This window comes from Gordonia hankookensis (assembly GCF_014673215.1).
Classification (GTDB): Bacteria; Actinomycetota; Actinomycetes; order Mycobacteriales; family Mycobacteriaceae; genus Gordonia; species Gordonia hankookensis.
Genome location: NZ_JACWMS010000001.1, coordinates 172,214 through 229,884 on the forward strand (window position 1 = coordinate 172,214; position 57,671 = coordinate 229,884).

Here is a 57,671-nt window from a genome sequence, read left to right on the forward strand (position 1 = left end):
CCGACGCGGTGACCCCGGTTCCCCCGGTGAACAGTCCGACGATGTGGGACCCGAGGTAGCCCGCCCACAACGCGACCAGGATCGCCACGCCACCCATCGACGGCGTGCCGCGTTTGGTCTGGTGGCTCTGCGGCCCCTCGACCCGGATCTCCTGCCCGAAACCCTGCCGGGTGAAGAGGCGGATGAGAAACGGCGTGAGGAGGATCGACACCGCGAGCGCGATGCCACCCGCGATCAGGATCTGTGTCACCGCGTCATCCCTGTCTGCACTGTCACCCTTGTCGCCCTCACTCGTTCGTCCCCGTCGTCGACATGCTCGATGGCCCGTCCCCCGTACTTTCGTGTGCGGTGTTCTCGTCGTCGCTTGTCTCGTGTCCTGCGCTGTCGCCCGCGTTGCCGTCGCGCGCCGGCCAGAGGGTCGCCAGGCCGGCGATGCCGGGGTCCTCGGCGGCCAGCAGGATCACGTCGCCCGGTCCGGGCCGCCAGTCCTCGGAGGTCAGCAGGTCACGTGCCTCGCCGGCGGTCGCGACCATCCGGACCTCGTCACCCCATGAGCCTTCCATGACGGTGCCCTGGTGAAGGGCACGCACGGCACGCGAACGCCCCACACACAGCGTCTTGTCGACGGCGAGGCGGACGATCTGACGACCGAGTCGATCGTGCTCGACGACACTCTCGTTCTCCGTGAGTCCGTCGGCGACAGCGAGTTCACCCAGGATCGCCCAGGTGCGCGTCTGCCCGGCCTCCGAGGGGGTCGCGCCCGCCTCTGCCAATCTGCGCAGCATGGCACGCACGTCGTCGATGTGGACCGACGACGCCACGAGAACAGTCGGTGGCGTCGTCACTTCTCGTCCTCCCCGTCCTCCGGAGGCGCGATCGACGAATCGAGGGCTGCCCCGGAGACCAGCCGGTCGTCGAAGGGATGCTTGACACCGTCGACCTCCTGACCGGTCTCGTGTCCTTTGCCCGCGATGAGCACGGTGTCCCCCGGCGTCGCCCAGGCGATGGCCGCCGCGATGGCCTCGGCGCGATCACCGACCTCGCGGATCTCGTGGGCGTCGACGTCGAGTCCGGCGGCCCGCGCGCCTGCGAGGACCTCGGCACGGATCGCGGCTGCTTCCTCGGTGCGCGGATTGTCGTCGGTGACGATCACGAGTTCGGCACCGCGAGCGGCGATCTCACCCATGATCGGTCGCTTGCCCACGTCACGGTCACCGCCTGCCCCGACCACCACCGCGATCCGCCCGCGGGTCTGGTCGCGCAGCGTGGCGATCACCGCCTCGAGTGCCGCAGGCTTGTGCGCGTAGTCGACGACGACGAGGAATTGCTGCCCGCGGTCGATCCGTTCGAGCCGGCCCGGGACCGAGACGCCGGCGATCGCGCCGATCGCTGCCGATGGGGTGACCCCGGCGCCGACCGCAATCGCCACCGCCGTCAGGGCATTGGCCACGTTGTAGCGGCCGGGTAGGGGCACCACCATCTCCTGGTCGCCGCCGCCGGGCACGGTGACCGTCACGTGCTGCGCGCCGTCGGCGTCCACTGTCGACGGTCCCGCATGCCACTGGGCCGGCACCGTTCCGGTCGACACCGTCACCGGGGGCGACTGCTTGTCCGAACGGGCGATCTCGACCATCCGGCGTCCCCACTCGTCGTCGACACAGATGATCGGCCGCACCGCGTGCGTCGATGACGACGGCGCGAACAACCGTGCCTTGGCGTCGAAGTAGGCCCGCATCGAATGGTGGAAATCCAGATGGTCCTGCGACAGGTTGGTGAACGCCCCGATGGCGAACTGGGCTCCGTCGACCCGGCCGAGCGCGAGGGCATGGCTGGACACCTCCATCACGACGGCGTCGACGCCGCGCTCGAGCATGGTGGCCAGCATCGCCTGCAGGGTCGGCGCCTCCGGAGTGGTGAGTGCGCTGGGCTGGGCGACCCCGTTGATGCGCGTCTGCACCGTGCCCATCAGGCCGACCGAGTGTCCCGCGGCGAGCAGGGCTGCCTCCACCATGTAGGCGGTCGTCGTCTTGCCCGAGGTGCCGGTGATGCCGATCAGCTTCAGTCGCAGGGACGGGTAGCCGAAGATCCGGGCACTCACCGAGCCGAGAACCTCTCGCGGATTCGGGTGGATGAGCACCGCACACGCCGCATCGGACCCGAGGACCTTTGTCAGCTCCGCACGTCCGGCCGGATCGGTGAGCACGGCTGTGGCGCCCGCCGCGACCGCCTGGTCGGCGAACAGGGCGCCGTGTGTGCGCCCGCCGGGCAGTGCCGCGAAGAGATCGCCGGGAATCACGTCCTGGGCCCGCAATGTCACTCCGGTGACCTCGGTGTCGGCCGATGCCGAACCGACGAGGTCCACACGAGCCCCGGTGGCCGCGGACAAGACCGAGACCGCCGTCGGTGCCACGGCTGTCGGCCGAAGCATTCCCCCGGCAGGCTTCGCCCGGTTACGGCGAGTCGACGCCATCTGTGCCTCCCGCCTCCCTCGTTGTTCAACCCAGGCGGCCCGGGTCGGGCTCGCCGGAACGCACTCACGATACCGTCAGCGCGATCGCTGTCCGTTACGGGTGACTGTGGACGCGCACGGATTCGACATCGGTGCGCCGCCGATCGCCTGACCACCTCCGGTCAGCGCGCCTCCAGGGTCAAACGCGGCGCCGGTCCCGACAGGGGCACCCGGTCGCGCTGCAGCAACCACGAGGCGATCGTGCCGAACATCGGCGCCGCCGACTGCCCGCCGCTGCCGTCCGAGCTGCGTTTCGGATTGTCCAGCATGATGCCGACCACATATCGGGGGTTGTCGGCCGGCGCGATGCCCGCGAAGGTGATGTTGTAGTTCGAGTTCGAGTAGCAGCCACAACTCGGATCGACCTGCTGGGCGGTGCCCGTCTTTCCGGAGATCTGGTAGCCGGCGACGGCACCCGTGTAGCCGGTCCCCTGCTGCACACCCATCGGGTCCTTCTGCATGACGGCCCGGAACATGTTCCGGACCTTCTCGGCGGTCTGTGGGCTCACCACACGGACACCGTCCGGGCGGGACATGTCATCGACGTCGTGCCCGTCTCGCTGCTCGGACTCGAGGATGCGCGGCGGGACCCGCACACCGTTGTTCGCGATGGCCTGATACATCCCGGTCATCTGCAGCAGCGTCATCGACAGCCCCTGACCGATGGGCAGATTCGCGAACGAACCGCCCGACCATTGACTCAGGGCAGGCACCTCGCCTGCGCTCTCGGCCGGCAGCCCGACGCCGGTGCGCTGGCCGAGGCCGAATCTCTGGACCATGTCGGCGTACCGTTTCTCGCCGATCTTCCGGGCCAGCATGAGGGTGCCGACATTCGACGACTTACCGAAGATCCCGGTCGTGGTGTACGGCTCGACGCCGTGCGACCAGGCGTCGTTGACCGTCACCCCCGCCATGTTGATGCTGCCGGGTACCTGGTGCACCTCGGTCGGCGTGGTGACGCCGTACTCGATGGCGGCCGATGCCGCGATGATCTTGTTGACCGAGCCCGGCTCGAACGGCGACGTGACCGCCCGGTTGCCGAGGTCGGCGTTCTGCTGGTCTCCCAGCGGCTGCGACGCGTTGAATGTGTTGTCGTTGGCCATCGCGACCACTTCGCCGGTCTTGGCGTCGAGGACCACCGCCGATGCGTTCTTGGCGCCCGAGGCCGCCTTGGCCGCCGACACCTGGCTCTGCACGAACCACTGGACGTCCGAATCGATCGTGAGGCGAACGGTCGCGCCGTTGAGGGCCGGATGCACGTTGCGGGTGCTGCCCGGGATGATCGCGCCGTCGGAGCCGCGATCGTAGGTCTTGGAACCGTTGGTGCCCGCAAGTTGCGAATCGAGGGAGGCCTCGAGACCGACGAGGCCGTTGCCGTCGTAGTTGACGTCGCCGATGATGTTGGCACCCAACGACCCTCCGGGGTAGAGCCGGATGCTCTGCGGGTCGGCTCCGACCTCCGGGAACTCCTCGGTGATCTTGTTCGCCACCTCCGGACTCACCGATCGAGCCAGGTACACGAAGGTGTCGTCGCTCTTGAGCTTGGACAACAGGTCCTGCTCGCTGATCGAACCACCGAGCGCCGACGACACGCCTTTCGCGATCTCGCCGAGGCGTTCGTCCACATCCGGTAGCGCGTCGTCCTTCTGATGGGCCTCGGCGATCGTCTTGCGAACCGACTTGGGCAGGAAGGTCAGCGATCGCGCTTCGTCGGTGTAGGCGAGCGGGCGACCCTTGCGATCGAGGATCGCCCCGCGTTTCGCAGTGAGGACCTGTGTGTACTCGCGTTGTTGGGCCGCCTCGGCCGAGATCGACGATGCCTCCACGGTGTGCACCACGATCATCCGGATCGCCACCGCCAGCACCGCGAGGATCACCAATGCCCCGGCGATCCGGCTCCGGCCCAGGAATGTCTCCGGCCGTTGCGGACCGCCTGCTCCGGAACCGGCACCGCCGCGACCACCTCCGGAACCTCCGCGGCCACCTCGACCCCGACCGGAAGAACCCGCGTCGAAACGCTGGAAGACGGCACGTGTCATGGTTGCCAATTGTCCACGCTGTTAGCGGGATTCCCGCGAATTTGCGCCCGGCGCGTTCTGGTTCGTCGGCAGCACGTTCGGTGCGGGACGGACCGCGGACGGTGCGGGTGCCGTCTGTGTGGTCGCGCCCGCCGCCGGTGCGGTGCCATCAGGGGTGACCGACGACGATGCGCCGGGTGTCGGCGCGGGGTTGGGGGCAGGCGTGGGTGTGGCGGTAGGCGCCTGCGCGGAATTGTCTCCAGGTGTCGAACTCGGTTGCGCACCTGCGGATTCCGCCCCGCCCCCGGGAAGCCCCTCGGAGTCGTCGACCTTCTTGGGGTCGATGCTCGACACCGGATCCGGTCCGGTCGGCGGGTTGATCGAACGCATGGCACGACCCTGCGCGGGTTCCGGATCGCCGATCACCCGAGGCGGTCCGGTTCCGGTCACGATCATCCGCGCCGGATTCTTCGCCGGGATCATGCCCAGCCGAGATGCCTTGTCGGACAGTTCCGGTGCCGAGTCACCCGATTCGTAACTGCGCTTGAGCGAGTCACGCCGATCGACCAGCGCCTGGTTCGCCTGACGCTCCTCACCGAGCCGATACGAATCCGCTGCTGCCTTCGTCGACAACAGCAGGCTCATGCCGAGCCCGATCACAAGGAGGGCGAGCACCGGTACCACGAAAGGAATTCCGGCGACTCGAGCCCGCATCGAGATCTGGGGACCGACCGTCGCCGACATCGCTTTCGCCCGGGTCCGGCCTGCGATCTGATCGGCCCGCTCATCCCGCTCGAGCCGCTTCCGACGCCGGTCTATCGCGCGCTGGGCCGCGCGAGACCGAGTCGCGCGCTCACTCTCGAACCCCGAATGCCGCCTGCCTCGGCGGATCTCGTCCGCTTCGACGTGGTCATCGTCGATCTCGATGTCCTGCAAGACGGTCATGCGCGATCCTTTTCGTCGACACGTTCGATCACCCGGACACGCACCGGGGCCGATCGAGGGTTCTCCGTTTGCTCCTGGTCGTTCGCTCGCTCGGCGCCGCGGGTGATCAAGCGAAAATCCGGTGCAGAGTCCGGCAATTCCACCGGGAGGCCGATCGGCGAGGTCGATGTCGTGCGGCTGACGAACTCCCGCTTGACGATCCGGTCCTCGAGCGACTGGTAACTCATCACGGCGACGCGTCCACCGACCCGCAGGGCCGACAACGCTGCCGGAAGTGCACGACGCAGCGCATCGAGCTCGTGGTTGACCTCGATCCGCAACGCCTGGAAGGTACGTTTCGCCGGATGCCCACCGGTCCTGCGCGTGGCGGCCGGGATGGCGGCGTAGAGCAGCTCGACGAGACGGCCACTCGTGGTGAACGGCTCCTTCTCGCGCTCCCGCAGGATCGCCGACGCGATCTTCCCGGCGAATCGTTCCTCGCCGTACTCCGACAGGATGCGCGCCAGGTCGCCGTGCGAGTACGTGTTGAGAATATCTGCGGCCGTTGTGGTTTCGGAGGAGTTCATCCGCATGTCCAGGGGCGCGTCGACCGCGTACGCGAAACCCCGGTCAGGACGATCGAGTTGCATGGACGACACACCGAGGTCGAAGAGAACCGCGTCGACGAGGTCGACACCGACGTCGGTCAACACCTCGCCGATCTCGTCGAAACGGGCCTGATGGAAGGTGATCCGCTCACCGAACTCCGCCAGACGGTCGCGAGCGATGTCGAGCGCGTTGCTGTCCCGGTCGATGCCGATCACCCGGACCCGCGGATCGGCGCGCAGTATGAGTTCGGTGTGGCCGCCGGCCCCGAGCGTGCCATCCACGAAGACGGGCGCGCTGCCGGTTCCGGGGAACGCCGCCGTGATGAGCTCGACCATCCGGTCTGCCATCACCGGCAGATGCCCGAACTCGCCGGAACGGCGGGGCGTCCCACTGTGGTCCGCGTGCGGAGTGAGCCGATCGGATTCGCCGTCCGGCTCCTCGTGGCGTGCGTTCACCGACCTCCTCCTCGGACTGTGCGGTTCGATTCGTCGGTCTCGGGCGGTGAGGGTTCGCAACGGGGTGTCTCCGATGAGGCGGGGTCTCGGCCCGATCGCGCACCTGGCGTTGGGGAAGTACGCCAGGGTCGCTCCGGGCCGAGGCCTCGACCCATCCGATCCCGTATTCATCTGTCTGCCCGATCGCTTGCCTGCTACAGCAACGCGTCCAGTGCGTCTGAGCCCGCGGCGGAGAAGTCCTCCTCGTGCTCACTCTGGTAGTCGCTCCACGCTTGCGCGTCCCAGATCTCGAGGTGATCGAACCCGCCGATCACCACGCATTCCTTGGACAGGCCCGCGTAGGTCCGGTGTTCGGCCGACAGGGTGATCCGGCCCTGCCCGTCGGGTCGCTGCTCATCGGTACTCGCGAAGAAGTACCGCTGATAGGCCCGCGCCTCAGGGTTGTTCCGCGACGCCGCCATGGTGCGTTCAGCGATCGCGTCGAACTCGTCGGCTCGATACACCGACAGGCTGCGGTCCTGGCCTCGTGTGACCATCACCCCTCCTGCCAGTGCGTCGCGGAACTTGGCGGGCAACGTGAGCCGCCCCTTGTCGTCCAACTTGGGCGTGTAGGTGCCGACAAATCGCACGGACATGTCGACACCTCCTGCCCTACTGGGTTCGGCGTCCGGTCCGTCTCACCCAGTGCTGCCACAGTACCCCACTTTCCTCCACTTTCCACCCCTGACGCTCCACCTACCCCCCACACGATCGGAAAAGTCCAGTTCAATGGCCTTATTTTGAGTGGGGCATGTTGCGCGACACGGCGCGTCGCATGCGCAGATGTGCGGTGGTGGTGATGCTGAATCACATCAAAGTGCCAGGTGAGGAATGAGATCCGTGCCCTGTGGGGCATAGTGGGGCACTTCGGTGGGGCGGCGTGGGGAATCGGGGTGGGGCACGGTGGGGAGTCGCACCGGGGAGTCGCACCGGGGAGTCGAGGGAGGGCGTCGGCTCCACGCGCCATCGCCAACACGAAAAGACCGCACACCGAAGTGGCGTGCGGTCTGTGAACGACCTTGCGCCGGGTTCTCACCCGGCGGGCGATCTACTCCTGCTCGAAGCGGCGGTTGAACCGCTCTTCCATGCGTTCGGAGAACTTACGCTTGGGTGCGCTGCCTCGGGACTCCTTGGCACCGTTGCCGTGCTCACGATCGGCCCCCGCCGACCGACTGCCGCCGCCCCACAGTGCGAGCAACCCCGCACCGAACATCACGAGAAACCCGATGAGGCTGATGATCGGGAACCCGCCGACGCGCACCTCGACGATGAGTCCACCGACGAGGAGGACCAGACCCACAACGAAGATGGCAACCGCTTGCAGGCGACGCCGGCCGCTGGACCGTCCGAGGCGACGACGCTTGACGCTCGACGCGAACTTCGGGTCTTCGGCATACAGAGCGCTTTCGATCTGTTCGAGCATCCGCTGCTCGTGCTCCGAAAGAGGCACCGACCCTCCTAACTCCCACTCCACCGACCCGACCGCATGGCCGTTGCCGGTCCTGCGCGATGTCGACGCCGTCTGCCGCCGTCTGCGGCTTCAATTTCCCATGATACGAGCAGAATCACCCGGCGACCACCATTACCCGAGGTTGGGTCGGATCATACCGTCACGCGGTCCGGTCCGAATGCGCGGCCTGGTGGGGCAATTTGCCTTGCTCGTACGAGATGAGCAACGCCTCGACGGCATCGAGCAGGTCGATGACCCTGCGGCGCATCTGCTGCACCGCTCGATCGTCGATCGCGCGGACCAGGCCGGCCTCGATGTCGAGGCGTACCCGCGAGCGGGCGGCAAAGTAGGCGGCGTGGTCGTCGAGCTCGGGGACCACCACCGGGACCCGATTCCAGGCGCTACGGGAATGCCTGCGCCGGACCGGCCTGTTCGTCGGCTCGTGGATCTCCAGCGCCGCACCTGCGGCCCGCAGCGCGGTGAGGTAGTACTGACGGAAGCGCTCTGCGGAGTCGTCGACGCCGTCGGCGTTGTCGAACAGATTCTGGGCGCGGTCGAGCAGGTCACGGCTACGTCCCACCACGATCGGATCGATGTCCGTCGTGGACCCGGTCGTCGGAATCGAGTTGGGCATGTCCACCTCCCCGTGGTCAGTCGGCCGTCGTTGTACGCGGTGCGACTGCTGTATACAACGCCGGCCCGACAGCAAACGCTTCCCTCGTCGCCGTCGGGCCGGCGCCCGATGTCGGCGGGTGGACAGAACAGCTTGCGGAGGCTGATTCATCGAACACCCGTTCGACATATTCAATATAGCTAGCACCTCCGTCACCTTCAAGGCGACGGCCGACCCCGATGTCCACTGTTCGACGAGAGGACAGACGTTCGTTGACGATCCGCCTCGTTGATCTGACCGGCCAGGATTCCCGGATCTGGCTCGAACCCGCCCTCGACATCTACGTGACCGCGATGAACTATCCACGCGGTACCGAGATCCACCGGGCGGCGCTCTGGCGCGACCACATCACCCGTCCCCGCTGGCGCGCGGTCGGGGCGGTGGCCACGATGCCTGCCGCCGAGATCACCTCCCCGCAGATGGCGCGTCGACGCCTGGCCCGGCCGGTGGCGGTCTCCGACGACGAGCTCCTGGTCGGGATCGCCTACGGCTATCAGGGCGCGCGCGACCAGTGGTGGAACCAGCAGCTCCGCATCGGCCTGCGGCAGGCGGGACATTCCGATCCCGCCGTCGACGCGATCACCCGCGACTACTTCGAGCTGACCGAACTGCACGTGCACCCGACGGCCCAGGGACGTGGCCTCGGACAGTGGCTGCTCGGCAGGCTGCTCGCCGGCCGGCCCGAGGGCCAGGTGTTGCTGTCGACACCCGAGGCGCCTGCCGAGGACAACCGCGCCTGGTCCCTGTACCGGCGCATGGGATTCGTCGACATACTGCGCCACTTCACCTTCACCGGTGACCCGCGTCCGTTCGCGTTTCTGGGGCGACCGCTTCCGCTGGGCCCCGACGACCCGGCCCGTGCACGATGACCGGACGGACTGCCGGATGAGCCTCGCAGGCGATCGAACCCATCGGCCACTCGACGCGATCGTCGTCGGGGCCGGCCACAACGGCCTGGTCGCGGCCGCCTACCTCGCCCGTGCCGGACGATCGGTGCGCGTCGTCGAACGCGACGACGTCGCAGGAGGCGCGGTCTCGACGGTCGAGCGTTTCCCCGGCTACCGGGTCGATCGCGGGTCGTCGGCACACCTCATGATCCGCCATTCCCCGATCCTCGACGAGCTCTCCCTCGCCGATCACGGACTGCGCTACATCGACTGTGATCCGTGGGCATTCGCCCCATCGACCGACCGGACCGGGCCGATCGTCTTCCGCACCGACCTCGACGCCACGTGCGCATCGATCGACCGCGCGGTCGGCTCCGCCGATGCCGAGGCGTACCGCAGATTCGTCGAGGTGTGGCGTCCACGCGCCAGGGCCGTCATGCGCTCGTTCTACTCCCCGGCGAGCCCGGGACGGTTCGCCACTGCGTTCACCGGTCTCACCCGCACCGCCCACTCCGCCCGGACGGGACTCATCGGACATCGGACCGGCGCGATGCTGTCCCTGACGCAGGAGCTGATGTCCTCCGGCGACACCCTGCTCGACCGATGGTTCACCTCCGAGCCACTCAAGGCCGCACTGGCCTGGTTCGGTGCGCAGTCGGGGCCGCCGATGAACGCACCCGGCACCGCCCCGATGGTCGGCTTCGCCGCGCTCCAGCACGACATACCGCCCGGACGCGCCATCGGTGGCAGCGGAGCACTCACCGAGGCCCTCCTCGGCAGGCTCGGGAGCGACGGCGGCGAGGTGATGCTCGGCCGGGCCGCCACCTCGATCACGCGATGCGGCGACCACTGGCAGGTCCGGACCGTGGACGGCGACGGCCACTGTGCGCGAAAGGTGATCGCGGCCTGTCACATCGCCACCACCCTCGACCTGCTGACCGCAGGTGGATATCCACGCGAGCCGGCCGAGCGCTGGCGGTCGCAGATCGTCATCGGAGACGGCATCGGCATGGCCATCCGGCTCGGCGCCGACGCCCTGCCCGCATACCGCGACCTGCCGTCGGATCTCCCCGCCCACGGCGTGCATTCGGCGCTCGGTCTCCTGGTGACCGATCGCGCGCAGCTCCGACGGGCTCACGCCGCGGCGTCGGTGGGTGACCTGCCCGAGCGTCCCGCCTGCGTGGCGATGGGATATTCGGCGATCGACCCCACCCTCGCACCGCCCGGCAAGCATCTCGTCAGCGTATGGGCACAATGGCATCCCCATCGCCTCTCCAGGGGCCGGTCGTGGGCCGACGTCGCGCCGGATGCGGCCGCCGCGATCGGTGCGGAACTCGACCGCCACGCGCCCGGGTTCGGTGAGCACGTCGAGCACACCCATATCCAGACCCCGGACGACCTCGAGCAGGAACTCGGCCTGCTCGGCGGCAACATCATGCACGTCGAGATGAGCATCGATCAGATGTTCTTCTGGCGTCCCCACCCCGATCTGTCCGGGCACTCCGTCCCCGGCGCGGACGGGATCCTGCTGGCCGGGGCATCGACGCACCCCGGCGGCGGCGTGACGGGAGCGAGCGGCCGGATCTCCGCGCACCTGGCGCTGCGACGGTGACCCGTGCGCGTCGGCAACGGTTTGCTCCGCCACGTCTGGCACGATGAGCAACGTGCGCTCGTCATCTCGAAGGTCCGCGGTCCTGTTGCTGGTGTCCCTGATGGCTGCCGCTCCCCTGCTCACGGGCTGTCTGGAACGCTCGACCACCGTCGGTGACCGGTACTCCGGCACCATCGTGGTGGCGACCTCGCCGGACAACCCGCGCGGCGCACCCAAGCTCGACGTCCCGGAGTCGATGGGGTCGAGCGTCACCCTCAGCGACTACTCCACGCGACCCGAGTCCGAGACGACCGCTGCGCCCGGCAGTTCCCCGACACAGTCACCCGCGAGCCCCGGCGCGAGCGCGGCTCCCGACAACACCGCCGACAAGGTCATCCCGCGCGTCGGCACCCGCGCCGTCTTCACCGATCTCACCGCCGGACAGTTCAGCCAGCTCGGCGACATCGTGGCGGCCTCGTTCGGCGAATCCGCGATGAGCATGGACCTCTCGGCCAAGCGCAGTGGCGATGTCGTACGTTTTCGCGGCTCCGCCGACCTCACCGACCTGACGCCGAACCGCGACTTCGTCGAGCTCACGGTGACTTTCGGTGGACCGGTGAGCGCCACCAACGGCGATCAGATCAGCGACACCACCGTCACCTGGACACCCGAGCCGCGCAAGCCGTCGGACTTCAGCGCAGACGCCACCTATCCTGATCCGGCGACCGCCGCCGTCAGCAGCTGGTCGTGGTTCTTCGCACTGGTCTGTCTGGCGGCCGTCGCCATCGTGGGCTGGCTCGCCTACCTCAAGCGAGACCGCAGTCCTCGACCGGGCCGACCGCGGCGGTCGGGTCCGACGCGGTCGAAGTCGTCGACGAAGTCCGGGGCGACCGAGCCGGAGACGACGACACAGCAGAAGTCGGGGTCCGGCAGCCGGTGACCGGCCGACCGTCGGGCGTCAGCCGACGGTCGCGCCCAGCGCCGACGACGCGTCGACACCGAGGCGCTCGAGGACCTCGCTGGTCGCCTTGGCGAAGTTCAGGCTGCAGAAGTGGATGCAGGGCACCCCCTCGGCGACGAGGCGTTGTGCCATCTCGGTCGCGAAGTCGATCCCGACGGCGCGCACCGCCTCCCGGTTCTCCTCCGCACCGTCCCCGGCCGCGGCCGCGAATCGTGCCTGTACGTCGGGCGGGATCACCGACCCCGACAGCTCGGCCATCCGCCGCACGCTCGCCAGCGACGTGATCGGCATGATCCCGGGAATGAGCGGCTTTGCGCCCTGCTCCGGATCCGCGCGGACCACCCGATCGCGCAGCCGCAGGAAGTCGTCGACGTCGAAGAACATCTGGGTGATGGAGTACTCGGCACCGGCGCGCAGCTTGTTCACCAGCGTGCGGGTGTCGTGCTCGAGCGTCGGCGCCCGGTGATGCCCTTCGGGGAACGACGCGACCCCGACATGGAAATCGCCGAGCTGGTCGATCAGCCGCACCAGTTCCTCGGCGTAGGCGACTCCGTCCGGATGCTGTACCCATTCCCCGAGCGGGTTGCCCGGAGGGTCGCCGCGGAGCGCGAGGATATTGGTGATGCCCTGGTCGGCGTAGGCGCCGACCAGCGCCCGCAGCTCGTCGATGCTGTGGTTGACCGCCGTCAGATGGGCCACCGGCAGGAGGGTGGTCTGGGCGGCTAGCTCGCCGGTGATGCGGACCGTCCGGTCACGGGTGGACCCGCCGGCGCCGTAGGTCATGGAGACGAATGCCGGACCCAATCGCTCGAACGTGCGGACCGCACGCCACAGCCTCGCCTCGGCCTCGGCGTCCTTGGGCGGGAAGAACTCCACCGAGAACGGGACGGGGCCGCGGTGAGGTGCCGACAGCCGGTCCACGATCGATGGAGCCCGGGTGGGAGATGAGGTCACCCGCACATTGTACGGATCACGGGTCAGGGCCCGCCGGGACCGGGCTCCACGCCGGCGCCGTCGGCGGCACTAGCCTGGCAGGGTGACGTCCGCCCTGCCGATCCCGACCACCCTCGACGCCGTGCCCGCCGCGGTCGAGGCCGCCCTCGAGGTCTTCTTCGGGCGCGCGGTCCCGGTGGCCGCCGACGTCGACCCGCAGGTGGGCGAGGCAGGCGAGGTGGTGCGGGACTTCGTCCTGCAGGGCGGGAAACGGGTTCGCCCGGTCTTCGCCTATGCAGGATGGCTCGCCGGCCTGAGCTCCTCCGGACGTGAACTCCCGGCCACCGGGCCGGACTCCCCCGGCGCCCAGGACGCCCTCCGGGTCGCCGCCTCGCTCGAACTCGTCCAGGCCTGCGCGCTGATCCACGACGACATCATCGACCGATCCGACACCCGCCGAGGCCGCCCCACCGTGCACCGGGTGTTCGAACGCCGCCACATCGATGACGGCTGGGCCGGCGACGCCGCCCACCACGGGGCGGCCGCCGCGATCCTGCTCGGCGACCTCGCTCTGGCCTGGGCCGACGACATGGTGCACGGTCATCACCCGGGCGATGCGACCGTGCCGGGAGAAACTGCTCCACGGCCCCTGCCTGCGTCGGTCGGCCGGGTGTGGTCGTCGATGCGTACCGAGGTTCTCGGCGGTCAGTACCTCGACATCGTCAACGAGGCGGGCGGCGACGAGTCCGTGGACGCCGCGTACCGCGTCATGCGGTTCAAGACCGCCGCCTACACGGTCGCCCGGCCGCTCGAACTCGGGGCCACCCTCGCGTCGGCCCCCGCGTCGCTGATCGGCGATCTCCGTTCGATCGGCCACGATCTCGGCGTCGCCTTCCAGTTGCGCGACGATCTCCTGGGAGTGTTCGGCGATCCCGACCGGACGGGCAAACCATCCGGTGACGACCTGGTCGCCGGGAAGCGCACCGCGCTGCTCGCGGTCGGACTGGCACGGGCGGGCGAACGCGATCCGGCACTCGCCGAACGTCTCCGCGCCGCCGTCGGCCGCCCGCTGACCGAGGACGAGGTGCGAACGGCCCGGTCGATCCTCACCGACGTCGGCGCCGTCGACGAGATCGAGACCCAGATCTCCGGTCTCCTCACCAGCGCCCTGGCCACCCTCGGGGCGGCCGACATGTCCGAACCGGTCCGTACCGAGCTGGGGGCCTTCGCCCATCGCATCGCTCACCGCACGACGTGATCGCGACGTGACGACACAGACGGCCCCGCACGGTGCCCGGGTGGTGATCATCGGTGCCGGCTTGTCGGGACTCTCGGCGGCACTGCGGCTCACCGAACTCGGGCACCGGGTCACCGTCGTCGATGCCGCGCCCACCGCGGGCGGACTGGTCCGCACCGAACCGCTCGCCACCCACGACAAGGCCCCGGACCTGGGCGCCGGTTCGGTCGGATTCGACACCGGCGCAACGGTTCTCACCATGCCATCGTTGATCGACGACGCACTCGGTGCGGTCGGCATCTCACCCGCGGAATCCCGCCGCCGACTGGCCCTGATCGACGTCGACCCGTCGTACAGCGCTCGATTCGCCGACGGCACGCACCTCGACATCCCGCGCGGCGCCGACAGGTTGGCCGCCGCCGCGACCTCGACGTTCGGCCCGGACGCGGGGACCGGGGTGCGCGACCTCACCAGATGGCTTGCCCGGCTGCATGACGTCGAGTTCGACACCTTCATCGATCACAACCTCAGTTCCCTCTCCGACCTGCGCGACCGCCGACTCCTCTCCCGCGCCGTGGATCTGGTGATGATGGGGGCGACGCGGCGACTCACGCCGGCCGTCGCGCGGCACGTCTCCGACGAACGGCTGCAGCGTGTGTTCACGTTCCAGGCCCTCTACGCGGGGGTGCCGCCACAGCATGCGGCGGCGATCTATGGCGTGATCGCACACATGGACATCGGCATGGGCGTCTATTACCCGACCGGCGGGATGGGTCGCATCGGTGCCGTCATGGCCGATGCCCTCCGCGAGGCCGGCGGAAGGGTCGAACTGTCCACCCGTGCGGAGGCCCTGTGTCGCGACGACTCGCAGGTCACGGGCGTCCGACTGGACTCCGGCGACATCGTGCCCGCCGACGCGGTGGTGGCCGCCGTCCCGATCGGCGAGGTGGCCCGACTGTTCGGCACACCGATGCCTCGCGGACCGCGATGGCGCCGGATCCGTCACTCGCCGAGCGCCGTCGTGATCCATGGCCTCGCACCACGTTCGGTGACCGCGACCTGGCCGGGCCATCACCACACCCTCGACTTCGGGGCCGCGTGGGCGGAGACCTTCGTCGACCTGACCCGCGCGCCCGGGCGTCTCATGCGCGATCCGTCGTTCCTGGTGACGCGTCCCGCGGTGTCGGACCCGAGCCAGACCGGTTCGATGGAGCCCGTCTCCGTGCTCGCGCCCTGCCCCAACCTGGTGACCGCCGACCTGCCCTGGGACATCCTCGCCGACGCCTACGTCGACGAGTGCCTGCAGACCCTCGCACGCCGCGGCTACCGCGGCATCGACACGGCCCTGCAGGTGCTGCGCGTCGACGACCCCACCACCTGGGCGTCCGCAGGACTGCCGGCCGGGACGCCGTTCGGCGCCGCCCACACCGTTCGGCAGACCGGTCCGTTGCGTACCCCGAACCGATGGCCGGGCAGCACCAATCTGATCCTGGCGGGTGCGGCGACGGTGCCGGGAGTCGGCATCCCGCCGGTGCTGGTGTCCGGCAGGCTCGCCGCCGAGCGCGTCGTCTCGGCGCTCGGCATGAGGTCGCGCCGTAGGATCAGGCCGTGACCGCGACGCGCGACGACACTCCGCCATCCCGTCGGAACCGCGCGGTTCGCGAGCCGGGCTTCGCGGACCTGGTGGTGGGCTTCGTCGGTTCCGTGTTCGTGTGCGTCGGCAGCTTCGGCGTCGGCGACATCGCACGCAACAGCACCGTCGCCCAGGATCTCGGTCTGTCGGCGATCGCGTACGGACACGGCAAGACCTTGTTCGGCAGCATCTTCTGGCTCGGCGTCGCCACCATGGTGATCGCCTGGGTGCGGCTGGGACGCCGGCTCGGTACCGACCGACCGGCGCTGTCGGTGCGCACCTTCGGATGGGGCATCGTGGGCTGGGCCGCCCCGCTCGCCGTGGCCGTTCCCGTCTACAGCCGCGACGTCTACGCCTACCTCGGTCAGGGAGCCCTGTTCCGGGAGGGCTTCGATCCCTATGCCGACGGACCCGCCCACCTGCCCGGACCCCTCCTCGACAGCATGGCGCAGGTGTGGGCGACCACCACCGCGCCCTATGGTCCGCTCTTCGTCGGACTCACCCGGCTGGTCACCGACATCACCGGCGACCACGTCATTCTCGGCGTGTACTCGATCCGGCTCATCCTGTTGCCCGGGCTCCTGTTGTCGCTCTGGGCGATTCCGCGGCTGGCCCGACATTTCGGCGCGTCACCGCAGACCGGTCTGTGGCTGGCACTCGCCAACCCGATGGTCCTCATCCATCTGGTGGCAGGCAGCCACGTCGAGTTGCTGATGATGGGCGTGCTCGTGTCCGGTGTCGCCCTGGTGGTCACCGGGCGACACGTCCACGGTCTGGTCGTGCTCGGGCTGGCGGTGTCCATCAAGGTCACCGCCGGTATCGCGATCCCGTTCGTGGTGTGGATCTGGTTGTCGCACATCCGTGCCCGGCGGCGTGTCGAGCCGGTCGACGTGGCCCGTGTGTTCGCCTCGGTGATCGGCATCACCGTCGCCGTGTTCGCGGTGTGCACCGCCGTACTCGGGCTCGGGCTGGGCTGGCTCACCGGTCTCGGCTGGGCCGATCGCATCATCAACTGGTTCACCCTGCCCACCCTCGCGGGGCACATCGTGACACTGGTCGCCGCGCCGTTCACGGCGTTGAACCTGCAACCGGTCCTCGGGGTCACACGTGCCGTGGGCATGGTGGTACTCGCGATCGTCCTGGTGGGTCTGTGGTGGTCGCATCGCCGTGACGAACGCAGCGCCATGGCGGGCATGGTGTGGGCGATGCTCGCAGTTCTGCTCCTCGAACCCTCCACGCTCCCCTGGTACTACACCTGGGTTCTGTGCCTGGCAGTGGCATTCACCCTGCCCCGCTGGGTGCGGGCGATCGTCGTCGGGGTGTCCACCTTCATGCTGATCGTGTTCCAGCCCGACGACTCGATTCTCTTCTACAAACTCCCGGAAGTCCTCCTGGCAACGGCGCTGTCTCTCCTTGCGGCGATCTCGCTCACCCGACGGGATCCGCTGCGCCTGCGCCGGGCGCTCGACTGGTTCCGCGGCGGCCCCGACACCCCGCACGAGACCGACCGATCGACGACCTCCGGTGCGTGAGAACATGCTTCGCGATTCCGTCGACACGGATCCCGTTCGGCTCGGGTACCGGCGGGCACGCGCCCTCACGGCCGAACACGGCCGGACGTATTTTGCGGCGTCGTGCCTCCTGCCCCCGCCGCAACGTCGCGGGGTATGGGCGCTCTACGGGTTCGCGCGCATCGTCGACGACGTCGTCGATCTTCCCTCTGCCGTACCTGCGCCACATGGTCGGGCCGCCCAGATCGACCGGATCGAGGAGGCGCTGCACGTCGTGCTCCACACACCCGACACACCGGACGCCGGGCTCGACCACCGATCCGCGGACGTGGAACAGGGCGACGCCGATCTCGGGTCGATCCTGGCCGCGGTGCGCGACACCGTCGTGCGGTTCGACATCCCCACCCACACCTTCGACGCGTTCCTGCGGTCGATGCGGATGGACGTGCCCGGCACCACCGAATTCCGGGACCGCTATCGGACCTGGGCCGAACTCGCCGAGTACACCTACGGATCCGCGGCCGTCATCGGCCTCCAGATGATCCCGCTGCTCGGCGTGAGGGCGGCCGATGACGACGTCGCCGAGGGTGCCGCGACGCTGGGCGAGGCGTTCCAGTTGACCAACTTCCTGAGGGACGTCGCCGAAGATCTCGACCGCGACCGGATCTACCTGCCCACCGACGAACTCGCGGCGTTCGGCGTGGATGAGGACCACCTCCGCCGATGTCGCGCGGAACATGTGACCAGCCCCCACCTCCGCCGGGCGCTCGCCAACATGATCGCCGTCAACCGCGACCAGTACCGACGAGCCTGGCCCTCGATCACGGTTCTGCCCAACAGGTCTCGGCGCTCGATCGCGGCAGCGGCGGCCATGTATCACGACATCCTGCGCGAGATCGAACGGGCCGACCACGACGTCATGGATCGTCGCGTGGTGGTGAGCGGTCGACGACGGGCCGTGCTGGCCGCACAGGCGGTCTCCGGTCGCCGTCCGTGGTGAGACGGCCGGGCAGACCAGCCGTCAGAACGCCTGGGCCTGAGCCCGCCGGATGACCTCACGAGCCGAATGTGTGTGCAGCGCATCGGCCGGACACATACCGAGGTCGTCCTGGACAGCGAACAGCCACTCCATCGCCTCGTCGCGGGTGTAGCCGCCGTCGAAGAGAACCTCGACGAGCCCGGTGAAGTGCTTGACGATCCCGAACTCGTCGAAGAACACCCCCGGAATGGCCGGCTGTCCCCCGCGCGACACGGCGAGCAGTTGATGGTCGTGGATCAGGGTGCGCACGCGGCCGGCGGACACTCCCAGCCGACGGGCCGCGTCGTCGATCGTCAGCGTGTCGAGATCGGGCGGGAGACTGTCTTCGGACAGCGGTAGCGAACCCACATCGCCGAGCGTACCGGCTCCGGGTTCGCCGCCCAACGACGCCGGCCGGATTCGTTGGGCGAATGCACCGTGCACCGGACCTGCGCTCGTCCGAGCCCGAGTCGATACACCGCCCGTGTGATGGCGCCCGGTAGATTCGGCGACGTGAAACCTCCCGCCGACTCACTCCTGGGCGCGTCCCTCGAGGGCCGCTACCGGATCGACGCGCCGATCGCGCGCGGCGGGATGTCGGCGGTCTACCTCGGCGTCGACCTGCGCCTCGGCCGATCGGTGGCGATCAAGGTGATGGATGCGCGCTACAGCGGTGATCCGCAGTTCCTGCGCCGGTTCGAGTTCGAGGCGCGGGCGGTCGCCGGGTTGAAACACCCCGGGCTGGTGGCCGTGTACGACCAGGGCATCGACGACGGCATCGCCTTCCTCGTGATGGAACTCGTCGAAGGTGGCAGCCTCCGGGAGCTCCTGCGCGAACGCGGTCCGATGCCGCCCCATGCGGTCAGTGCCGTGGCCGACCCGGTGCTCGGCGGGCTCGGTACCGCACATGCGGCCGGACTCGTCCACCGCGACGTCAAGCCGGAGAATGTGCTCATCTCCGACGCAGGCGAGGTGAAGGTCGCCGATTTCGGGCTGGTCCGCGCCGTCGCCGAAGCGGGCGTCACCTCTGCCAGTGTCATCCTCGGCACGGCGGCCTACCTGTCCCCCGAGCAGGTCGAGGCCGGGGACGCCGACGCCCGCAGCGACGTCTACTCAATGGGCGTCATGATGTTCGAATTACTCACCGGCCGAACACCTTTCCGGGGCGACACGCCACTGGCACTGGCCTACCAGCGGCTCAGCTATGACGTGCCTGCGCCGGGTGACGTGGTGGACGGCGTACCGGAGGAGTTCGACGAGATCGTGCTGCGCGCGACCGAGCGCGATCCCGCCGAGCGATACGCGGACGGATATGACATGCGTCGGGCACTGCTGGCCGCCGCCGACGAACTGGACCTTCCGTCCTTCACGGTCCCCGCCCCGCGCCGGTCGGCCGAACGCGACACCATGGCACGGTTTCGGGCCGATCGCGCACAGCCGCAGGTCCCCGCGCCCCCGGGTCCCAACCCCACCAGGGTGCAGTCGGGGCCCGCGACCCCACCTCCGGTCGCCGCGCCGACACCGCGACCCGATCGCGAGCCCGCCGCGGCGAGGACGACGCGCCCGGAGTCCCGATTCGACGAGCAGCCGGAACCGGACCACAACGGGCCCGTGCGGGCGCTGATCTGGACCACCTTCGTGCTGCTGCTGGCCGTCGCGGTCGGTGCCGTCGGATGGTGGGTGGGACAGACCTACCTGAGCTGAGCACGCCCACCGGCCCCGCAGGCACCCGTCAGCCGCGCAACATCTCCGCGACGAGGAATGCGAGCTCCAGCGACTGCTGGGTGTTCAGGCGAGGATCGCAGGCCGTCTCGTATCGCCCGGCGAGGTCGAGATCGGAGATGTCCTGTGCGCCACCGAGACATTCGGTGACGTCTTCGCCGGTCAGCTCGATGTGAACGCCACCGGGATGGGTGCCCAGCGCGTGGTGCACCTCGAAGAAGCCCTGCACCTCGTCGACGATGCGATCGAAGTGCCGCGTCTTGTAGCCGGTCGAGGCCTCGTGGGTGTTGCCGTGCATCGGGTCGGACTGCCAGATGACCTTGTGCCCGGTCGCCTCGACCGCGGACACGATGGCGGGCAACACCTCCCGCACCTTGTTGTTGCCCATCCGGGCCACCAGTGTCAGCCGGCCGGGGCGGTTGTGCGGGTCGAGTCGTTCGACGTATTCGACGGCCTGCTCGGGCGTCGTGGTCGGACCGATCTTGACCCCGATCGGGTTGTCGATGAGCTCGGCGAACGCGATGTGCGCGCCGTCGAGCTGCCGGGTCCGCTCACCGATCCAGAGGAAGTGCGCGGACAGGTCATAGAGCACCTTGTCGCCGGCGCCGGTCGGATCGTCGGCCAGACGCAGCATCGCGCGCTCGTAGTCGATGACGAGTGCCTCGTGGGAGGCGAAGATGGACGCCGATTCCAGATTCGTGTCGGTCACGCCACACGCGTCCATGAACCGCAGGCCGCGGTCGATCTCGGCGGCGAGCGCCTCGTAGCGGGCCCCCGCCGGGGAGGTTCGCACGAACTCCCGGTTCCACAGGTGCACGCGGCGCAGATCCGCCTCCGAACCCGTCAGCGCGCGAACGAGATTCATCGCGGCGGCCGCATTGGCGTACGCGCGGACCAGTCGCGACGGGTCATGCCTGCGCGTGGTCTCGTCGGCCGGGAAACCGTTGACCATGTCGCCGCGGTACGACGGCAGGCCGAGCGCATCGGTGTCCGACGACCGCGGCTTGGCGTACTGGCCTGCGATCCGGGCCACCTTGACCACCGGCATGCTGGCGCCGTAGGTGAGCACCACCGCCATCTGCAGCAGCGTGCGGATGTTGCCCTTGATGTGCGGCTCGGTGTTGTCGACGAAGGTCTCGGCGCAGTCACCACCCTGGAGCAGGAAGGCACGCCCCTCGGCGACGTCGGCGAGTTGTGCCCGGAGATCCCGGACCTCGGCAGGCATACAGATCGGCGGCACGCTCTCGAGGACCGTGCGCATCTTGCGCGCCTCTTCGGCGGGCCAGCTCGGCTGCTGCAGCGCCGGACGCGCCATCGCATCGTCGAACCGGTTCTGCAGGTCGCCGGGCAGGGGCGGCAGCTCCGGGAGCTCTGCGATCGGAACGTCTACGGTCCAGTTCGTCACCACGGCTACAGGGTAGTTGAGCCGGTCGCGTACCAGGTGGGCGGGGAGCCCGGCCGGCGATGCCGCTCCGGGCAGGCAGGTGGGCGGCGATCAGGGTCGCGACTTCTCGATCGCCTGCCACCGACGCCAGTTGTGCCGGGCATCGGTGAGCGCGTCGTGGGCGTCCCTCGGCGACGGCGGGAGCGCCGGTTTGCCCGCGGCCTCCCAGTGCTGTCGCAGCTCCCGGGTGAAGCGCGGCATCGGGCGCGGAAGCGCCGTCATCGGGCCCCACAGCTGGCAGAGCACCACATGGTCGTAGGCACCGACCCACGCCCACAATTCGACGTCGTCACCATCGGCGGTCAGGAACGCGAGCAACTCGTCGCGGATCTGCCGACGGCTGCGCCACGAGGGCGATGCCGGGGACGGTAGCTTGGGCAATACGTTGGTCCGAACCCAGTCACCGGCCCGGCCCGGATCGAACTCGGTGGACACCGCGTAGAATTCACGTCCGTCCTCGGCGACGACACCGATCGAGATGAGCTCGATGGTGGTGCCGTCCTCGATAAACTCCGAGTCGTAGAAGAACCGCATACCCACCAGTATTCACACCACGTGGAGCAGAGAACCGCCGAGACCATGACTTATCTGTCCGCGGCCGACACCAGGCTGCATCGATGGGCGCCGTCGAACGGTGCGCGCACCGCGATCGCCGTGGTGTTCCTGGCATCGGTCACCCTGCAGATCGTCGGCATTCCCTTCACATCGAGTTTCGGGACCCGCACCCGCATCGACCTGGACGTCTACCGCCTGGGCGGGCAGATCTGGCAACACGGCCAGAGTCTCTACGCCGACGGATCCATGCCTTTCACCAGTGACGGAATCTGGTTGCCGTTCACCTATCCCCCGTTCGCCGCTCTCGGCTTCATGCCCCTCGGCGCCATCACGCTCGGGCTGGCCGGGCTGTTGATCTCGGTGATCACGGTCGCCCTGACGGTGGTGATCCTGCACATCGTGCTGAGGATGCTCTCGGTGGGCAATCCGGAGAACAGATGGTGGATCGCACTGCTGCTGACCGCCGGGGTCATCTGGCTCAACCCGCTGTGGATGACCCTCGGCTTCGGTCAGATCAACATCATCCTGATGGCGATGATCATCGTCGACATCTTCGTCGTCGGCCGGGGCCGCGCCGCTGCCACCGGACCGTTCCGCGGAATCCTGACCGGTCTGGCATCTGCGATCAAGTTGACCCCGCTGGTGTTCGTCGCGGTCTACCTGCTGACGCGGCAATGGCGCGCGGCGCTCGTCACGGTCGCTACCTTCGTGGGCGCCGCCGCCCTCGCATGGATCTGGCTGCCCGCCGACTCGCACGGCTACTGGACACACACGCTCTTCCACACCGCCCGCATCGGCGACCCAGCAGGCCGGATCAACCAGAATCTCAATGCGATGTGGATTCGTCTCGTGCCGCAATCGGAGTCGGCCGAGCAGCTCATGTGGGTCGCCAGTTCACTCGTGGTGACCGTCCTCGCACTCGTCGCGGCACGATCATGCCGGCCGATCGCAGCCTTCGGAGCATGTCGGCGTCCCGACGGCGGTGACCCGTCGGCACGGGTCGCGGCGGTCCTGACGGTCTCGGTGGTCGCGCTCTGGGGCCTGCTCGTGTCGCCGACGTCGTGGGCCCACCACTGGGTGTGGGCGATCCCGACCATCCTGACCGCCGCGGTGGTGGCCGCCCGCGACACGGATCGACGCGTCCGGATCGGCTACAGCACGGTGGCCGCGACGGGCGTGGTGATCTTCGCGCTCGGCCCGTTCCAGTTCTTGTCGCCCGAGGTCCGCGAGTGGTCGATCATCGATCACCTGATCGGGAACTCCTACACGCTCTGGGGGCTCGCCGTCCTGATCATCGTGTGGCTGCTGCCTCCGCAGATCACCGGCGAGGGAACCACACACGCGCATCCCCAACTCGCGGACGCACACGTTCGCTGAGACGGCCGGGTACCGGGACACCCAACGCCCGCGACGACGGCGTCGTCGCGGGCGCATCGGTCAGAGTGGGACGCCGGTCAGGCCGCCGACGCCGAGACGGCCTCGGGCGGTTTCGGCTTGGCGTCCTTGAGGGAGGCCGCGTAGATGTCGACGTACTGCTGGCCGGTCAGCTGCATCAGCTCGTACATGATCTCGTCGGTGATCGCGCGCTCGATGAACCGGTTGCCCTGCATCCCCTCGTAGCGCGCGAAATTCAACGGCTTGCCGATCTTGACGACGATGCGCGCCGGGCGCGGGATGAGCGACCCGGGCGGGTTGAGCTTCTCGGTGTTGATCATCGCGACAGGGATCACCGGCACACCGGTGTCGAGCGCGACCCGCGCGAGACCCGTCTTGCCCTTGTACAGCCGACCGTCCGGAGACCGGGTGCCCTCCGGGTACATCCCCATCAACTCACCGGTCTCGAGCTGCCGGCGCGCGGCGGTCAATGCGCCTGCGGCCGCTTCCGCACCGGATCGATCGATGGGGATCTGGCCGACCGCCGAGAAGAACCAGCGCTGGAAGGCGCCCTTGGGACCGGTGCCGGTGAAATACTCGCTCTTCGCCAGGAAATAGATCCGGCGCCGCACCATCAGGGGCAGATAGAAACTGTCCATGACGGCCAGGTGGTTGCTCGCCAGGATCGCCGGGCCACGGGCCGGAATGTTCTCGAGTCCTTCGACCGTCGGCCGGCCGATGAGGCGGAGAAACGGTCCAAGCAATACGTATTTGAACGTGTAGTACCACATCGAAGACTCCGAACCTCGCCCATCGTCACCGCCTCAGACCTTACTCGCAGAAACGATACACATCCTCAGGTTCGGCTGCGTACCGTCTCCCCGGCCTGCGCCCTGATGGCTTGTCGCGCAACTTCTGCCGCGCCCACCACGCCGGCGCTCTCGCCGAGCTGGGTGCCGCGGATGCGGGCGAGCTGCCGATGACCGGCACCCGTCACCAACCGTGCGTAGTGCTCACGCGCTTCGTCGAGGAACAGTCCCGACGCCGCGCCGACGCCGCCGGCGAGCACGATGAGATCCGGGTCGAAGATGTCCGCGATCATCGCCAGCCCCTGCCCCAGGGATGCGGCGAACAGGGCGAAGGCCGCCAGCGCGACGGCATCCCCGTCCGCGGCCGCACCCGCCACCCGGCGGCCGGTCAGTGAGCCGGGATCGGCGGCCACGTCCGCCGCCAGTTGACTGCGTCCCCAGTCGCCGTCGGCGAGCAACTCGACCACGGTGTCCACCAGAGCGGTACCGCTGCAATACCTTTCCCAGCATCCGAGCTTCCCGCAGGAGCACACCCGACCGTCCGGGACCACCGTCAGGTGCCCGAGCTCCGGCGCCACGCCGAAGCTGCCGCGATAGATCTCACCGTCGAGCAGCAGGCCGGCCCCGATGCCGGTCCCGATGGCGAGCACCAGCGAATTCTTGCCACGCGCGGCTGCCCCGAAACGCCATTCCGCGACCGCCGCGGCATTCGCGTCGTGTTCGGCGAACACCGGTATGCCGATCCGGGCGGTCATGTCCTCGGCGACCGCGGCCTCCCGCCACGGGAGGTGCGGTGCGAATCGCACCACCCTGCGATCAGGTGTGAGGAATCCGGCGATGGCCAGTCCGACCGCCTTGGCGGCCCACCGGGAGGTGAGTTCACCGACCAGCCGGTCGAGGCAGTGTTCGAGCGCACTCGTCGTCGGCGGCGTCGCCGCCCGCAGGGTGTCCAGCATCGCACCGTGGTCGTCGACCACCGAGGCGCGCACACTCGTGCCACCGATGTCGATGCCGATGGTCAAGTCCCCCATCAGATCTCGCTCTCCGGGTCGGGCCGGTGCACCTTCGCCGACCGGTCGACGACGTCGATGCGGACCGCGATCGGCTGATAGGGCTGGGCCGAGTCACCGGTGTTCGACGCCGGGGTGGATCGTAGCGCGTTCGCCATCGCCTCGAGGACGGCGATCAGGGCGGCGATCAGGCGGGCCAGCAGATCTCCGAGCTCGGTGAGCAGCGTGGTGATGTCGCCGGTGAGGTCGGCGAACGTACCGGCATCCGCGGACACCCCGGCGGTCGCCGTGGCGTGCTGTCCGGTGGCCCGTCCTCCGGTGCCGCCGAACAGGGCCGCGAGCTGATCGATCTGGGCCGCGACGCCGAGGAGAAAGTCCCGCACCGGGTCACCCGTGGCGCCACGGGCTTGGCCTGCGACGTTGTCGTCGTCGGGTCCGGTGGTGTCGTCCGAGGTCATGTGGGCAGCTCTCCTGTCCGGGTCCGGCAGTAGTGTACGCGACACCACCGCCACGTCGCGGTGCGGCGGATGTGCGCCGATGTCAGCGGCCCTGCGGCCACAGCGCCGGGTCCGGCATGAACCGGACCGTCAGATCGGTTCCGTCCCACGCCGCGTCGACGACGACGCACCGCCGCAGCACCGAGGGTAGGCGCACCGGATGCCGGAACCCGCCGACCGTCACCAGCAGATCGTCGCCGGATCGCCCGAGCTGCAGGGCGTCGGGATCGGGAAGTCGCTGACGCCAGGTCAGTTCGTACACACGCGAGGTACCGGCCCCGGTATCGGCGGCCTCGGTGACCTGCGCCGCACCCGACCCGGACGGCCGGCCGTTCGGCACCGGGAGGCCGACTCCGAGCTTGCGCAGTCGGGCGGCCCGGTCGATCGGTAGGTCCAGACACGGCAACTCAGTGACCTCGACGCCTGGATCGCCGCCCTGGGCGACGGCGCGCAACCGGTCCATCCGTGCGTCATGATCGGCATCCTCACGGCCTGCTCCGACACCCTGGTTGATCACCACCGATCGCAGCGCGAGACCCATCACATCGACGGTGGCCAGCAGGTGCGGAAGTGCTCGCTCGCCGCGATCGTCCGCCCCGACGACGACATGCATCGCCACCGTGTGCGGATCGGTCACGAGTTCGGTGACATCGACGCAGTCGCGGTCGATTTCGTCGACAGCCGCGGTCAGCTGGGCCATCACCGGACGCTCGGCCGCTGCCGCGAGCCGACGATGCCTGGGCCACAACCGATTCAGCGCCTGACTCAGCAACGACGACGCCCTCAGGAACTCGAACGGGTCGCCGAGCCCGGACGCGTCGACCACGATCCGGCGCCACTGGCCGCTCACGGCTTCGTCCCGGATTCGGCGCATCACCAGGAAGTCCTCGACGCCCGGCAGGGTCGAGAGCTCGGCGCCGTCGATGTCCGACACCGCGCCGACTCCCGGCAACGCCACCTTCGATCGGGCCATCGTCTCCGACAGCACGGTGGTGAACTCCGTCCAGGTCCGTTCCAGGAGCGCCAGGCGGTCGAGCGAGAGCAGGTGCAATCGGGTGGACACCGCGACCGGTTCGTCGGGCTGCCGGAACACTCCCAGGAGGTCGGCGGTCGGCGAGCACCTGTCGACGGTGACCAGCAGGGTGTCGCGGTCGGGAGCCGTGACCGCACGGGCGCCTCCGGGTCCGCGGGTCCCGGACCGGCTCAGGGCGCCCGAGGTCGCGGTCACCGAGACCCCGGCACCACCCGGCCCGATCACCACATGGATGGGCGTGAGATCGATCAGCCTTCGACCCTCTTCTTCAGATCGTTCAGTGCCGCCTCGGTGATCGCCTTCTCCGCCCGGCGTTTCAGCTGCCCGATCATCGGCACCAACAGGTCGACCATCAATTCGTAGGTGACCTTCGTGGAACCCGGGACCTGCTGCGCGAGAACGTATCGGCCGCGCTGATCGCGCTGCAGGTCGCTGCTCACCAGTCGCCACGAGACCGCCCGACCGTCGGCCTCCCACTCGTAGGAGAGCACGTAGGTGTCCTGCAACACCCCGGCGTCGAGCACGAATCGCACCTCGCTGGGCCGATTGCCCGCGCCGTACTCGGTCACCTGGACCTCACGCGCGGCCGACACCCACTCGGGATAGTGCTCGAAGTCGGCGATCACCGCCATGATGTCGTCGGGATCGGCGTTGATCACGATGGAACGCTCGGTGTGTTCGGCCATCAGAGGGCCACCCGGTCGTCGCCGATCGCCGGACCGCCCACCCAGCGGCCGGACTCGAGGCGATCCTTCACCTCGAACGACATCACCTTGCCCGCCGCACGGCGATCACGGTTCGCGTCCGCGAGGTACGACCCTCGGGCCCGCCCTTCGGCAGGCAGACCGGCCGTGGGCTCCGCGTGCAGGAAGTAGTGCAGCACGAACCCGTCCATCACCGGCTGACACCAGATCTCCATGGTGCCTGCCAGCGGGCCGTCCACACGCCAACGCACCCCCTGCGCCCCCCGCTCCTCGGTCACGGTCAGGCGGAGGTCGGGCCACCACCGGCGCCAGTTGGCCCGGTCCCCGACCACCTCCGTCACCGACGACGGTGCGGCGGCGATGAAGGTCTCATCGGCCACCTGAATGCTCGTCACGTTCACTAGCTTCACATACTCCACCGACGGCGGGACAGCGACCTCGTCAGACGGGCTCGGCGAACGTGCCCCCGGTCACGTCGGGCACAGCGATACGATCGGTGAGGAGAAGCTGCATGCGAAAGGTACCTCGATGAGTGAGTTCAGCGTTCCCGCACGATTTTCTGTCCCCGAGAACGCCGACTGTACCGACATCATCTTCGGTATCGCCGAGCGAGAGCCCGACAAAACGGTGTTCCGCCGCAAAGAGGGCCCACAGTGGGTGCCGGTCCGCGCAGGCGACGCCGCCACCCAGATCACCGCCCTGGCCAAGGGCCTCATCGCCGAGGGCATCGGCCCGGGCGACCGCGTCGCGATCCTCTCCCGTACCCGGCCCGAGTGGACGCTGATCGATTTCGCCATCTGGTCGGCCGGGGCGGTGCCCGTGCCGATCTACGACTCGTCGTCGGGACCGCAGATCGAATGGATCATGCGGGACTCCGGAGCCGTCGCGATCGTGCTCGAGGATGCCGGCCACCGGGCCATCTTCGACGGGATCGAGAACCTCCCGGGCGTCAAGGTCTTCCAGATCGACGGCGCGGACGGAGAGACCGGGGCCATCGCCGCCCTCGAGGCCGCCGGAGCCGACCTCCACGACGACGAGGTGACCAAGCGACGTGCGACGGTCGCCGCCGCCGACCCGGCCACCCTGATCTACACCTCGGGCACGACGGGGCGCCCCAAGGGCTGCATGCTCAGCCACAGCAACCTGCTCTCGGAGACCTACGGGGTGCTCGAGGGCAACATGCGCACGCTGCTCGGCCCCGACAAGCGGCTGCTGATGTTCCTCCCGATGGCGCACGTACTCGCACGGGCCATCAATCTGGTCGCGCTCGAGGCGGGCGTGGAGATCGGCTACACCAGCGACATCCCGAACCTGGTGCCGGAGTTCGCCGTGTTCAAACCCTCACTGATCCTCTCCGTCCCACGAGTCTTCGAGAAGGTCTACAACAGCGCTCGGCAAAAGGCACACGACGAGGGCAAGGGACGCATCTTCGACGCCGCTGCAGACGCGGCCGTCGAATACTCGCAGGCGCTCGAACGGGGCGGCCCCGGGCTGGTCCTCAAGGCCAAGCACGCGGTGTTCGACAAACTGGTCTACGGCAAGCTGCGGGCGGCACTCGGCGGCGAGTGTGAGCTCGCCATCTCGGGCGGCGCACCACTCGGGGCCCGACTCGGACACTTCTTCTCCGGAATCGGCATCCCGGTCTACGAGGGCTACGGCCTCACCGAGACGACCGCGGCCTTCAGCGTGAACACACCTGGCCAGGTGCGGGTCGGGACTGTCGGAAAACCGTTGGCCGGCAACAGCGTACGGATCGCCGAAGACGGCGAGGTGATGCTCAAGGGCGGTGTCGTGTTCGGTGGCTATTGGCAGAATCCGGACGCCACCGCCAGCGCGATCGAGGACGGCTGGTTCCACACCGGCGACCTCGGGAACGTCGACGGTGACGGATTCCTCACGATCACCGGCCGGAAGAAGGAACTCATCGTCACCGCCGGCGGCAAGAACGTGTCCCCCGCCGGCCTCGAGGATGTCATCCGATCCAGCGCGCTCGTCTCGCAGGCGCTCGTCATCGGCGATGCGAAACCCTTCATCGCCGCACTGATCACGATCGATCCGGAAGCGTTCCCCGCGTGGAAGGATCGCCACCACAAGCCCGCGTCCGCGAGCGTCGCCGACCTGGCGGGCGACGACGACCTGCGGGCCGAGGTCCAGGCAGCCGTCGACGATGCGAACAAGACCGTCTCGCACGCGGAGGCGATCAAGAAGTTCCGCATCCTCCCAGACGATTTCACCGAGGAGACCGGGGAGATGACCCCGACCCTGAAGGTGAAGCGAAACGTGGTGGTCCAGAAGTTCGCCGACGACATCGACGCGATCTACACCCGCTGAGGCCCCCGGAGGCTCAGAGCAGCTGACGAAGTCGAGCCGCGATCGACCGCCACTCCCAGGTGTCGACGGCGTGCTCGCGCCCCCGGACGCCCATCTCGGACGCGGTCGCCGGGTCCGCCAGAATCGCGGTGATCGCGAACGCGACCGCGTCGACATCGGTGCCGTCGACGACGGTCCCGGTGACGCCCTCCACGACCGTCTCAGGCGCCCCGCCCGACTGGCCTGCGACAACCGGGACCCCGGTCGCCGACGCCTCGAGGTAGACGATGCCGAGTCCCTCGACATCCAAACCGCGTCCCCGTGTCCGCGCCGGCATCGCGAACACATCGGCGATGGTGTGATAGGCGGGCAGGTCCGCCGAGGGCACCGAACCGGTGAACACCACGTGCTCGCCCATCCCGTTCTGCGCCACCAATTCGCGCAGGGTCTGCGCGTAGGGTCCCCCGCCCACGATGACCAGCGCCACGTCGCCGATCTCCCGCCGGATCAACGGCAGTGCGCGGATCAACACGTCCTGCCCCTTACGCGGCACCAGCCGGGACAGGCAGAGCACCGTCAGACGCTCACCGAGCCCGAGCTGTTCCCGAATCCTCTGACGCGCCCGCGGGTCAGGCGCGAACCGGCCGGTGTCGACGCCGGGCGGCAGATACTCCAGGGCGGCCCGTGCGCCGAACGCCGACGCGAACCGTCCGCGCGTGTAGCGACTCACGAAGGTGACGACATCGACGTTGCGGCCGATGAAGGTCAGCACCTGGCGCGCGACGGGCAGCATCGACCATCCGACCTCGTGACCGTGGGTGCTCGCGACGACCCGTTCGGCACCGGCCCGCCGCATCGCCGGAGCGAGGACCGCCAACGGCGCGGCAGCGCCGAACCAGACCGTCGAGATGCCGTGGGTCCGGATGATCTTCGAGGCTCGGCGGGCGACGAACGGAGTGGGCAGCATGAGCGTGGTGGGATGCCGCACCACCGTGTAGGGAACCGTCGCGTCGAACTCCTCGTGGCCACGCCACCGCGGTGCGTAGACCACCACCTCGTCCGGCGGCAGGCGATCGACAAGGTTCTGCAGATATGACTGGATGCCCCCGGGTCGGGGCGGGAAGTCGTTGGTGATCAACAGGGTCCGGCGCATCAGTCGACCTGTTGGTTCAGCCATCGCCGCCACGAGGCGACGAACTCGGCACGCGACATCCCCAGAACCCTACGGATCGCGACGTCCTGCCGCTTCACGTCGTCGGTACCGGCGACGCCCACGTAGAGCTCCTTGAGCTTCTCCTCACCGAAACGGGCGGCCACGAATGCCGACACCGACCACGCCGCCTGGTAGGCCACGAGTGCCTGATCCGAATCCACTGCGAACTCCCGGTCGGTCGGCAGCGCCGTCGGACCCTCACCGGCCCGTACGGCAGCTGCCAGATCGGGCGCAGCGTCCTCGAGCCGGACATAGGTGTCCTTGCGTCCGACGTACTCCGGAACGCCTTCGGTGATCCACAACGGAGCGCCCGGCGACGTCACCACGCGCGCGGCCACGTGCGTCAGTTCGTGCCGCAGCACCACTGCAAGCGCGGGCTCCGCGAGTTCGCCCGCGTTCGGGGTGAGGATGATGCGTTGTCCGGCTGCCGAATGCGCGCCGGTGTCGATCCGACTGAACACGGTGGCCGCCGCCGCGCCTGCGATGTCGGTCGACGCGCTCTGGGCCAGATCCCTGAACTCCGACGGCCGGCCGGTCGCCACCACCGCCGCCCGTCGCGGCCAGTCGGAGCCCCAGAAATCGGTGACGGCGGCCGTCGCGCCCGGCAGTAGCCGGCGAACGCGGTCGACCACGGTCTCCGTGCCGGGGTAGGACGCGACCACCGATTCCCCACCGGCGGTCGCGACGTCATCGGCCGCGACGTCAGGGAGTTCCCACAGCTGGGTGGGCATGGCGGCGGCCCCGATTGCCGAGGCATCGCCGACGATCTTCCAGGCATCCCCGTACCGCGCCATCACGAACTGGGACGAGACCACCACCTCGGGCTCGTCGAGCCCCGGCTTGGTTGCACCGCCAAGCGCGTAGTGCAGTTCCACCGGCGCCACCCAGGAGTCCGAACTCCCTTGGGCGTCGAGCCGCGCCTGCAAGTCGGCGGGCACCAGCGTCTCGGCCTCCTCGGTGGGCGCCAGGACATAGCGAAGGTCCTTCAACTGCAAGGCTTCTCCGCGGTCCGGCGGCGGCACCGACGCCGACGGGGTCGCGGACGGGGCATCGGCGGAGGGCGATTCCGGTCGCGGCGTCGATGTGAGGTCGAGAGCGGGCGACGACGTCGGGCTCGACGATCGACTCCCGGGTCCGGCGCCGGCGAGATTGGCGATCGACGTCTCGATCCGGGCGCGGAAGGCAGGCGACGCCGAAGCGTCGAGGAGATCGGTGACGCGGGCACTGTCGCCGGCAAGCAAACCCTTGCCGAGAGCGTCCAGGGCGGCCTGCACCCCCGCCGACCGCTGTTCCTCATAGACATTGGTCGGGGTGGTCGACGAACTGCCACCCGATTCGGTCGTGGGTGCGACGTCCTGTCCGCACCCGCTCAGCACCGTCGCGACCACGAGCGCCGACCCGGCGAGGGTCAGCAACTTCCGCCGGCGCCGCGCACCCGCAGCGATCATCCGGACGCGCCCCTCACGGCACGCCACTCAGTACCGGCGAGCCGCGCTGAACGGTCCCGCCTCGTCGATCGGCACGACCTTCACGGGAACACCGAACGTGGATGCGTGGATCACGTATCCGTCGCCCACATACATGCCGACATGGTGGGCGTCCGAGTAATAGATGATGAGATCACCAGGGCGCAGGTCATTGCGATCGACCGCCTGCCCGGAACTGTTCTGCGCCTCGCTGGAACGCGGCAGCGTCTTGCCCGCCTGCTCGTAGGCCCACACCATGAGGCCCGAGCAGTCGAACGAATCGGGTCCGGTGGCCCCCCACACGTACGGATCACCGATCCGGCTCAGCGCGGCCTGCACCGCGACGAGCGCGGCAGACGTCCCCTTCGGCACGAACCGCGGATCGAAATCGAACTTCGGGCCACGCAGAGCTGCCAGCTGCTTACCGGTCATGGATTCGTACACCGCACGGATCTGCACCGCCTGCAGTTGCAGATTGGCCTGCTTCGCCTGCAGCTCACCACGTGTCTTCTCGGCCGAGGCCACCGCAGCGGTCGCCTCGGTCGCGGTCTTGTCCGCGGAGGCCTTCGCCGCCAGCGTGTTCCGGCGAGCGTCCTTGAGGCCCTTGAGATCGGTGGCCGCCTGGCGCGAGATGAGTTCCAGACCCGACATCTGGTCGAGCAACGACTGGGGCGAATCGCTCACCAGCACGGCGTACAGACGATTGACCCGGGCGCCCTTGTAACTCGCACGGACGACGGAGTCGACCCGGCCCTGATAGCTCTCGAGACGCTTCTGCGTCACGACGAGTGTGCGGTCGGCGTCGGTCGACGCCTTCTTCGAGTCGGCCACGATGCGTCGCTGCTTGTCGTACTCGATCTGCGCGTTGTGCATCGCCTCCGCCGACTTCTCGGCGTCGTCGCTGAGCTTCTTGTATTGGCTGAGCAGCTCATTCGGCGACCGGACCGGCGTCGCCGAGGCGTCACCGGCGCCCACCGTCGAAGCGAATTGGCCGGAGGACACCACCAGCGCCATCACCGCGGCGACGAGAATCACTGGCACGGACCGCGCCCGTGCGGTCCACCATCCGGAAACCACGGTTATCACTTCTCCTCCGCCACTGTCCCCCCGATCACGTGCCCTGACGGCGATCCGGATGGACCGTTCCTGCCAGGCCAGGTGAGTTGTTTGGGCGGATCACGCATGCCACGTGATCCGCCCAAACGAGTTCACATCCTCATCGGTGGCCGACGCTCAGTAGCGCCGGATTCCGGTCACCGACCAGTTGGAGACCTTGTCCTTCTTGACCGGCACCCCGGCGGTCGACGCATGGACGAAGGTTCCGTTGCCGATGTACATGCCTGCGTGGCCGCCACCGTCGAAGATCAGCACGTCGCCGGGCTTGGCGGCTGCGATCGACGCCACCGGCGTACCGCCACCGAGCTGCCCGTAGCTGTCGCGCGGGATGGTCTTGCCTGCCTGCTTGTACGAGTAGTAGACGAGACCCGAGCAGTCGAAGGCGTTCGGGCCGGCCGAACCGTAGACGTACGGCGCCCCGATCTTGCTCTCCGCGACCCGCACGGCCTTCTGAGCCGCCGTCGGCTTCGCACCCAGGAAGCCGCCGTCGTCGCCCTTGGGCTTGAACTGCTGCGGGATCTGGTTGTCGTTCAGACCGGGCACGGTGAAGGTACCGAGGTTCGGAACGGAGACACTCGCACCGGGCGACTGGGCCGCGGGGGTGGCCGGAGCGGACTTGGGGGCAGGTGCCGCCTTCTGCTCCTGGAATTGCTGGGGGACCTGCTTGGTATCGACCCCAGGAAGTTCGAATGTGCCGACATTGGGCACGTGGATCGGCGCTGCGAGCGCCGGTCCCGCGACAGCGGCGAGCGAGCCGACGGTGATCGACCCTGCAACCACCGCGCGCTTGGCTACCTTGGTGCCGCGGTTGGGCTGTTCCAAACGATGTTTCGCCACGAAGCGATTTCTCCTTGCTCTCCCTTCGACCGCCGACCGAGTTAGCTGTCGGGTTCGGGCCGGAAGAATGGCCCTACACACGTGTCGCGACGACGTCGAAAACGTCGCCGGGCATGCGCGATTCACCCCGATTCGGATCACTCCGAAAACTGATGGTTCCCCGGTTCGCCTGTGGCGATTGAGCGGTGACCGATCCAGACCACTCCTGTTGGAGCGGGACGCTCTGCAAAGGTCTCGGAAAGGTTACGAAATCCGATGCGGGTCTGTCCACCGACCCTTTCCGGCCCGAATCGGAGCGAGTGCTCAACCAGCGCGCAGAATCCGGAGTTGCCGGCCGGAAACCATGCCCCCATCTGCAGTTTTGCCATTTCTTGCAGATACTGCAGCGGCACTGGAGACCATTGCAGCGGCCTCGAAGACACCGATCGCGGCGTCGATGTCGGCGTCTCCCGGCACCCCCGATCTCGTAACCTTTCCTCCACCTTCGACAGTGGGGTTTTCGCAGTTGGGGGCGTCGAACAACACCTGCATCATGCAGCCGTCGCAGGCGACGGGACGACCCGGGCAGGACTGGCAGTCGATGTACATGTGTGATCTCCATCTCAATCGCGTGCTGTGGGTATGTCGACAGGCCGAAATCGCTTGACTCGGCACCGTGCGCCACACGTGATGGACACTAGGGACGGCCACCGACAGATCCGGCCCGATCACCGGTCGAACCCAATTTTCCCGCCTGTCACATCAGAATCTGTCGTAACGTCGAACTAATGTTCGGTGCGTGGTGCTCAGGGGGCAGACAGGCGGCGGACAACTCACCTTCGCCGATCTGGACGACAACGGCGACGACGGATTCCGGCCCGATCGCTCGCTCTTCGAGACCACGCTCGTCGTCGTGGACCTCGAGACCACCGGGGGTAGTCCGACCGACGACGGGATCACCGAGATCGGCGCCGTGAAGATCCGCGGCGGTGAGGTCATCGGAGAGTTCGCGACGCTGGTGGATCCCGGGCTGCCCATCCCCCCGCAGATCGTGACACTCACCGGCATCACCGAGGCGATGGTCAGCGACGCGCCGATGATCGGTGCGGTGCTGCCCTCGTTCGTGGAGTTCGCCCGCGGCTCGATCCTGGTGGCACACAACGCCCGATTCGACATGGGTTTCCTCCGGCAGAACGCGGCGCGACTGGGGATCGACTGGCCGTTCACCGCCAGCCTGTGCACGGTGACCATGGCTCGTCGCATCCTGACGCGCGATGAGGCCCCCACCGTCCGGCTGTCGGCTCTCGCCGATCTCTTCGACGTCTCGACGCGGCCGACCCACCGCGCCCTCGACGATGCGCGCGCGACGGTCGAGGTGTTCCATCACCTCCTCGAACGGGTGGGCAACCAGGGCGTCGACACCTACCGCGAACTGACCGCCTATCTACCGCGATCGAATCCGCGGTTGCGCGCCAAACGCACCCTGGCGCGGGACCTGCCGTCGCGGCCCGGTGTCTATCTCTTCCGCGGTCCGTCGGAGGAGGTGCTGTACGTGGGCACCGCCGTCGACCTCCGGCGCCGGGTCATGTCGTACTTCACCGGCAGCGACCCCCGCCGACGCATCGGCGAGATGGTGAATCTGGCCACCCGGATCGACCACGTCGAGTGTGCGCACGCCCTCGAGGCCGGCGTGCGTGAGCTGCGGCTTCTGGCCGCGCATGCGCCCGCGTACAACCGGCGGTCGACCCAACCGCACCGCGGTTGGTGGATCGTGCTGACCGGCGAACGATTCCCGCGACTGAAGGTCTCGCGGACCCCCACCGACGACGCCATCGGCCCGATCGGCAACCGCACGACCGCGGCGACGATCGCCGACATGATCAGCCGGTCAGCCGGATTGCGAAGCTGCACAACGCGACTGGGGTCGGCATCACACCACTGGTGCCGATCCGAGGCCGCGGGCGGGCCGCGCATCGGAGGGTGTCACGCGGCGTCGGACCGCCCGCTGACCCTCCCCGACTATCTCCCACGGGCCTCTGCCGTGCGCGACCTGATGGCAGGCGATTGCGACCATCTGCTGACCGACCTCACCGATCGGCTGATCCGACTCGCCGATGCGCAGATGTTCGAAAGTGCTGCCCGACAACGGGACCGGGTGTCCGCGACAATCGACTCCCTGGCCCGCTGCCAACGACTCGCAGCGCTGTGCACGATCAGCGAACTCGTCGTGGCCCGCCCCGATCCCGATCGGGGGTGGGAGATCGCGGTCATCCGGCACGGTCGGCTCGCCAGTGCCGGGGTCGCGCGCCGGGGCATCGCCCCGATGGCCGTCGTCGAGACCTTGACCGCATCCGCCGAGACCGTCGTCGCGACCGACGGGCCGTTGCTCGGAGCCCCACCAGAAGAGGCCGGGCTGCTCTATCGTTGGGTCACCGACCCCGGCGCCCGGATCGTCTCCACGACGGAGCCGTTCGCCCTACCTGCGGCGAGCGCCGAGCGGTGGTTGCCGTGGTCGCAGACCGCGCATGCAGCACGCGAGGCGCCTCGGCGCGCAGGGTGACGGCCCCTCGTCAGGTACCCACACACGCGCCACCCCGCCGATCAGCGCATGATGTGCACGGTCGGCGAGGTCGAGGAGCACTACTGTGGCACCCATGATCACCGCCATCGTCCTGATTCACGCCGACGTCCATCAGATCCCGGAGACCGCGCAGGCCGTGGCCGACATCCCGGGCGTCTCGGAGGTCTACTCATGCGCCGGTGACGTCGATCTGATCGCGAAGATCAAGGTGCGCGACCACGAGCAGATCGCCGACGTCGTGACCGGGAAGATCAACAGGCTGCCGGGGGTCACCCACAGTGCGACCCACATCGCATTCCGCAGCTATTCCAGTTCCGACGTCGAGGGCGGCTTCTCCATCGGCGAGGAGTGAGCTAGTCCGCGGCAGCGGCCAACTCGCCGGTCAGCTGACCCCAGCGGTCGAGCAACCGGGTCGCGTCGCCGCTGTCGAGCACCGCGGCGGCCCGCTCGGTGGCGGCACCCATGGCATCGGTCAGTTCGGCCGTGGTCATCGCCGACCCCTGCTCGAAGGCGACGATCGCGCCCGCCGCGTTGAGGAGCACCGCATCGCGCACCGGCCCGCGCTCCCCGGCGAAGAGCCCGCGGGCGATCGCCGCATTGGCGGTCGCGTCACCGCCTTGCAGCGCCGAGAGTTTCACCCGTCCGATGCCGAGGTCGGCCGGATCGAGCGTGAGTCGATGTACCGCACGGTCGACCACCTGCCACACGGTCGAGGTCGTCGTGGTGGTCAGTTCGTCGAGCCCGTCGTCGCCGCGGACGACGAGCACCGAACTCCCCCGATCAGCGAAGGCCTGCGCGAGGACCGGGGCCAGATCGACAAAGGCACACCCGATCAGCCCGCTCCGCGGCCCCGCCGGGTTGGTGAGCGGACCGAGCACGTTGAACACCGTCGGGATGCCGATCTGGCTACGCGGCGGGCCGGTGAACCGGAATGCTGGATGAAAGACCGGGGCGAAGCAGAACCCGATGCCGAGCTCGTCGACGCAGCGCGCGACGTCGGCGGCGCCGAGCGAGATGTTGATGCCGAGCGCCTCGAGGACGTCGGCACCGCCGCTCTTCGACGAGGCCGCCCGGTTCCCGTGCTTCACCACCGGAATCCCGGCGGCGGCGATGACGATCGACGTCATCGTGGAGATGTTGACGGTGTGCGAGCGGTCGCCCCCGGTGCCGACGACGTCGACCGCGGGACGCGGAATGTCGACGAGGGTGGCGTGATCGAGCATGGCGGCCGCCAGACCGCGCAGTTCGTCCGGGGCCGCGCCTTTCATCTTCACGCCCACACCGAACGCGGCGATCTGGGCTCCGGTCGCCGCGTCGCTCATGATCTCGTTCATCGCCCAGGCCGCCTCGTCGACGGTCAGGTCGATCCCGTCGGTGACGCGGCCCAGGATCTGCGGCCAGGTGAGGGACGTCGACGTGGTGCGGGAAGGCTCTGTGCTCACGGTGCAAAGGGTAGTGCGCGGCCGCTCATCGGCGCGCCTGCGGTCGTTGGAGTACCTGCCATCGGAGCACGGAGCCGCCGTGCCGGGCGCCGAGCCCGGCCATCCGCGACCGTTCCTGGGAAAGATGCATGGCGTCGAGCGTCTGCCGGCGCCCGAGCACCACGACGACGGTGCCGTCTATGCCACCGCCGTCGGCCCGCCCCAGAGCGTCGTCGAGCCGTTCGTATCCGTCGAGCGCGGCCGTCGCGACGGCGTCGTCCACTCTCGACACAGGTACCCGCAGAATGTGTCGCAACACCACGTCCTCGCCCGGCCGCCACGCGGACTCGTCGAGCACCGCCGAGCTCGCCGCGGTCTCGTCGTCGGACTCGGCCACGACGATCAGATCGGCGTCGTCGACACCCAGCGGCACACCACCGGAACCGCGCCCCGACAACCGCTGTCGTATCCGTTCCCAGCGGCCCGCATCCACCGGGTGTCCATTCAGATCCCAGCCGGCCGAAACCGATGGCCGAGAGGTGTTCCGATCGCCGTCCACGCACCCAGCAAACCACGTCCTGGGACACGCCGACGAGGGGCTTCACGGTGTCCCCACCAGGGTCGGGAGAAATAGTTCCGCCAATTTGGTGACCCAAGTGGTCACGGCTTACTACGAACCGTCATACTTCCTTTTGTGACTAGCGCTGTAGGTACCTCAGGAACAGCCATCACCTCGCGCGTGCACTCGCTGAACCGGCCCAACATGGTCAGCGTCGGCACGATCGTGTGGCTGTCCAGTGAGCTCATGTTCTTCGCTGGACTTTTTGCGATGTACTTCGTCGCGCGCGCCAACTCGTCGATCGGTTGGCCGCCCGAACCCACGGAGTTGAACCTCACACTCGCGATCCCGGTGACGACCGTCCTGATCCTGTCGTCGGTGACCTGCCAGATGGGTGTGTTCGCCGCCGAACGAGGTGACGTCTTCGGGCTTCGTCGGTGGTACATCCTGACGTTCCTGATGGGCGCCTTCTTCGTCTGCGGCCAGGGGTACGAGTACTACCACCTGGTCCACGAGGGCACCACGATCTCGTCGAGCTCGTACGGCTCCGTCTTCTACATGGCGACCGGATTCCACGGTCTGCACGTCATCGGCGGACTCGTCGCCTTCATCTTCCTGCTGATCCGCACCAAACTGTCGAAGTTCACGCCTGCCCAGGCCACCGCGGCCATCGTGGTGTCCTACTACTGGCACTTCGTCGACATCGTCTGGATCGGCCTCTTCGTCACCATCTACTTCATCAGGTAGCAGCCCCCCCGGGCAGCCCCTGCAACAGCAACAGTCCGTCCGCTTAGTAGAGAGTCACAGATGAGTTCATCTCCACCGCGACCGTCGGATAGCGACGACGTGGACGCCGGCCACAGCACCGACACGGCAGGCGTCGCGTCGGCCGGACGCCCGGCGTCCGCAGCCACCTCGGCGCGTAAGGCGAAGTCACGACGCAAACTGCGCCGTCGGGCCAGCGGCGCCCTCCTGCTCCTCGTCGGTCTGGTGACCGCCGGGGTTCTCGCATCGGTACTGACCCCCAAGCCACAGGTAGCAGTCGCCGACGAGTCGAATGCGGCACTGATCAGCGACGGCAAGAAGCTCTACGAGACGTCCTGCATCACCTGCCACGGCGCAAACCTGCAGGGTGTCCAGGACCGCGGCCCGGCACTGCTCGGCGTCGGCGACGCAGCCGTCTACTTCCAGGTGTCCACCGGCCGCATGCCCGCCGCCCGCGGCGAGGCCCAGGCGATCCGCAAGCCACCGAAGTTCACCAAGGCGCAGATCGACCAGCTCGGCGCGTACATCCAGTCGGAGGGTGGCGGACCGCAGGTCATCTACGAGCGCAACCCCGACGGCTCGGTGAAGATGAAGGACGGGCTGCCTGTCCTCGCCCAGGAGTCGTTGCGCGGCAAGAACCTCGGGCGCGGCAGTGAGCTCTTCCGGCTGAACTGTGCGTCGTGCCACAACTTCACCGGCCGCGGCGGCGCACTGTCGTCGGGCAAGTTCGCCCCGACGCTCGACGGGGTCGAAGAACAACAGATCTACACGGCCATGCTCACCGGACCGCAGAACATGCCCAAGTTCTCCAACCGCCAGCTCTCGGTGGAAGAGAAGAAGGACATCATCGGCTTCGTCAAGTACGTCACCGAGTCCAAGCCGCAGGGCGGCCTCGGGATCGGCGGCTTCGGCCCGGTCAGCGAGGGCATGGTGATGTGGGTTGTCGGAGTTGTGGCGATCGTTGCCGCCGCAATGTGGATGGGATCACGAACATGAGTGCAACCGGCGGAAACGACGTCCCGTCGCAGGACGAGCTCGACCAGATGAGCAAAGAAGAACTGGTCAAACTCGGTACCAATCTCGACGGCGTGGAGATCATCCACCGCGCCGAGCGGTTCCCCGAGCCGGGCACCGGCGTCGAGAAGCGTGCCGAGCGCCAGGTCGCCGCCTGGTTCACCCTGGCCGGCATCTCGGCTCTCGCCTGCTTCATCATCTTCATCTGGAATCACTGGGAGTTCGCACTCCCCGATTCGGTCGACTACTGGCGCTACACCCTCAACACCCCCCTGCTCGGCGTGACCTTCGGGCTGTCGGTGTTGTCGATCGGCGTCGGCATGGTGCTGTTCACCAAGAAGTTCATCCCGGCCGAGATCTCGGTCCAGGATCGCCACGACGGCGGCTCCTCCGAGGTCGACAAGAAGACGATCGGCGCCGAGTTCAACGATTCGCTGACCACCTCGACGCTCCCGCGCCGCAAGATGATCATCGGGTCGGCCCTGTTCGGCCTGGGCGCCTTCGCTTTCACCGGGCTGGTCGCCGGTCTCGGCGGGATCATCAAGAACCCGTGGGCACAGGGCGACAAGGCTCCCCTGTGGCACACCGGGTGGTCGCCGATCTACAACCCGGCGAACGATCCGAACGAGACGGTGTTCCTGCGGCGCGACACCGGCAACCCGTACCAGGTGGCCCTGGTTCGGCCCGAGGATCTCGACTCCGGCGGCATGGAGACCGTGTTCCCGTGGCGTGTCTCCGATGGCTACGGCGAGACCGAGGAATCCCGCCACAAGCTGGTCGAGGGCCTGCGGTACGTGAGCAATCCGGTGATGCTGATCCGCCTGCGCCCCGAGGACGCGGCCCGTGCGATCAAGCGCAAGGGCCAGGAGAGCTTCAACTACGGCGACTACTTCGCCTACACCAAGGTCTGCAGCCACCTCGGTTGCCCGACCTCGCTCTTCGAGCAGCGGACCAACCGCATCCTCTGCCCCTGCCACCAGTCGCAGTTCGACGCCCTCGAGTACGCGAAGCCGGTCTTCGGTCCGGCCGCGCGCGCCCTGGCGCAGCTGCCGATCACGGTGAACAATCAGGGATACATGGTCGCCGCAGGCGACTACATCGAACCCGTCGGACCGGCATTCTGGGAGCGTAGATCATGACCATCGCCGACCGTCTCGCGACGCAGGCCGAAGAGGTCGACTCGCGCTACCACCTGTCGCCGGGTATCCGCCGTCAGATCAACAAGGTGTTTCCCACCCACTGGTCGTTCCTGCTGGGTGAGATCGCGCTCTACAGCTTCATCATCCTGCTGATCTCCGGTGTCTACCTCACCCTGTTCTTCGACCCGTCGATGCAGGAGGTCGTCTACGACGGCGCCTATCAGCCGCTCAACGGCGTGATGATGACCCGGGCGTACGAGACCACCCTGAACATCTCGTTCGAGGTACGCGGCGGCCTGTTCGTGCGGCAGATCCACCACTGGGCGGCACTGCTGTTCGCCGCGTCGATCATCGTGCACATGGCCCGCATCTTCTTCACCGGCGCATTCCGCCGACCGCGTGAGGCCAACTGGATCATCGGCTGCCTGCTGCTGATCCTGGCGATGTTCGAGGGTTTCTTCGGATACTCGCTCCCCGACGACCTGCTCTCGGGTACCGGCGTCCGCGCCGCGATGAGCGGCATCGTCCTCGGCATCCCGTTGGTCGGCACCTGGATTCACTGGGCGCTCTTCGGCGGGCAGTTCCCGGGCGACATCATCATCCCGCGTCTTTATGTGATGCATGTGCTGCTCTTCCCGGGAATCATCCTGGCCTTGATCGGTGCCCACCTGGCACTGGTCTGGTATCAGAAGCACACCCAGTTCCCCGGCCCGGGTCGCACCGAGAAGAACGTCGTCGGCGTTCGCATCCTGCCCGTGTTCGCGGTCAAGTCGGGCGCCTTCTTCGCCATCACCACCGGCGTGCTGGCGATGATGGCAGGCATCTTCCAGATCAACCCGGTCTGGGTGCTCGGCCCGTACAACCCGGCACACGTCTCGGCCGGCTCTCAGCCCGATATCTACATGATGTGGACAGACGGCCTGGCGAGACTCATGCCCGCCTGGGAGTTGTACCTGGGCAACTACACGGTGCCGGCGATCTTCTGGGTGGTCGTGATCATCACGATCATGTTCGGGCTGATGTTCTCGTACCCCTGGATCGAGAAACGGCTGACCGGTGACGACGCGCATCACAACCTGCTGCAGCGTCCGCGTGACGTCCCGGTGCGCACCGCGATCGGTGCCATGGCGCTGTCGTTCTACATCATCCTGACGCTGTCCTGTATGAACGACATCATCGCGCTCAAGTTCCACATCTCGCTCAACGCGACGACGTGGATGGGACGTATCGGGCTGATCGTCGTACCGCCGATCGCGTACTTCATCGCCTATCGCTGGGCACTCGCACTGCAGCGCAGCGACCGCGAGGTGCTGGCCCACGGTATCGAGACCGGCATCATCAAGCGCCTGCCGCAGGGTGAGTACATCGAGTTGCATCAGCCGCTCGGCCCGGTCGACGACCACGGCCATCCGATCCCGCTCCCCTACGAGGGCGCGGCGCTCCCGAAGCGGATGAACAAACTGGGTTCCGCGGGCGCACCCGGCACCGGATCGATCCTCCTCGAGGATCCGCCGGAGCAGCAGGCGCGCAACGTGGAGCGCGAGCACGAAACGGAGAAGGCCGAGAAGCAGGCTCTGCGCGAGCTTCAGGCCAAGGGCGGCGACGCTCTGGACTGATCGGCTCAGGCCTCACCGGACCACGAATCGGCCGCCGTCGCGATTGCGACGGCGGCCGATTCGTCTGTGCAGGGACGCTCGCCCCGACATGACTAGGATCGAGATGATGAGATCACCTCGACGATCACGACAGCCATCCCGATTCCGCTGGGACTCTTCGGGTTTACGACAGATCACCCGAGGCCTCGGAACCCTCGACGCAGAGATCTTCGAGACCGTCGCACGATCGGACTCCCCTGCCCTGGACGCCACGATGCGCCCACTGTCGCGGGCGGCGGACCACTCCACACTGTGGTTCGCCATCGCAGGCGGATTGGCGCTGAGCGGCCGCCCGACCGCTCAGCGTGCGGCCGCCCGCGGTGTCGCCACCCTCGCGGTCACCAGCCTGGTCACCAATCAGGTCGCCAAGCGGATCCGCAACCGGCCACGACCGACACCGACCACTGTCCCCATCGAGCGGCGCGGGCGTCGGCTACCCACATCGAACTCGCTGCCCTCCGGTCACTCCGCGAGTGCGGCAGCGTTCGCGCTCGGGACAGGCATCGAGAACGGTCCGACGGGCCTCGTGCTCGGCGGCCTCGCCGGACTGGTCGGACTGTCACGGGTGGCCACGGGTGCCCACTACCCCGGCGATGTCCTGGCCGGATTCGGGATCGGCGCGTCCATCGCAGTCATCGGCGCCCGCCTCGTCCCACCCATCGCCGAGCACAGCGTCGCCGTACCGCCGGCCAGTCGTGACCTCGCTCCCCCTCGGCCGCGCGGCGGCGGTGTGGTGGCGGTGGTGAACCCGTCGTCGGGGTCGGGTGACGGCAGGGGGGTCATCGACACGCTGCGCACCGAGCTCCCCGATGCGGAGATCATCGAGCTCGGCCCCGACGACGACGTCGAGTCCCTGCTTCGCGAGGCCGCCGGTCGCGCGGAGGTCCTCGCCGTCGGCGGGGGTGACGGCACCGTGGCGGCCGCGGCACGGGTCGGCCTGGACTCCGGATTGCCCCTCGCTGTGTTCCCGGGTGGCACCTACAACCATTTCGCCAAGGACCTCGGCGTCACGACGGTCGCGGACACCGTCGCTTCGCTCGCGGCCGGCGACGTCATGCGGGTCGATGTGGCGCTGCTCAACGACGACCACGTCATCCTGAACACCGCGAGCATCGGGGCGTATCCGCATTTCGTGCGCACCCGCAGCCGACTGCAACACCGGTGGAGTCGCCCGTTCGCGACGGCGGTCGCCCTCGCGGCGACGGTGCGGCGGACACGTCCGGTGCGCATCCGCGTCGACGGCACGGTGATCGAGACGTCACTGTTCTTACTGGGCAACTCGCTGTATCAGCCGTCCGGCTTCGCACCATCGCGGCGGGTACGACTCGACGACGGTCTGCTCGACGTCCGCATCCTCGAGGTCGGGCATCGATTCGCGGGCATCCGACTTCTCGGGTCGCTGGTGGCCGGCCGTCTCGAGCGCTCCCCGCTCTTCCACGAGATGCAGGTACCCGAGTTCTCGTTCTCCGCGGTCGACGGCCCGGTCGTCGTCGCTCACGACGGCGAGGTCGGTGAGTCGTACCAGGACGCCACCTTCCGGGTCGCGTACCGGGCCCTGCCCGTCTACGCTCCGCGCCGACGCGACTGACTCACCCAGGGAATCGGGCGGCAGAACTGCACCCGGGCCCCCACGGCAATCGGCCACATCCCCCGCCGGAGGATGTGGCCGATTGCTCTTGAGCAGTGGTGTCAGTGCTTCTCGGGACCGACGTGGTACTCGAACACGAGACCTGCAGCGGTGCCGATGATCACGACGGCGGCGAAGATGGCGAACCAGAAGTTGCCCGTCGCGAATCCGATGGCGAACATCGCAGCGCCGGATGCCAGCAGGATCGGCCACCAGGAGTGCGGGCTGAAGAAGCCGAGTTCTCCTGCGCCGTCCTCGATCTCGGCATCCTCATAGTCCTCGGGACGGATCTCGACGCGGCGGGCGACGAACCTGAAATACGTTCCTGCGATCAGCGTCAGACCACCGGTGAAGAACAACGCGGTCACACCGGCCCACTCCACGCCCTTGCTGGAGAAAGCCGTGCAGATCGTGTAAGCGATGCCGGCGATGAAGAAGAATCCGGTCAGCAGTTCGAAGATCCTGGCTTCGATTTTCATCCGTTGGCTCCCACTGTGCAGCCCTGCAGGGACGTGTTGGAGGCGTCACCGAGTTCCTTCGGGGTGTCCCCGTTGGTCGCGCGACGCGTGTTGAACGGAACGGTCGTGACCGACTTGGGTACCTCGCAGATCGACTCGAGGGCCTGAGCGTTGGTCGCGGTCGGATTCTGCTCGCGATAGCGGATGTAGGAGTCGAACTTCTGCGGACTGACCGCGCGGACCTCGAAGTTCATCATCGAGTGATAGGTACCGCACATCTCGGCGCACCGACCCACGAAGGCACCGGAGCGATCGATGCTCTGGATCTGGAAGACGCTGTCACTGTGGTTCTGCTTGGGGAACGGCATGACGTCCCGCTTGAAGAGGAACTCCGGCACCCAGAACGAGTGGATGACGTCGGCCGATGCGATCTCGAACTCGATGCGCTTGCCGGTCGGCAGGACCAGGATCGGGATCTCCGTCGACGAACCGACGGTCTCGATCTTGTTGAACTTCAGGTAATCGCGGATGTCGTCGTCGCGGCCGCCTGCCGGTCCCAGGATCGGATGCTCTTCACCGTGCTCGGTCCGCACGTTGCGGCTCTGCAGTTCGAAGGGGCTCGCCGCGCGTTCGAAACCGTTGTACGTGTTGCCGTCGGTGAAGGTGACGTCGCGATAGCCGAACTTCCAGTTCCACTGGAATGCCGTGACGTCGACGATGACCTTCGGATCGGAGGTCTTCTTCTCGACATCGTTCTGGACGACGACGGTGAAGTAGAAGAGCACCGCGATGATGACGAACGGAACGGCCGTGTAGCCGAGCTCGAGCGGCACGTTGTAGGCCGTCTGACGGGGGAACTCGTCCTTGCCGGCCTTGTGCCGGTGGAAGGTGATGGTCCAGAAGATCAGACCCCAGACGATGATGCCCATGACGAGCGCGGCGATGACCGACCAGGTCCACAGATCGCCCATCTTCTTGGCCTCGGGGGTGATACCCGCCGGCCAACCGAATCGCATCGCGGTTCGGGCATCACAGCCCGACATGAGCAGCGCACCGATACCGAGTGCGACGACTGCCCCGATCTGCTTGATCGTTCGCGATGCGGATCGGGCTTGTTTCGCCCGCGGCCGTCCACCGTGTGCCAATTTCACGCCTTCCCGCTCGCTCGGTTCCGGCACTTCGTGCCGCCCGAGTTGCCATGCCACATGACCCGCACAGGGCTGCCCTCGCCTGCACCGGGAGTGCTCACACCCGGCACTACAGCGATTCTCGCACCTAGTACTACGCAGCGTAGACCAACACGGCGAACCTTTCGTGATTGGGGTTTACCTTCGTGCGTCGAGACCGCCCGCGCGCGTTGTCATCACCGGTTCTCAGGCATACTCGACGCGTCGGGAGCACGTGTAGTCGTCGATAAGTGAGGCCTTTCTGGTGTGTGGTTTGCTCGGTCTGTTGACCTCGGACGGATCGGCGGCCGACGCCGTCGACCTGGTGTCCACCGCATCCCACTGCATGCGCCATCGCGGCCCCGACGAACCGGGCACCTGGCACGACGACGATCTGGTGCTGGGATTCAACCGACTGTCGATCATCGACATCGAGCACTCGCACCAGCCGCTGCGGTGGGGTCCCCCGGAACAGCCGGATCGGTACGCGATGGTGTTCAACGGTGAGATCTACAACTATCTGGAGATCCGCGAGGAGTTGCGACGGGACTCCGACGCCCGATTCGCCACCGAGGGCGACGGCGAGGCCATCGTCGCGGCATTCCACCACTGGGGGCCCGACTCGGTGCGCCGATTGCGCGGCATGTTCGCCTTCGCCATCTGGGACACCGTCGAGAAGTCGTTGTTCCTGGCCCGCGACCCCTTCGGCATCAAGCCGATGTTCATCGCGACCGGACCGGGCGGGACCGCCTTCGGCAGTGAGAAGAAGAGCCTGCTCGAACTGATCGGCCGGCTCGGCCTCGGAGACGAACTCGACCCGCGCGCCATCGAGCACTACACGGTGCTGCAGTACGTGCCCGAGCCGGAGACCCTGCACGCGGCCGTCCGCCGGTTGGAGTCCGGCTGCCACGCGACACTGCGTGCGGGACAGGCGCCGCAGGTGCAGCGCTATTTCACACCCCGGTTCGGAGTGCGCCCGGTCACCGACGCGACCCGCCAGAAACGCTACGACGAGATCGCCGACGTGTTGTCGGACTCGGTGGCCAAGCACATGCGTGCCGACGTCACGGTCGGATCGTTCTTGTCCGGCGGCATCGACTCGACGGCGATCGCTGCGCTGGCCATCCGGCACAATCCCGATCTCATCACCTTCACCACCGGCTTCGAGCGGCAGGGATATTCCGAGGTCGACGTCGCCGTCGAGTCTGCCGAGGCGATCGGCGCGCGCCACATCGTCAAGGTGGTGAGCCCGCGCGAGTTCATCGACGCGATCCCCGAGATCGTCTGGTACCTGGACGATCCGGTGGCTGATCCGGCGCTGGTCCCGCTCTACTTCGTGGCGGCCGAGGCCCGCAAGCACGTGAAGGTGGTGCTCTCCGGCGAGGGCGCCGACGAACTGTTCGGCGGATACACCATCTACAAGGAACCGCTGTCACTGGGCGCCTTCGACCGTTTGCCTGCGGCGTTGCGCCGCATCGCAGGACGGGTCTCTGACCGCATCCCCGAGGGCACGCGCGGCAAGAGCCTGCTGCATCGGGGATCGTTGACGCTCGAGGAGCGCTACTACGGCAATGCGCGGAGCTTCGACGATGCGCGGTTGCGTGCCGTGCTGCGCGATTACCGGCCAGAGTGGACGCACACCGACGTCACTGCGCCGATCTATGCGATGTCCGAGGGGTTGGACCCCGTCGCGAGGATGCAGCACATCGATCTGTTCACCTGGCTGCGCGGCGACATCCTGGTCAAGGCCGACAAGATGACGATGGCCAACTCACTGGAACTACGCGTCCCGTTCCTCGACCCCGAGGTCTTCCGGATCGCGGAGACACTGCCATTCGACGAGAAGATCTCGCATGGCACCACCAAGTATGCGCTGCGTCAGGCCCTCGAACAGATCGTCCCGGCCCACGTCCTGCACCGCAAGAAGCTCGGCTTCCCGGTGCCGATCCGACATTGGCTGGCCGGCACCGAGATGTACGACTGGGCGCACGAGACGATCGAGCACTCACAGACCGATCACATCCTGAACAAGGAAGCGGTCGTCGCGATGCTCAACGAACACCGCGACGGCGTCGTCGACAACAGCCGACGCCTGTGGACGCTGCTGATGTTCATGGTGTGGCACGGGATCTTCGTCGAGAAGTCGATAGCGCCCGCCATCACCGACCACCACTACCCCGTCCGGCTGTAGCCTCCCGCCGACCTGTCTCCGAACGCCACACGGCAGCCGCAAGGCGCTCGGCGTGAGAGCCCGCTCGGCGCGTGACGCCGGGCGGGCGTCGTGGATCTAGAGGTGCGCCGCGATCTGCGTGGCTGCCACATCGCCGTAGGCGTCGGCAAGTCGTTTGAGGGCGAGGTCGCGATCCCACGTCCAGTCCTGGGTGGAGACGGTCTCGAGGACCAGTACGGCGACCATCGACCCGACCTGTGCGGCGCGCTCGAAGTCGAGTCCCTTCCCGAGTGCGGTCAGGAAGCCTGCCCGGAAGCCGTCACCGACGCCGGTCGGGTCGATCTTCTCGGTCTCGGGTACCACGCCGACGTGGGTCCGTGCGCCGTCCTTGCCGACGATCTCGACGCCGTCCTTGCCGAGCGTGGTGACCCGCACCCCCACCATGTCGGCGACCTGGGCTTCCGAGAGGCCGGTCTTCTGACGCAGCAGGCCCCATTCGTATTCGTTGGTGAACAAGTACGCGGCACCGTCGATGAGAGCGCGGGCCTGCTCGCCGTCGAGCCGTGCGAGTTGCTGCGACGGATCGGCCGCGAACGGGATGCCCAGCGACCGGCATTCATCGGTGTGCCGCACCATCGCATCCGGATCGTCCGCCCCGACCAGGACCAGCTCCGGGGTACCGACCTGCTCCACCACGTCCGACAGGGCGATCTCGCGTGCCTCACTCATGGCGCCCGCGTAGAAGGTCGCCAACTGTGCCATCGTCTGATCAGTGGTGCACATGAACCGCGCGGTGTGCTTGGTGTCCGAGACCCGGACGGCACGACAGTCGACCCCGTGCGATTCGAGCCAGCGGCGATAGTCGTCGAAGTCGGCGCCGACAGCGCCGACCAGCGCCGGACTGCCACCCAGCTCACCCATCGCATAACAGATGTTGCCGCCGACGCCGCCGCGCCGGACGACCAGATCCTCGACGAGGAAACTCAGCGAGATGTGCTCGAGGTGGTCTCCCAGCAGCTGCTCGGAGAACTTCCCGGGGAAGGTCATCAGATGGTCGGTTGCGATGGAGCCACAGACAACGATTGCCACGTGCAGATGCCCTTCGGTTTCGGGAGTCGGACAGCAGACCACGCTACTCACGTCGCCCAGACGACACTGACCGCACCCCCGGGTCGGGGGATGCGGTCAGGATCGAAAGGAGTCTGGACTCAGTTGAACGAGTCGCCGCAGGCACAGCTGCCGGTGGCGTTCGGGTTGTCGATGGTGAAACCCTGCTTCTCGATCGTGTCGACGAAGTCGATGGTCGCGCCGCCGACGTAAGGTGCGCTCATACGGTCCACTGCGAGCGTGACGCCGCCGAAATCGTCGGTGAGGTCACCGTCGAGGCTGCGATCGTCGAAGAACAACTGATAACGCAGGCCCGCGCAACCACCGGGCTGAACGGCGATCCGCAGTGACAGGTCATCGCGGCCCTCCTGGTCGAGCAGCGCCTTCGCTTTGGTGGCAGCCGCGTCGGACAGAATGACACCGGTCGTGGTGGTGGCGGTTCCGGATTCGTTCTGAACGGTCATCGATGCTCCTGTGTGTCTCGGGTCGGGGTCTCCTCGGGCGGCCGTGTCCACAGACCGGCGGCACGCCGATTCGGCCACGTGCTCACCACAACGGTACCCCGTCCCCGTCTATTCCTGCCGATCCGCGCGCAGACCCGACACCTGACGCGATCACTCTGTGACGCCGGCGGCGATCTCGGTCCGCCGCACACCGCGCCGCGTTCGCGCGACGATCACCGAATCCAGCGTGAACACGACGAGCGCCAGCCAGACGATCGCGAACCCGATCCAGCGTTCCGGCGGCATCGGTTCGTCGAGCACCCACACACCGATGATCAGCTGCATCGTGGGCGTGATGAACTGCGCGATCCCGAGAACGGTCAGGCGGACGCGCCGGGCCCCGGCGGCGAACAGCATCAGCGGCGCAGCGGTGACCACGCCTGCCAGGGCGAGCAGTACCGCATGTCCGGGGCCCGCGGAACCCATCGTCAGACCGGTGGTCAGGCCGACGACGACCAACTGGCCCACCGCGAGCGGCGCCAGCCACAGCGATTCCAGCGTCAATCCACTCGTCACGTCCACCGACGGCCCGATGTGCTTCTTGACCAGTCCGTACAGCCCGAAGGAGAACGCCACACCGAGCGCCAGCCACGGGAACGACCCGTAACCCACGACGATCACCAGCGTCGCCGACACGGCCAGCCCCACGGCGAGCCATTGCATGGGCCGCAGCCGCTCGCGCAACACGATGACCCCGAGCAAGACCGTGACGATCGGGTTGATGAAGTATCCGAGACTCATCTCGATCACGTGCCCGGTGAGGGTGGCGATCAAGAAGATCTGCCAGTTGAGGTAGATCAGCAGGCCCGCCACCGCGGTCCAGACCACCAGGCGCCGATCGGCCATGACCGCCCGCAGCCGCGGCCAACCGCCGATGACCGGGACCAGCACCGCGTAGAACACCAGGGATAGCAGAATCCGCCAGGCCACCACCTCCCACGGGCCTGTCGGCTCCAGCAGCAAGAAGTAGAGCGGCAGGAACCCCCACAGTGCGTAGGCGCCGACGGCGAATGCCGCGCCGGACAGCCCCACAGGGCGAAGTCCGCCCTCCTGCCCGATCACCGACCGTCACGCACCGCGGACTCCCGCCGACTCGCCGTCTCCGGCCCAGTCCGCCGCCACCTGCTCCGCCAATCGCGACAACTGATTGGCCGCGTCGGTCATCGCCACCTCGACCGACCCCGCCACATCGACGATCGCGTATGCGGCAGCTATCCCGGCCGCCGCGATCTCCTCGGGCGGCAGAGCCACCTGGCCGGCGAAGACGAGGGTCGGGACACCGGCAGCGGCCGCCGATGCGGTGAGCGCGGCGACGACCTTCCCCCGCAACGTCTGGGTGTCGAATCTGCCCTCGCCGGTGATCACCAGCTGCGAGGACGCCACATCTGTGTCCCGCCCGGTGGCCTCGGACACCACGGTGGCCCCGGAGACCCGGGTACCGCCCAATGCCAGGAGAGCCGCGCCGAGTCCGCCGGCCGCGCCCGCGCCCGGATCGTCGGAGACATCACGTCCGGCCATCCCGGCCAGCACCCGCGACCACCGCGTCATCCGTTCTTCCAATCGCGCGACGGTGGTCGGATCGGCCCCCTTCTGCGGGCCGAACACCGCGACTGCGCCGAGGTCGCCGAGCAGGGGATTCTCCACATCGGATGCGACGACCAGTTCGATGCCGTCGAGCCTTTCGGCGGCCTCGCCGGGGCCACCCAGAGCATCGATCAGGCCCCGACCGCCGTCGTTGGTCGCCGATCCGCCGAGGCCGACGACAATCCGGCGGGCACCCGCCGCGAGCGCCTCCGCGACGAGCAAACCGACTCCTGTGGTGTCGGCCTCCAGCGCCGTACGCGGGGTGGGCCGGCCACCGAGTTGGTGCAGGCCACAGGCCTGTGCGCATTCGATGTACGCCGACGGGTCGGGTCCACGGTCGTCGAACAGCCAGGTCGCGCTCACGGACGCCCCGAGCGGGCCGGGGACCTCCGCAGTCCGGATCGACCCGAACCGTGAGGCCAGGACGTCGACGAAACCGGGGCCGCCGTCGGACTGCGGCGCCTTCCGGACCACGTCCGTCGGGCGCGTCGCCGACCATCCGCGGGCGATCGCCTCGGCCGCCGCCACCGCGGACAGGGTGTCCCCGAAAGAGTCCGGCGCGATCAGGATCTGCATGTCGACCTCACCGATCCGTCGTCTGCCGGCAGCGCGCTCGTCCCATGGGCGAAGTATAGGGAGGTCGGAGAACCTCGGCAGCGCGGAATCACCTAGGCTCGAAGGTGTGAAGTTGCCATGGAAGTCAGATGACGACACGACCGCTCAGAGCGCCGACACCGAGGTGTCCACCGCCGCGGATGACGAGTCGTCGGCCGGCGCGAGCAACGGCTCCAAGGGCACCGCGTACACGGCGGCCAAAGGCCGCGCGACGCCGTCCCGGCGTGAGGCCGAGGGTCGCCGCCGCGGCCCGGTGGCGCCGCCGCCGACCACGCGGTCCGAGGCCCGCGCGCGTAAGAAAGAGCTGAAGTCGAGCATGTCGCGCGAGGACAAGCGCAAGCTCTCCGACGATCGTCGCTCCCAGCGCACCGAACAGCGCGAGAAGATGATGGCAGGCGACGAGCGCTATCTGATGCCCCGCGACAAGGGACCTGCCAAGCGGTTCACCCGAGACATCGTGGACTCCCGCCGCAACTTCGCGGGGCTGTTCATGCCCTTCGCGGTGGTGCTGATCGTGGTGATGTTCGTGCCGCAGATCGCCGTGTTCGCCAACATGCTGCTGCTGGTCTTCGTGGTCTTCATGGCAATCGACGCGTTCATCCTCGGCCGCCTCGTGAATCGGCGTGTACGCGAACGCTTCCCCGACGTCGATCCGTCGCAGACCGGGTTCCGTCTGGGCTGGTACGCGTTCACCCGGGCCATGCAGCTCCGTATGATGCGCGCTCCCAAGCCGCAGGTGTCGCCGGGCGACGAGGTCTGATACCGGTGGGATCTCGGGGCACCCGCACACTCATCCTCGGCGGAGTGCGGTCGGGCAAATCCGGCCATGGGGAATCTCTGCTGCTCGATTGTCCGTCGGTGCGTTACCTGGCCACCGGTCCGACCACCTCGTCGGACGCCGACTGGGTCGCGCGCCTCACGGCACATCGTGCTCGCCGCGACGACCGGTACACCACCGTCGAGACGATCGACGTCGCCGCGGCGCTGCGATCTGACCAGACCCCGACGTTGCTCGACGACCTCGGGAACTGGCTGGCCGCGCACCTCGACGCGGTCGGCGGATGGGGTGACGCGCCGGTCGATCTCACCTCCGTCCGCAGCGAGATCTGCTCGGCCATCGAGGATTTCACTGCCGAACTGGTCATCATCAGCCCGGAGGTCGGGCTGTCCGTTGTTCCCCCGACTCCGGCAGGCCGCCGATTCCAGGATGAGTTGGGCGCCCTCAACGAAGCCGTCGCGGCGGTCTGCGACCGCGTCGTCCTGACAGTCGCCGGCCGTGTGCTCGACCTCCCGGCAGCACCGCCGACGCCCACCCCGACAGCAACCACTTCCACGCCGACCGCAACCGCCCCTGCGCCGACGGCAACCGTCCTCCCGTCGACAGCAACCGACACTGCGCCGACGGCACCAGAGAAGCCGGCCGCGGCGGCCTCCCCGGCGCCGACGACGGGTGAACCGGTGGACCCGACCGACGCCGAGAACTTCCCGCCCGTCGAACCGCCGGATATCACCACGGCCGCGGCCGCGCGCGCACGACACCTCGATCTCACCAAACCGCCGGGTTCGCTCGGGCGCCTCGAGGACCTCGGGGTCTGGCTGGCCTCATGCCAGGGCGCCTGTCCCCCACGCCAACTGACCGAACCGCGGGTGGTGGTGTTCGCCGGCGACCACGGCGTCGCCCAATCCGGGGTGTCGGCGTTCCCGCCCGAGGTGACCGCCCAGATGGTGGCCAACATCGCGTCCGGCGGTGCCGCGGTCAACGTCCTCGCCCGGCGGGCCGGCGCGACGGTACAGGTCGTCGACATGTCCGTCGATGCCGATACCGCGCCAGAGGTCTCCCGCTACAAGGTGCGACGCAGCAGCGGAGACCTGCGCATCACCGATGCCCTCACGATCGCCGAGGCGCGGGCGGCACTCGCGGCCGGCCGGGCGATCGCCGACGATCTCGTCGACGCGGGAGCCGATCTTCTCATCGGCGGTGAGATGGGCATCGGCAACACCACTCCGGCGACCGTGCTGATCGGCACCTTGACCCGGCGCGAGCCGGTCGAGATCGTCGGGCGCGGAACAGGTATCGACGACGCCGGGTGGATTCGCAAGACGGCGGCCATCCGTGACGGCATGCGCCGGGCGCGACGTCACGTGCACGATCCGCTCTCGTTGCTCGCCGCCGTCGCGGGTGCCGACCTCACCGCGCTCGCCGGGTTTCTCGCACAAGCGGCGGTGCGCCGCACCCCGGTGATCCTCGACGGCATGGTCGTCACCGCCGCGGCGATGGTCGCCAACGAGCTCGCCCCGGGTGCGGCGCGCTGGTGGGTCGCAGGCCATCGCTCCGTCGAACCCGCGCACAGCGTGGCTCTCGAACACCTGGATCTCGAGCCGATACTGGACCTGTCGATGCGCCTCGGCGAGGGCAGCGGGGCTCTCACCGCGCTGCCGATCGTCGCATCGTCGGTCGACATCCTGAGGTCGATGGCGACCTTCGCCGAGGCAGGCGTCAGCGACAAGGACGAACCGGCCGCTGCCCTGGCCGCCGACCGATCCTGACCGCCGAGCGTCGATGCACACGCCGCTGCGGGCCGTCCACGTCGCACTCAGCTGGCTGACGGTGCTCCCGGTCCCCCAGCCCCGCGTGACCATGGACCGCGCGGTCGGCGGCGCCGTGATGAGCGCGGTCCCCGTGGTCGGCGCAGTTCTCGGAGTGCTGGCCGCCGGGGTGGCGGCGCTCCTGTCCGTCACCGACCTGCCCGACACGATGATCGGTGCCATCGTGGTCGTCGTGCTGGCCCTGCTCACGCGTGGCATGCACCTCGACGGCCTGGCCGACACGGCCGACGGACTCGGCTGTTACGGGCCGCCGGAACGGGTCGCCGAAGTGATGCGCAGTGGATCGGCCGGACCTTTCGGGGTGGCCACGATCGTTGCGGTGATGCTCATCCAGTCGGTCGGCTTCGGCGTCCTGGCCGGCGAACACCGTTGGTACGACATCGGTTTCGCCATCGCCCTCGGCCGCTTGATCGCGGTGGTCGGAGCCCGGCGCGGTCTGCCGGCGGCGCATCCCGAAGGCTTCGGCGCGCTCGTCGCGAACAGCCAGCGCAGGTCGGTCGCGGTGTGGAGCGGACTCGCGATCGTCGGCGCGCTGGCCACCGGCTGGCGAGCCGACGGGTTCTCCACCGCGCAGGCCGTCCAGTCGGTGATCGTTGCCGGTGCGGTCGTCGCGTGCGGGTGGTGGTTCACCCGGCACTGCGCCCGCCGGATCGGCGGCATCAGTGGCGACATCCTGGGTGCCGGTATCGAACTGGGGGTGACACTCTCGGTGGTCGGCCTGCTCGTCTGAGCGGGGCACGCCGACCGGTCTACCGGCGGTAGAGCTCGGTCATCCAGCCGTGCGTGTCGGCGAAGGTGCCGCGCTGAATCCCGGTCAACGTGTCACGCAACGCCTGGGTCACCTCACCCGCCGAACCGTCGCCGATCATGTAGTCCTCGGTGTCGCCCTTGACCCGGCCAACGGGTGTGATGACAGCCGCGGTCCCACAGGCGAAGACCTCGGTGATGTCGCCCGTGGCCACGCCCTTCCGCAGCTCATCGGTCGTGATGCGACGTTCCTCGACGGCGAAGCCCGCGTCGGTTGCCAACTGCAGCAAGGACTCCCGGGTGATGCCTGGCAGCAACGAACCGCTCAGCTCCGGGGTCACCAGCCGCGCGTCCGCGCCGGACCCGAACACGAAGAACAGATTCATGCCGCCCATCTCCTCGATGTAGCGACGCTCGATCGCGTCGAGCCAGACGACCTGGTCGCAGCCGTGTTGGGTGGCCTGGGCCTGCGCGAGGAAGGCGGCCGCGTAGTTGCCACCGCATTTGGCGAATCCGGTACCGCCAGGTGCGGCGCGCACGTACTCGGTGGAGAGCCAGACGCTGACCGGCTTGATCCCGCCCGAGAAATACGCCCCGGCCGGTGACGCGATGACCGAGTAGATGTACTGGTTCGACGGCGCGTTGACGCCGAGACCGGCCTGCGACGCGAACATGAACGGGCGCAGATAGAGGGCCTCCTCGCCGCCGGCGGCGGGCACCCACTCGTTGTCGGCGTCGAGGAGCACCCGCAACGACGCGATGAAGTCCTCGACGGGCAGGGGGGGCATCGCCAGACGCTCGGCGGAACGTTGCATCCGCAGGCCGTTGGCCTCCGGCCGGAATGCTGCGATCGAACCGTCGGGCTGACGGTAGGCCTTGAGACCCTCGAAGACCTCCTGGCCGTAATGCAGCACCATCGCCGACGGGTCGAGCGCGATCGGGGCATAGGGACGCACCTGCGCGTTGTGCCACCCACGATCCACGTCGTAGTCGACCATCACCATGTTGTCGGTGAAGAATTTGCCGAAACCGGGTGCGGAGAGGATCTCCGACCGACGATTCTCCGACACCGGGTGGGGATGCTCGGTACGCGTGAACTGCAAGGTCATTGGCCAATCGTACCGCCGCACCGCAAACGGGTTGTCGCCCGCCGTCACCGTTGCGACGCGGCCCGGGTCCGCGCGGTGGCGGCCGGGCCCGACCCCGAGGTCAGACGTGCGGCGTCACGAACGGCGGCGCGACGACCTCGCACGCCAGGTCCCGCCCGCGGACGTCCACCACCACCTCGTCCCCGACCGCGATCCCGGCATCGGTGGCCAGCAGCGCGAGCGCGATGCCCTGCTTGAGCGTCGGCGAGAAGGTCCCAGATGTGCACGTGCCGATCTGCGTGCCGCCGGGACCCGACAGCACCGCGCACTCCGCCCGCGGCACACCGC

55 protein-coding genes and 1 riboswitch (2 of these 56 running past the window's edge) are annotated in these 57,671 nt (G+C 68.2%); of the genes, 21 read left to right on the top strand and 34 right to left on the bottom strand.

The window, feature by feature from the left end; genetic code table 11:
* The 9 genes from mraY to IDF66_RS00810 form a co-directional block, all read right to left on the bottom strand.
* Positions 1-250 carry the 5' portion of a phospho-N-acetylmuramoyl-pentapeptide-transferase gene (gene mraY / locus IDF66_RS00770; RefSeq protein WP_164309280.1) on the bottom strand. It extends 845 nt beyond the left edge of the window, so the window shows 250 of its 1,095 coding nt (coding positions 1-250); the start codon lies at positions 248-250; its stop codon lies beyond the left edge, outside the window.
* A 37-nt stretch (positions 251-287) separates the two neighbouring features.
* The gene (locus IDF66_RS00775; RefSeq protein WP_190265417.1) at positions 288-845 is read right to left on the bottom strand and encodes a UDP-N-acetylmuramoyl-tripeptide--D-alanyl-D-alanine ligase; all 558 of its coding nucleotides are present in this window, start codon (positions 843-845) and stop codon (positions 288-290) included.
* Positions 842-2,470, bottom strand: coding sequence for a UDP-N-acetylmuramoyl-L-alanyl-D-glutamate--2,6-diaminopimelate ligase (locus tag IDF66_RS00780; protein ID WP_190265418.1), 1,629 nt, complete (start codon positions 2,468-2,470; stop codon positions 842-844). Before IDF66_RS00780 ends, IDF66_RS00775 begins: the two co-directional genes overlap by 4 nt.
* A gap of 161 nt (positions 2,471-2,631) precedes the next feature.
* Entirely contained in the window at positions 2,632-4,548 is a 1,917-nt protein-coding gene (locus IDF66_RS00785) for a peptidoglycan D,D-transpeptidase FtsI family protein (RefSeq protein WP_190265419.1), read from the bottom strand.
* Between the two features lie 21 nt (positions 4,549-4,569).
* Positions 4,570-5,472: a hypothetical protein gene (locus IDF66_RS00790; RefSeq protein WP_190265420.1), complete on the bottom strand. Its 903-nt coding sequence runs from the start codon at positions 5,470-5,472 to the stop codon at positions 4,570-4,572.
* Positions 5,469-6,416: a 16S rRNA (cytosine(1402)-N(4))-methyltransferase RsmH gene (gene rsmH / locus IDF66_RS00795; protein WP_223309159.1), complete on the bottom strand. Its 948-nt coding sequence runs from the start codon at positions 6,414-6,416 to the stop codon at positions 5,469-5,471. The genes IDF66_RS00790 and rsmH overlap by 4 nt, the downstream gene beginning before the upstream one ends.
* Before the next feature lie 293 nt (positions 6,417-6,709).
* A complete protein-coding gene (gene mraZ / locus IDF66_RS00800) occupies positions 6,710-7,150 on the bottom strand; it encodes a division/cell wall cluster transcriptional repressor MraZ (RefSeq protein WP_164309275.1) in 441 nt (146 codons plus the stop codon).
* 452 nt (positions 7,151-7,602) lie between these two features.
* Entirely contained in the window at positions 7,603-8,004 is a 402-nt protein-coding gene (locus tag IDF66_RS00805) for a DUF3040 domain-containing protein (protein WP_164309274.1), read from the bottom strand.
* A 160-nt stretch (positions 8,005-8,164) separates the two neighbouring features.
* Positions 8,165-8,638, bottom strand: a complete 474-nt coding sequence (locus IDF66_RS00810; RefSeq protein WP_223309077.1) for an SAV_6107 family HEPN domain-containing protein — start codon at positions 8,636-8,638, stop codon at positions 8,165-8,167.
* 251 nt (positions 8,639-8,889) lie between these two features.
* Here IDF66_RS00810 and IDF66_RS00815 point away from each other — a divergent pair, with 251 nt between their 5' ends.
* From IDF66_RS00815 to IDF66_RS00825, 3 genes are read left to right on the top strand one after another with little or no spacing between them, the layout of a single operon-like run.
* Entirely contained in the window at positions 8,890-9,546 is a 657-nt protein-coding gene (locus IDF66_RS00815; protein ID WP_190266233.1) for a GNAT family N-acetyltransferase, read from the top strand.
* A gap of 16 nt (positions 9,547-9,562) precedes the next feature.
* Positions 9,563-11,176, top strand: coding sequence for a phytoene desaturase family protein (locus tag IDF66_RS00820; protein WP_190265423.1), 1,614 nt, complete (start codon positions 9,563-9,565; stop codon positions 11,174-11,176).
* A 43-nt stretch (positions 11,177-11,219) separates the two neighbouring features.
* Complete coding sequence (locus IDF66_RS00825) at positions 11,220-12,095, top strand: LppM family (lipo)protein (RefSeq protein ID WP_190265424.1); 876 nt, start codon at positions 11,220-11,222, stop codon at positions 12,093-12,095.
* An 18-nt stretch (positions 12,096-12,113) separates the two neighbouring features.
* Here the strand turns inward: IDF66_RS00825 and metF are convergent, their stop codons facing one another.
* Positions 12,114-13,070 (bottom strand): methylenetetrahydrofolate reductase [NAD(P)H], encoded by a 957-nt coding sequence (metF, locus tag IDF66_RS00830; RefSeq protein ID WP_317628538.1) that lies wholly within the window; start codon positions 13,068-13,070, stop codon positions 12,114-12,116.
* 82 nt (positions 13,071-13,152) lie between these two features.
* Between metF and IDF66_RS00835 the strand changes: the two genes are divergently transcribed.
* Genes IDF66_RS00835 through IDF66_RS00850 form a run of 4 tightly spaced genes read left to right on the top strand, consistent with a single transcriptional unit; the run spans position 13,153 to position 18,430 of the window.
* On the top strand, positions 13,153-14,307 hold the full coding sequence (locus IDF66_RS00835) for a polyprenyl synthetase family protein (protein ID WP_190265425.1): 1,155 nt from the start codon (positions 13,153-13,155) through the stop codon (positions 14,305-14,307).
* A 7-nt stretch (positions 14,308-14,314) separates the two neighbouring features.
* On the top strand, positions 14,315-15,898 hold the full coding sequence (gene crtI, locus IDF66_RS00840; protein ID WP_190265426.1) for a phytoene desaturase family protein: 1,584 nt from the start codon (positions 14,315-14,317) through the stop codon (positions 15,896-15,898).
* Positions 15,895-17,451, top strand: coding sequence for an alpha-(1->6)-mannopyranosyltransferase A (locus IDF66_RS00845; protein ID WP_190265427.1), 1,557 nt, complete (start codon positions 15,895-15,897; stop codon positions 17,449-17,451). The genes crtI and IDF66_RS00845 overlap by 4 nt, the downstream gene beginning before the upstream one ends.
* Positions 17,444-18,430 carry a phytoene/squalene synthase family protein gene (locus tag IDF66_RS00850; RefSeq protein ID WP_317628539.1) on the top strand — a complete coding sequence of 329 codons (987 nt, stop codon included), beginning with the start codon at positions 17,444-17,446 and terminating at the stop codon, positions 18,428-18,430. The genes IDF66_RS00845 and IDF66_RS00850 overlap by 8 nt, the downstream gene beginning before the upstream one ends.
* A 21-nt stretch (positions 18,431-18,451) precedes the next feature.
* On the opposite strand, the gene IDF66_RS00855 is transcribed toward IDF66_RS00850, so the two are convergent.
* Entirely contained in the window at positions 18,452-18,817 is a 366-nt protein-coding gene (locus IDF66_RS00855) for an Rv2175c family DNA-binding protein (RefSeq protein ID WP_164309410.1), read from the bottom strand.
* Positions 18,818-18,961: 144 nt separating this feature from the next.
* Between IDF66_RS00855 and IDF66_RS00860 the strand changes: the two genes are divergently transcribed.
* Positions 18,962-20,152, top strand: coding sequence for a protein kinase domain-containing protein (locus tag IDF66_RS00860; RefSeq protein WP_190265428.1), 1,191 nt, complete (start codon positions 18,962-18,964; stop codon positions 20,150-20,152).
* Positions 20,153-20,180: 28 nt separating this feature from the next.
* Here the strand turns inward: IDF66_RS00860 and IDF66_RS00865 are convergent, their stop codons facing one another.
* Together IDF66_RS00865 and IDF66_RS00870 are read right to left on the bottom strand one after the other, a co-directional pair.
* The gene (locus IDF66_RS00865) at positions 20,181-21,575 is read right to left on the bottom strand and encodes a class II 3-deoxy-7-phosphoheptulonate synthase (protein ID WP_164309409.1); all 1,395 of its coding nucleotides are present in this window, start codon (positions 21,573-21,575) and stop codon (positions 20,181-20,183) included.
* A 90-nt stretch (positions 21,576-21,665) separates the two neighbouring features.
* Entirely contained in the window at positions 21,666-22,148 is a 483-nt protein-coding gene (locus IDF66_RS00870) for a polyadenylate-specific 3'-exoribonuclease AS (RefSeq protein WP_164309265.1), read from the bottom strand.
* Between the two features lie 45 nt (positions 22,149-22,193).
* Here IDF66_RS00870 and IDF66_RS00875 point away from each other — a divergent pair, with 45 nt between their 5' ends.
* Positions 22,194-23,546 carry a glycosyltransferase 87 family protein gene (locus IDF66_RS00875; RefSeq protein ID WP_190266236.1) on the top strand — a complete coding sequence of 451 codons (1,353 nt, stop codon included), beginning with the start codon at positions 22,194-22,196 and terminating at the stop codon, positions 23,544-23,546.
* 77 nt (positions 23,547-23,623) lie between these two features.
* On the opposite strand, the gene IDF66_RS00880 is transcribed toward IDF66_RS00875, so the two are convergent.
* The 6 genes from IDF66_RS00880 to IDF66_RS00905 all read right to left on the bottom strand — a co-directional run bounded on the left by IDF66_RS00880 (position 23,624) and on the right by IDF66_RS00905 (position 28,006).
* Entirely contained in the window at positions 23,624-24,334 is a 711-nt protein-coding gene (locus tag IDF66_RS00880; RefSeq protein ID WP_190265429.1) for a lysophospholipid acyltransferase family protein, read from the bottom strand.
* Positions 24,335-24,399: 65 nt separating this feature from the next.
* Positions 24,400-25,383, bottom strand: a complete 984-nt coding sequence (locus IDF66_RS00885) for an ROK family protein (RefSeq protein ID WP_190265430.1) — start codon at positions 25,381-25,383, stop codon at positions 24,400-24,402.
* Positions 25,383-25,820 (bottom strand): hypothetical protein, encoded by a 438-nt coding sequence (locus tag IDF66_RS00890; protein WP_190265431.1) that lies wholly within the window; start codon positions 25,818-25,820, stop codon positions 25,383-25,385. The genes IDF66_RS00885 and IDF66_RS00890 overlap by 1 nt, the downstream gene beginning before the upstream one ends.
* An 82-nt stretch (positions 25,821-25,902) precedes the next feature.
* Positions 25,903-27,120 (bottom strand): ArsA family ATPase, encoded by a 1,218-nt coding sequence (locus IDF66_RS00895; protein WP_190265432.1) that lies wholly within the window; start codon positions 27,118-27,120, stop codon positions 25,903-25,905.
* Positions 27,121-27,140: 20 nt separating this feature from the next.
* Entirely contained in the window at positions 27,141-27,578 is a 438-nt protein-coding gene (locus IDF66_RS00900) for an SRPBCC family protein (protein WP_164309260.1), read from the bottom strand.
* Positions 27,578-28,006 carry a hypothetical protein gene (locus tag IDF66_RS00905; RefSeq protein WP_190265433.1) on the bottom strand — a complete coding sequence of 143 codons (429 nt, stop codon included), beginning with the start codon at positions 28,004-28,006 and terminating at the stop codon, positions 27,578-27,580. The genes IDF66_RS00900 and IDF66_RS00905 overlap by 1 nt, the downstream gene beginning before the upstream one ends.
* A gap of 118 nt (positions 28,007-28,124) precedes the next feature.
* Between IDF66_RS00905 and IDF66_RS00910 the strand changes: the two genes are divergently transcribed.
* The gene (locus tag IDF66_RS00910; protein WP_190265434.1) at positions 28,125-29,927 is read left to right on the top strand and encodes an AMP-dependent synthetase/ligase; all 1,803 of its coding nucleotides are present in this window, start codon (positions 28,125-28,127) and stop codon (positions 29,925-29,927) included.
* A 13-nt stretch (positions 29,928-29,940) separates the two neighbouring features.
* Here IDF66_RS00910 and IDF66_RS00915 read toward each other — a convergent pair whose 3' ends face one another.
* The 5 genes from IDF66_RS00915 to IDF66_RS00935 all read right to left on the bottom strand — a co-directional run bounded on the left by IDF66_RS00915 (position 29,941) and on the right by IDF66_RS00935 (position 35,126).
* Positions 29,941-31,059 carry a glycosyltransferase family 4 protein gene (locus IDF66_RS00915; protein WP_190266237.1) on the bottom strand — a complete coding sequence of 373 codons (1,119 nt, stop codon included), beginning with the start codon at positions 31,057-31,059 and terminating at the stop codon, positions 29,941-29,943.
* The gene (locus IDF66_RS00920; RefSeq protein WP_164309257.1) at positions 31,059-32,567 is read right to left on the bottom strand and encodes a hypothetical protein; all 1,509 of its coding nucleotides are present in this window, start codon (positions 32,565-32,567) and stop codon (positions 31,059-31,061) included. Before IDF66_RS00920 ends, IDF66_RS00915 begins: the two co-directional genes overlap by 1 nt.
* Before the next feature lie 27 nt (positions 32,568-32,594).
* Positions 32,595-33,599, bottom strand: a complete 1,005-nt coding sequence (locus IDF66_RS00925) for a C40 family peptidase (protein ID WP_164309406.1) — start codon at positions 33,597-33,599, stop codon at positions 32,595-32,597.
* A 219-nt stretch (positions 33,600-33,818) separates the two neighbouring features.
* Positions 33,819-34,538: a C40 family peptidase gene (locus IDF66_RS00930; protein ID WP_164309256.1), complete on the bottom strand. Its 720-nt coding sequence runs from the start codon at positions 34,536-34,538 to the stop codon at positions 33,819-33,821.
* A gap of 14 nt (positions 34,539-34,552) precedes the next feature.
* Positions 34,553-34,733: riboswitch (cyclic di-AMP (ydaO/yuaA leader) on the bottom strand.
* Positions 34,734-34,841: 108 nt separating this feature from the next.
* Positions 34,842-35,126, bottom strand: a complete 285-nt coding sequence (locus IDF66_RS00935; protein ID WP_190265435.1) for a hypothetical protein — start codon at positions 35,124-35,126, stop codon at positions 34,842-34,844.
* A gap of 190 nt (positions 35,127-35,316) precedes the next feature.
* Between IDF66_RS00935 and IDF66_RS00940 the strand changes: the two genes are divergently transcribed.
* Both IDF66_RS00940 and IDF66_RS00945 read left to right on the top strand, forming a co-directional pair.
* Positions 35,317-37,077, top strand: a complete 1,761-nt coding sequence (locus tag IDF66_RS00940) for a DEDD exonuclease domain-containing protein (RefSeq protein ID WP_190265436.1) — start codon at positions 35,317-35,319, stop codon at positions 37,075-37,077.
* A 94-nt stretch (positions 37,078-37,171) separates the two neighbouring features.
* On the top strand, positions 37,172-37,450 hold the full coding sequence (locus tag IDF66_RS00945) for an Lrp/AsnC family transcriptional regulator (RefSeq protein WP_164309253.1): 279 nt from the start codon (positions 37,172-37,174) through the stop codon (positions 37,448-37,450).
* A gap of 1 nt (position 37,451) precedes the next feature.
* On the opposite strand, the gene trpD is transcribed toward IDF66_RS00945, so the two are convergent.
* Together trpD and IDF66_RS00955 are read right to left on the bottom strand one after the other, a co-directional pair.
* Positions 37,452-38,540: an anthranilate phosphoribosyltransferase gene (trpD, locus tag IDF66_RS00950; protein ID WP_190265437.1), complete on the bottom strand. Its 1,089-nt coding sequence runs from the start codon at positions 38,538-38,540 to the stop codon at positions 37,452-37,454.
* A gap of 25 nt (positions 38,541-38,565) precedes the next feature.
* On the bottom strand, positions 38,566-39,012 hold the full coding sequence (locus tag IDF66_RS00955) for a hypothetical protein (RefSeq protein ID WP_317628540.1): 447 nt from the start codon (positions 39,010-39,012) through the stop codon (positions 38,566-38,568).
* Positions 39,013-39,213: 201 nt separating this feature from the next.
* Here IDF66_RS00955 and ctaE point away from each other — a divergent pair, with 201 nt between their 5' ends.
* The 5 genes from ctaE to IDF66_RS00980 all read left to right on the top strand — a co-directional run bounded on the left by ctaE (position 39,214) and on the right by IDF66_RS00980 (position 45,239).
* Positions 39,214-39,825 carry an aa3-type cytochrome oxidase subunit III gene (gene ctaE / locus IDF66_RS00960; protein ID WP_190265438.1) on the top strand — a complete coding sequence of 204 codons (612 nt, stop codon included), beginning with the start codon at positions 39,214-39,216 and terminating at the stop codon, positions 39,823-39,825.
* Positions 39,826-39,885: 60 nt separating this feature from the next.
* Positions 39,886-40,839, top strand: a complete 954-nt coding sequence (gene qcrC, locus IDF66_RS00965; RefSeq protein ID WP_190265439.1) for a cytochrome bc1 complex diheme cytochrome c subunit — start codon at positions 39,886-39,888, stop codon at positions 40,837-40,839.
* A complete protein-coding gene (qcrA, locus tag IDF66_RS00970) occupies positions 40,836-41,996 on the top strand; it encodes a cytochrome bc1 complex Rieske iron-sulfur subunit (protein WP_190265440.1) in 1,161 nt (386 codons plus the stop codon). Before qcrC ends, qcrA begins: the two co-directional genes overlap by 4 nt.
* Entirely contained in the window at positions 41,993-43,612 is a 1,620-nt protein-coding gene (gene qcrB, locus IDF66_RS00975) for a cytochrome bc1 complex cytochrome b subunit (protein WP_164309249.1), read from the top strand. Before qcrA ends, qcrB begins: the two co-directional genes overlap by 4 nt.
* 106 nt (positions 43,613-43,718) lie before the next feature.
* The gene (locus IDF66_RS00980) at positions 43,719-45,239 is read left to right on the top strand and encodes a bifunctional phosphatase PAP2/diacylglycerol kinase family protein (protein ID WP_190265441.1); all 1,521 of its coding nucleotides are present in this window, start codon (positions 43,719-43,721) and stop codon (positions 45,237-45,239) included.
* A gap of 101 nt (positions 45,240-45,340) precedes the next feature.
* Here IDF66_RS00980 and IDF66_RS00985 read toward each other — a convergent pair whose 3' ends face one another.
* Together IDF66_RS00985 and ctaC are read right to left on the bottom strand one after the other, a co-directional pair.
* Positions 45,341-45,757, bottom strand: a complete 417-nt coding sequence (locus IDF66_RS00985) for a cytochrome c oxidase subunit 4 (protein WP_164309247.1) — start codon at positions 45,755-45,757, stop codon at positions 45,341-45,343.
* Positions 45,754-46,887 carry an aa3-type cytochrome oxidase subunit II gene (ctaC, locus tag IDF66_RS00990; protein ID WP_321189498.1) on the bottom strand — a complete coding sequence of 378 codons (1,134 nt, stop codon included), beginning with the start codon at positions 46,885-46,887 and terminating at the stop codon, positions 45,754-45,756. The genes IDF66_RS00985 and ctaC overlap by 4 nt, the downstream gene beginning before the upstream one ends.
* Positions 46,888-47,167: 280 nt before the next feature.
* On the opposite strand from ctaC, the gene asnB reads away from it, so the two are divergent.
* Positions 47,168-49,093, top strand: a complete 1,926-nt coding sequence (asnB, locus tag IDF66_RS00995; RefSeq protein WP_190265442.1) for an asparagine synthase (glutamine-hydrolyzing) — start codon at positions 47,168-47,170, stop codon at positions 49,091-49,093.
* 96 nt (positions 49,094-49,189) lie between these two features.
* Here asnB and IDF66_RS01000 read toward each other — a convergent pair whose 3' ends face one another.
* From IDF66_RS01000 to IDF66_RS01015, 4 genes are all read right to left on the bottom strand, one after another.
* Positions 49,190-50,161, bottom strand: a complete 972-nt coding sequence (locus IDF66_RS01000) for a carbohydrate kinase family protein (RefSeq protein WP_190265443.1) — start codon at positions 50,159-50,161, stop codon at positions 49,190-49,192.
* 119 nt (positions 50,162-50,280) lie between these two features.
* Positions 50,281-50,643 carry a HesB/IscA family protein gene (locus IDF66_RS01005; protein WP_164309245.1) on the bottom strand — a complete coding sequence of 121 codons (363 nt, stop codon included), beginning with the start codon at positions 50,641-50,643 and terminating at the stop codon, positions 50,281-50,283.
* A 150-nt stretch (positions 50,644-50,793) separates the two neighbouring features.
* Positions 50,794-51,744, bottom strand: coding sequence for an EamA family transporter RarD (gene rarD / locus IDF66_RS01010; protein WP_317628541.1), 951 nt, complete (start codon positions 51,742-51,744; stop codon positions 50,794-50,796).
* 6 nt (positions 51,745-51,750) lie between these two features.
* Positions 51,751-52,842, bottom strand: coding sequence for a glycerate kinase family protein (locus IDF66_RS01015; protein ID WP_190265444.1), 1,092 nt, complete (start codon positions 52,840-52,842; stop codon positions 51,751-51,753).
* A 106-nt stretch (positions 52,843-52,948) separates the two neighbouring features.
* Between IDF66_RS01015 and IDF66_RS01020 the strand changes: the two genes are divergently transcribed.
* The 3 genes from IDF66_RS01020 to IDF66_RS01030 are packed head-to-tail and all read left to right on the top strand — an operon-like array spanning position 52,949 to position 56,218.
* Positions 52,949-53,641, top strand: coding sequence for a DUF3043 domain-containing protein (locus IDF66_RS01020; protein WP_190265445.1), 693 nt, complete (start codon positions 52,949-52,951; stop codon positions 53,639-53,641).
* Positions 53,642-53,646: 5 nt separating this feature from the next.
* Positions 53,647-55,428, top strand: coding sequence for a nicotinate-nucleotide--dimethylbenzimidazole phosphoribosyltransferase (cobT, locus tag IDF66_RS01025; RefSeq protein WP_190265446.1), 1,782 nt, complete (start codon positions 53,647-53,649; stop codon positions 55,426-55,428).
* A 13-nt stretch (positions 55,429-55,441) separates the two neighbouring features.
* Positions 55,442-56,218: an adenosylcobinamide-GDP ribazoletransferase gene (locus tag IDF66_RS01030; RefSeq protein ID WP_190265447.1), complete on the top strand. Its 777-nt coding sequence runs from the start codon at positions 55,442-55,444 to the stop codon at positions 56,216-56,218.
* A gap of 19 nt (positions 56,219-56,237) precedes the next feature.
* On the opposite strand, the gene IDF66_RS01035 is transcribed toward IDF66_RS01030, so the two are convergent.
* Complete coding sequence (locus IDF66_RS01035) at positions 56,238-57,344, bottom strand: branched-chain amino acid aminotransferase (protein ID WP_164309240.1); 1,107 nt, start codon at positions 57,342-57,344, stop codon at positions 56,238-56,240.
* Positions 57,345-57,444: 100 nt separating this feature from the next.
* Positions 57,445-57,671 carry the final stretch of a glycine cleavage system aminomethyltransferase GcvT gene (gene gcvT / locus IDF66_RS01040; RefSeq protein ID WP_190265448.1) on the bottom strand. 883 nt of this gene lie beyond the right edge of the window, so only the last 227 of its 1,110 coding nucleotides appear in the window; the start codon falls outside the window, past its right edge; its stop codon occupies positions 57,445-57,447.

Excerpts from the sequence above, each read along its gene's own strand:
- IDF66_RS00935 (WP_190265435.1), bottom strand. The coding sequence starts at position 35,126 with ATGTACATCGACTGCCAGTCCTGCCCGGGTCGTCCCGTCGCCTGCGAC.
- IDF66_RS00785 (WP_190265419.1), bottom strand. The coding sequence starts at position 4,548 with ATGACACGTGCCGTCTTCCAGCGTTTCGACGCGGGTTCTTCCGGTCGG.
- IDF66_RS00945 (WP_164309253.1), top strand. The coding sequence starts at position 37,172 with ATGATCACCGCCATCGTCCTGATTCACGCCGACGTCCATCAGATCCCG.
- qcrB (WP_164309249.1), top strand. The coding sequence starts at position 41,993 with ATGACCATCGCCGACCGTCTCGCGACGCAGGCCGAAGAGGTCGACTCG.
- IDF66_RS00915 (WP_190266237.1), bottom strand. The coding sequence starts at position 31,059 with ATGCGCCGGACCCTGTTGATCACCAACGACTTCCCGCCCCGACCCGGG.
- IDF66_RS00870 (WP_164309265.1), bottom strand. The coding sequence starts at position 22,148 with ATGCGGTTCTTCTACGACTCGGAGTTTATCGAGGACGGCACCACCATC.
- IDF66_RS00790 (WP_190265420.1), bottom strand. The coding sequence starts at position 5,472 with ATGACCGTCTTGCAGGACATCGAGATCGACGATGACCACGTCGAAGCG.
- IDF66_RS00925 (WP_164309406.1), bottom strand. The coding sequence starts at position 33,599 with ATGGCGCTGGTGGTGTCCTCCGGCCAATTCGCTTCGACGGTGGGCGCC.
- mraZ (WP_164309275.1), bottom strand. The coding sequence starts at position 7,150 with ATGTCCGTGCGATTTGTCGGCACCTACACGCCCAAGTTGGACGACAAG.
- IDF66_RS01005 (WP_164309245.1), bottom strand. The coding sequence starts at position 50,643 with ATGACCGTTCAGAACGAATCCGGAACCGCCACCACCACGACCGGTGTC.
- IDF66_RS00900 (WP_164309260.1), bottom strand. The coding sequence starts at position 27,578 with ATGGCCGAACACACCGAGCGTTCCATCGTGATCAACGCCGATCCCGAC.
- IDF66_RS00780 (WP_190265418.1), bottom strand. The coding sequence starts at position 2,470 with ATGGCGTCGACTCGCCGTAACCGGGCGAAGCCTGCCGGGGGAATGCTT.
- IDF66_RS00980 (WP_190265441.1), top strand. The coding sequence starts at position 43,719 with ATGAGATCACCTCGACGATCACGACAGCCATCCCGATTCCGCTGGGAC.
- IDF66_RS00820 (WP_190265423.1), top strand. The coding sequence starts at position 9,563 with ATGAGCCTCGCAGGCGATCGAACCCATCGGCCACTCGACGCGATCGTC.
- IDF66_RS00825 (WP_190265424.1), top strand. The coding sequence starts at position 11,220 with ATGAGCAACGTGCGCTCGTCATCTCGAAGGTCCGCGGTCCTGTTGCTG.
- IDF66_RS01030 (WP_190265447.1), top strand. The coding sequence starts at position 55,442 with ATGCACACGCCGCTGCGGGCCGTCCACGTCGCACTCAGCTGGCTGACG.
- IDF66_RS00810 (WP_223309077.1), bottom strand. The coding sequence starts at position 8,638 with ATGCCCAACTCGATTCCGACGACCGGGTCCACGACGGACATCGATCCG.
- IDF66_RS00890 (WP_190265431.1), bottom strand. The coding sequence starts at position 25,820 with ATGACCTCGGACGACACCACCGGACCCGACGACGACAACGTCGCAGGC.
- IDF66_RS01035 (WP_164309240.1), bottom strand. The coding sequence starts at position 57,344 with ATGACCTTGCAGTTCACGCGTACCGAGCATCCCCACCCGGTGTCGGAG.
- IDF66_RS00910 (WP_190265434.1), top strand. The coding sequence starts at position 28,125 with ATGAGTGAGTTCAGCGTTCCCGCACGATTTTCTGTCCCCGAGAACGCC.
- IDF66_RS01015 (WP_190265444.1), bottom strand. The coding sequence starts at position 52,842 with ATGCAGATCCTGATCGCGCCGGACTCTTTCGGGGACACCCTGTCCGCG.
- qcrA (WP_190265440.1), top strand. The coding sequence starts at position 40,836 with ATGAGTGCAACCGGCGGAAACGACGTCCCGTCGCAGGACGAGCTCGAC.
- IDF66_RS00885 (WP_190265430.1), bottom strand. The coding sequence starts at position 25,383 with ATGGGGGACTTGACCATCGGCATCGACATCGGTGGCACGAGTGTGCGC.
- IDF66_RS00880 (WP_190265429.1), bottom strand. The coding sequence starts at position 24,334 with ATGTGGTACTACACGTTCAAATACGTATTGCTTGGACCGTTTCTCCGC.
- qcrC (WP_190265439.1), top strand. The coding sequence starts at position 39,886 with ATGAGTTCATCTCCACCGCGACCGTCGGATAGCGACGACGTGGACGCC.
- IDF66_RS00920 (WP_164309257.1), bottom strand. The coding sequence starts at position 32,567 with ATGATCGCTGCGGGTGCGCGGCGCCGGCGGAAGTTGCTGACCCTCGCC.
- IDF66_RS00985 (WP_164309247.1), bottom strand. The coding sequence starts at position 45,757 with ATGAAAATCGAAGCCAGGATCTTCGAACTGCTGACCGGATTCTTCTTC.
- IDF66_RS00875 (WP_190266236.1), top strand. The coding sequence starts at position 22,194 with ATGACTTATCTGTCCGCGGCCGACACCAGGCTGCATCGATGGGCGCCG.